A 57671-nucleotide genomic window follows, 5' to 3' on the forward strand; every position below is an offset into this window, starting at 1 on the left:
GGAAGTACCAGAGATCGCCCGGCCCGTAATTGTTGATCTCGCTTGCCCCCGACGGATCGAGAACCACCGTCTGGCAGCGGCCCTCGATCACGAAGGCCCATTCCGCTGCGATCGCATGCCAGTGCAGTTCGCGCGACGCACCGGGATCGAGGAACATGTGAACGCCCGCGATCCCCTTGCTGATGGGGAACTGGTGGACGGTGGCTTCCTTCGCCCAGCCGCCCGAGGTCACCTTCGGAACGTTGCCGTCGAGGGAGAAGCGGAAATCGGGAAGCGCTGCCACATCCTTCGGATCATGGTAGGTGACTTTTTCGCCCGGCGGCAGTTCGACCGCTTGCCGTGCAGTTCCCCCATCACCCGGCTTGAAGTGCGACGAGGCGGCTTGTGCATTTGTCAGTGCAGACGCCGTCAAAAGACCTCCGGCGCCGGCAGCAAGGACATGGCGGCGTGACATCGGATTCATGACATTCTCCTTCAATCGTGGGACCGCAACTGCGGCATCTTTTCCATCAGGAGACCATAGGAGGTTGAGCGATCAACGCCTTTGCTCGGCATGCTGTCGCTTTGTCATTTCTTGCCGGCCTGATCGCTGACGGCGCGAGAGCGGAGCGTATCAGGATCCACTGCCGGCCCACTCACAGCAATCTTCGACAGCAATTGGCGACAACAGCCCGGCAATTTGTGCAAAGCCGCGGCAGAAAAGACCTCACATATACGAACGACCGAACCATTCGATCGCCGGCCAATCATGCCAGGAGATAGTCGTGTCGTTCCGAGCCAAACACGAGCGCGCCGATCGAATTCGCATCTTCACGCGCTACATGCAGAGCGACCTGATCTGTTCGATCAACGCAGTCTTGGTTGCCATCCAAATGAGGGATGTCGCCAGCTTGCTCGTTCTCGCAGCCCGCGTGATGAGGCTTGCAACGTCCCTGGCTATGCCGCGCCGAAACGCCACTGGGCAGGATCGCTCTGCGTCCATGCAGCCTGCTCTCGCTCATTCGCCAGTTTTGCTCACAGCCAGTTCCGGACCAGGAGATATCCATGACTACGAACTCGAACAATGAAGTTATCAATCACGATCGCCGCCGGCTTTTAGGGACCGCAGCAATCGGCATCGCATCCCTCAGCGCGTCAAGCCTGCTTTCGTCCGGAACATCTGCCGTCGCGGCCGAAGCCAGTGAAACCCTCCGCCCGTTCCGCATTGACATTCCGGAAGAGCAGATTGCCGATCTTCGGCGGCGTATCGCAGCCACACGATGGCCGGACAAGGAGACGGTCGCTGACGATTCCCAGGGTGTACAGCTGAAGACCATTCAACAGCTCGCACAATACTGGTACGCCCACCATGACTGGAGGAAGGTCGAGGCGCGGCTCAACAGCCTGCCGCAGTTCGTCACCGAAATCGACGGGCTCGATATCCACTTCATCCACGTTCGCTCGAAGCATTCGAATGCGCTGCCGGTGATCGTCACCCATGGCTGGCCGGGCTCGATCATCGAACAGATGAAGATTATCGAACCGCTGACCAACCCGACGGCCCACGGCGGGACCGCGGCGGATGCGTTCGACCTCGTCATCCCCTCACTCCCCGGACACGGATTTTCCGGCAAGCCAACCGAACCTGGATGGACTCCCGTTCGCATTGCGCGTGCGTGGACAACTCTGATGCGGCGTCTCGGCTACAAGCAATTCGTGGCGCAGGGCGGGGACTGGGGCAATGCTGTCTCGGAAACGATGGCCTTGCAGGAGCCAGTCGGGTTGCTCGGCATTCACACTAACATGCCGGCGACGGTGCCGCCCGCGGTCTCAAGAGCCCTGTCGTTCAACCAGGCGCCGCCTGCCGACCTTACCGGCGAGGAGAAACGAGCATGGGATCAGCTCGACTTCTTCCACAAGAACGGGCTGGGTTACGCCATCGAGATGTCAAACCGCCCGCAGACCCTTTATGGCCTAGTCGATTCACCGATCGGCCTGGCAGCCTGGATGCTCGATCATGATGCCCGCAGCGAGGAAATGATCACCCGCGTTTTCGACGGACAAAAGGAAGGGCTCTCGCGCGACGACATCCTCGACAACATCACGCTCTACTGGCTCACCAACACCGCCGTCTCTTCGGCACGCCTTTACTGGGACACGCATCGGGTATCGACTGCCGGCTTCTTCGATATCAGAGGCGTCAAGATTCCCGTCGCCGTCAGCGCATTCCCGGACGAAATCTACACTGCGCCCCATAGCTGGTCCAGGGAGGCCTATTCCAGGCTCATTCACTACAACAGGATGAGCAAGGGCGGGCACTTTGCCGCGTGGGAGCAACCCGAACTGTTCGTCGCCGAAATGCGTACGTCGTTCCGTTCGCTCCGAAATGCTTCGTAGTTCAACCGGCGGCGCGAGAAAATTTCGCCGCCATTTCACACGTGTTCCGTCATGAACCGGCTTTCAGCATTCTGCGCCCGACATGCAGCGTTCGCTTTCGCGCTGAGGACATTTGCGGCTGCAATGCTGGCATTCTCTCTCGCGCTTCTGCTGGAAATGCCACGCCCCTACTGGGCGATGGCCTCCGTCTACATCACATCGAACCAGCTCGTCGGAGCGACGTGGTCCAAGGCCGTCTATCGCGTGCTGGGGACACTGATCGGCGCAGCAGGGACGATCCTGCTAATTCCGAACCTCGTGAATGCCCCTGAACTGCTCAGCGCAGCCATCGCGCTCTGGGTCGGCGTCTTCCTCTACCTGTCGCTGATCGACGGGACACCGCGCAGCTACATCTTCATGCTGGCGGGCTACACGGTAGCGCTTCTTGGATTTCCCATCCTTTCCACACCACAACTGGCTTTCGACATCGTCTCCGCCCGCGTGCAGGAAATCCTGCTCGGCATTATCTGCGCCAGCGTTTTCTCGATACTAGTGCTGCCGCGAACCGTCGCCGCCACGATTGCAACGCAGGCGGACGCGTGGCTCGATAGCGCACGCCGGCTTGCCATCGATACGCTAACTCGCCGCGACAACAATCAGGAACGCGACAGCCAGCGGGTGAGGCTCGCGGCATCCGCTTCGGAAATCGATCAGCTCAGTCGGCACCTGGGCTACGAGGTTTCCACATCCGCAAACATCGCGCGCGGCTTGCAACGGCTTCAGCAACATATGCTGTGGCTTCTGCCGCTGCTGGCGGCCATCGAGGATCGCCCGGCCGGGATCGCCGCTCACGCGGAAGCCTCCGCTCGCATGGCTGCGCTCAGCGCGAGAGTCGCGGACTGGCTCGTCAACGGCGGTCAGGCAGGAGATGAAGCAACGGAGTTACGCAGCCCGCTTGATAAGGAGCATTCGCAGCTCGATACGGACGCCACATGGGTCAACGCCACGACAGCGGCGTACGCTCTGCGGCTGCTTAATCTCATGGACATCACACTGGATTGCCAGTTCCTGCGCAATGCGATTGCCAATGGCGGCGATCCGGACCTCCTGCCGCTCGCCTTCATTCCCGACACATGGACCGCTTCCGTCCAGCACCGCGACCACCGGCTTGCGCTGTGGAGCGCCGCCACGGCCGCGTTTTCAATCCTCGCCTGTTGCACATTCTGGATCGCCACGGGCTGGGTCGATGGTGCATCCGCAGCGATATTCGCCGCCGTCCTCGGCAGCCTGTTTGCCGGCATCGACGATCCTCTTCCGGCATACCGCAACTTCTACAAGATCATTTTCCTGGTCATTGCGCTCAACGGAATCTACATGTTCGGCGTCTTGCCGCGGATCACAACTCTCGAGATGCTGATCGCCGCGCTGATGCCGACATTCGTCCTGTTCGGCTGGATGTCGGCACGCCCGGCCACCGCACGCGCCGGCTCTTTTCTTGCCATCTTCACGTCGGTGCAACTGGCGCTGAGTTCATCGTATACCAGCGATTTCGCCTCCTTTGCGAACGGCAGCGTGTCTCTGTTTCTGGGCGTCGTGCTCACCGCCATTGTCAGCGGAGTTATTCGTCTGTCCGTTGCGGAGTGGGTTGCACAGCGTCTGCTCTCAAGCAACTGGAAGACGCTGGCCACGGTCACCGAGGGCCGGACATGGCAGCAGGGCGTGGCCATCGCCAGCCTTATGCAACATCGTCTGGCCCTGCTGGCCTCGCGGATCGCGGTGGTTCCGGCCGAGGCAAGAAGCAACGCCGCCCACCTTCGTCAGCTTCGCACTGCGTTGAACATCATGGATCTCCGGCGAGCGAATCCTGACCTGTCATATCACGCAAGGCGGATGGTCGATGCCCTCCTGGATCACCTCGGATCCGTCTTCCGGACTCAAACCGCCGGGCGGCTTTCGATTGAACTGGTTGGTCCGCTCGATGACACGATTGCGATCACTTTGCAGGAAGCCGCGAGTCCGGCGCGCAATGAAGCGCTCATCGCTCTCACCGGCATGCGTTTCGGACTATTCCCCGAAACGCCGGAGTATGAGCCGCATAAACCCCACGACAGGAGACTGGTCGCATGAAGTACGAACTTGATCTCTTCGGTGTCGTCATTCCCAGCCTGCTGTTCTGGGGTGCCGTTGCCGGGGTGCTCACACGCATCGCGAGCAAATTGCTCTTGCGGGCCGGTGTCTACCGAATGGTCTGGCATTCGGCGCTGTTCGATTTCGCACTCTATGTATGCGTGGTCACCGGTCTTGTGTTCGTTTCCAAGGAGTTTCTGTCATGAACGTCCTTATGAATCTGCTGCGTCGCTTCGCACTGACGGGAGCGATGATGGCTCTCGCGCTCTGGTCTGGCCACAAGCTGTGGGATTACTACTTCGACGAACCTTGGACCCGCGACGGTCACGTTCGCGCCGACGTGGTGCCCATTGCCCCCGACGTCTCGGGTTTCGTGACTGACGTCCTTGTCAAGGACAACCAGAAGGTCCGGCGGGGCGATGTTCTCTTCCGGATAGATCGGGCGCGGTACGCCATTGCACAGGCCCAGGCGGAAGCCGTGCTGGAAGGCCGGCGCGCGATGCTTGATCAGGCCAATGCCGACCTGAAGCGCTACAGCGCACTAACGCCCGATGTCACTGTCACAAAGCAGAAGCTGGATCAGATCGTTGCCACCCAGGGTTCGGCGAAAGCAGCCTACGACCAGGCCGTTGCGGACCTCAACCTTGCCAAACTCAACCTTGAGCGCAGCGAGGTACGCGCGTCCGTCAATGGCGTCGTCACCAACATGGAACTAAGGCCGGGCACTTATCTTGCTTCCGGAAAAGGTGTGATGGCATTGCTCGACTCAGACACGCTACACGTCGAGGGCTATTTTGAAGAAACCAAGCTGGCGCGAATCCGTGCCGGCGACGCGGCCAATGTGCGGCTGATGGGCAGCGATCATACGCTGCGCGGAAGTGTGGAAAGCGTTGCGGCGGGTATCGAAGATCGGGATCGGAGCGCGGGAAGCAGCCTCCTTGCCAACGTCAATCCAACATTCAACTGGGTGCGGCTGGCGCAACGAGTTCCGGTTCGGATTGCGCTCGACGACGCCGCGCGCAAGGAGTTGGTGTCCGGAGCGACCGCGACAGTGGAAGTACTCGGATCGAGCGACGGCGGCCTAAAGCCCGTCAAGGTTAGCGCCGACCGATGCGAACCGCATTCGAGTCACAGCCGGGTCGTGCCTGTGCGGCTGGACCAGGTCATGAACACCGACCAGGAGCGCTAAGCGGTGGCAAATCCATTCTCCGTCGGCGATCGATTGGATTCAGGTCCGATCTCGCCGTCCGGCGACGGCGGCTCTCCATACTGACCGGTGATCCCTCGCGCATGATCCTTCCAAACTAAAAAACCCGCTCAGCGCGAAGCTGAGCGGGCCAAGTCTAGGGAGGGACGCCAGTTGGGGACTGGCGGGAGTTAAAATACCGGCTCTATTGCTTCTGCCAAGTACAGCGCGAGATAGTGAGCAATTCGTGCAAAACGAAGCTGACGCCTGAGCAAACAAGGACAACGGCCATTATCGGCATCTCAACTTTAAGGACCGGAACAATGCCATGGAACTGACGATTGTCACGATCTTGGTCGCCTTGGCCGGCATATTCCTGATCGCGTTCATGCGCGGCGCATTCGGCGGCGGCTTCGCCATCATCGGCATTCCACTGCTGTCGCTGGTCATGGACCCGGTCACCGCCGGCGGTCTGCTCGCGCCGCTCTTTATCGCAATGGATCTGTTCGCACTGCGCTACTGGAAGCCCTCGACCTGGTCGAAGCCGGATCTGATGATCCTCGTGCCGGCGCTCGTGATCGGCATCGGATGTGGCTATCTGCTGTTTCGCATCCTTGACCATCGTGCCATCGCAATCATGATGGCTGTCATTACGCTGGTCTTCGTCGGGCTTTGGCTGTTGCGGGGCGCGGACGTGACAACGCAGCCGCGGTCGGCGCCAAAGGCGATCGCGGCCGGCTTTACATCCGGAATCACAACCATGGTCGCCCATTCGGGCGGACCGCCGCTTGCGATGTACCTGCTGCCGCTCGGCCTCAGCAAGGCCATCTACGCAGGCACCACAAGCATGTTTTTCACCGTCGGCAACGCGATCAAGGCGGTGCCGTGGCTGCTGATCGTGAAGCCGACGGAAAACGTCTGGATCTTGATGGGAATCTGCCTGTTTGCGATTCCAACAGGCATCAGGGTCGGATGGCGGCTACATGGTGCGCTGGATCAGCGGCAGATCTATCGGGCCTGTTATGGATTATTGACCGTTACGGCGCTGAAGCTGCTATGGGACGGCGTGTCGGGTTATCTCGTGTGATGGCCCGTGTCCTGCTCGCGTCACATGTGCGCTCGCGCCGCGAAAGGCCATCGGGCCGGACGATCGGCCGTAATATAGATAACTAAGCTACTGTGAGTTTCCGTTCGTCGGACCAGGAAGCGCCGATCGTTACGCGCCGCGTGTGAAAAGCGCTGAGCTCCGCTCGATGAGCGACGCTGATAATCGTTGCCTTGCCCATCTCCGCGTGAAGAAGCTGCATCATCCGCCCTTGGGTTCGAGCATCCAAGGCCGATGTCGCCTCGTCCAGAACAATGATGTCCGGCCGATGCAGGAGAAGTCTTGCAAACGCCAGCCGCTGCTTCTCACCTCCTGACAGGATCTGATCCCAGGGCAAATCAGAATCGAGCTGGGATTGCAGATGCCCCAACTCGACCTTGCGCAATACATTGCAGAGCTGCGACGCCGACCAATTATCCTGCGCCGCAGGATACGTCACGGCCCGCCTCAGCGTGCCGTAGGGCAGATAGGATTTTTGCGGAAGCAACAGCAAACGCCCGGAACCGACGCCAACATTTCCACGCCCCCACGGCCACAGTCCAGCGATCGCCCGGACCAGAGTGCTCTTGCCGACACCCGATTCACCCTCGATCAGAACGCGCTCGCCATGGCCGACCGAAATGCTGAAATCGTCCAGGACTGTCTTGCCGTCATCCAGGGCGACCGACACATTTTCCAGACTGACCGCCGCGGGACCGGTTGTGGTTTCGTGGCGAATGCGATTGTCGGCCTCCTGGCCCGCCGCTTCGAGGCGGTCCATCGACATCATGAGCGACGCCACGCGCGACGCATTGGCCGTCCAGTCCGCAAATCTCGGATAATTGTCCACCAGCCAGCCGAATGCGCTTTGAACAAATGCAAACGCCGACGCCGCCTGCATCATCTGCCCCAGCGTGATGCTGCCCTCGAGATACTTCGGCGCACACAACAATAGCGGCACGATGGGGACGATGAGACTGGAGCCCTGAGAGACGACCGTTGCGCGAACATGCTGACCGGCAAGCAGCGACCAATGACGGATGACAGCGGAGAGCGAGCGATCCAGCACCTGACGCTCCTCTTCTTCCCCGCCGAGAAGTGCAATGCTTTCGCTGTTCTCCCGCACCCGCGTCAAGGCATAGCGATATTCGGCCTCGACCTGGTTCTTCCGCTCGACGATGGATACGAATCTTCGGCCGATAAAGATCATGACGCTGCTGGCCACCACCGCATACAGAAGCGCGGCAACCACAAGAAAACCGTGAATTGTGATTTCCACGCCGATATTGAACGTCACTTGTCCGCCGATCGTCCACAGAACCGCAATGAATGTCGTCGCGGAAAGAAACGCGGAGATAATGCCGGCGACGAAATCAATCGGCGCGTCGGTCGCAATCCGCAGATCGTCGGCGATACGATATTCGGGGTTCTGGTGATTTCCGCGTGCAAAATTGAGCTGATAGTGACGCCGGTCAACCAGCCACCGCGCGGTAACCCGCGACGTCAACCACCCTCGCCATCGCCGCTGGAGACCCATACGGATCGCCACCTGAGCCACGCCAAACAATAACGCGCCGCTGACCAGCGGAACGAATATCAAGGTGAGTTGCACGACAGACGCCTGGTCCTTTCTCTCAACGGCGTCGAAGAGGGACCGATTCCAGATATTGATTCCGTAGTTGAAGCCGAGCTGAACGAGAATGAGAAGGATCAAACCTGCGCTCATCCATAACGCGTGCCGGTCGCCCTCACGAAGATTCCAAAATCCCCGGGCACTTCGCCAGAAGCGGAGAAGCAGCTCTTTGCGATCGGTCGTATTGATACTTGCATCAGGCATCGGATCTCACCTCAGCCAGAGAGCGCAATCTGCGGCTTTGAAGCCGCAGGTCAAATCTCACCTCAGAAACTTGCCGTTGAGCAATTCAGCATCGGCCTGGGGCACGAACATGTAGTCGCACTCATTCGCGTTCTCCCAGGTCCAGATCTTGTTGGGAATCTCCGGCATGGTGGCCAGTCCCGCAAATCGCTGATCGTCCGCGCTCTTCAGCACATTCAGGCAGGAATAGCCGACGCGGGAGAGCCACGAAGCAAGAACATCAAGACGCTGCTGATGAGCCGGCGCCTCAACCTGATGGTCCCTGTGCAGCACCTCACACAAAACCCACGGCTGATCAGTCTTGATGCTCGCTTCCATTCCATGGAGCGCTGGAACCTCCGCACCTTCGACATCCATTTTGATCAATCCGATCTTCCGGATTTCCAAGGCGGCGCGAATATCATCGAACCGGTAACACGCTGCAAACTGCTCCTTCCAGCTTCGGCCGGGGCGCAGATGCATATCGAGGCTTGCGGACGTATCCAGCTTTTCCTCTGGATCAAGCAGAAGTTTCTGAAGGACATTTCTGTCGGAGAGACCGGCCGGCACAATTCGACAGTCCTGCCTCCGTGTCGAGGCTATGATGTCACTCACCAGACTGGCGCAATAATAATTGGGCTCGAAGCCCACATAGCCCGACGTGCGAGGCACGGAAAGATAATCCAACAGGGTTTGGCCTCGATTGGCCCCCACATCAATGAAGGCCTCGTTGCGCAGCGCCAGCAACCTTGAAATGAGGTCCGTTTTCCAATCTGGCCGCCAGTCGGCCATGGCGGCGGTCGCGGAAAGCCCGGAGAATGAAAGAAATTCACCCTCGACCGGGTCGAGCACGTTCTTCCCAATACCGTTCGTATTCACCAAACGCTCCTCGCCAGAGTTGTCCGGTGCCTTGATCGTCGCATACCTGCGCCGGCATCAGGGTCGATGCATTCCAGCATGTGAACGCCGAAAAAACTACAGCAATTCCGGAGAAATCGCAGCGCAGGCATCCGGCACCGTCCGTGAAAATGCCGCTCGATCCAGTCGATCGAACGGAATACGTCTCGCAATCGCCCATCCATGCGCCGCCACCTTTATTTGCTGCGGTCTCTTTACTGCCCTGCAATTGGACAAGTCGTCTTTCGGAAAGCATCGCTGCTTTTCAACTTTGCACGCCACGCCATTGACCCGCCCTTCAAGCGAACGACGAAATCTGGCTCCCCGGCGGGCATCGGCAGCAATTGCGCCGGCGACCGGCGCCTTCGATTCTCAAAATTGTTGCGTGGTAACTACGGCAATCCGCTCGAAAGATGCTGATGGAAATATCGCAACCGCTGCGGCAGGGATTCCATGATGAAGGCAAGCGCAAGAGAAGCAATGAGTCAGCATCGGTCAGGGGCTGATCGTGCCGGCGGACGACGTCAGCCGCAATCCATGCCGCAGGGCAGCCAGGGCCGGAGAACCGTGCCGGCACGCGCCGCACGAATTGCCAGAAGCCGTTCCGCTTTGTCAGATACTCGCTCGCGAGTTCCCCATGTTTGACGCGATGTTGGACGTTATCGTCGCAATCGGATCTCGGAATGTTAATGAACCGAAAGAAACGCCAGATTTATGAGGTTTCTTGCGCAAAACTGTCGTGCGCCAAGTTATCGACGGTTTCTTCCTGACCTATAACGTCCCCATTGATTCCTCATGAGTTAGGTCTGCTTCAACAACGCAGGATCGACCGGCATCTTGCGCAGCCGCTTGCCCGTCGCCGCGAAGACGGCGTTCGCGATGGCGGGCACAACTCCCGACGTCCCCGTTTCGCCCATTCCGCCGGGCGGTTCGGAGCTTTGCACGATATGGACCTCGACGGCCGGCGCCTCGTTGATTCGCAGCATCTGATAGGTGTCGAAATTGCCTTGCTCGACACGTCCATCCTTGAGCGTGATTTCGCCGAAAAGCGCCGCAGTCGCACCGAAGATCGCTCCGCTCTGCACCTGCGCCCGCACGGTGTCGGGATTGACAACCGAGCCGCAGTCCATCGCACAGACGATCCGCTGGATACGGACGGTGCCATCCTTGGCCACTTCCACTTCGGCAACCTGTGCGAGATAGCTGCCGAAAACGAACTGCAACGATACGCCGCGTCCGCGTCCTTTCGGCAACGGTCCTCCCCACCCGGCCTTCGCCACGGCAAGATCCAGCACGGCTCTGGCGCGCGGTGACTTGGCGAGCAGCGCGCGCCGATAATCGACCGGATCCTGCTTGGCGGCCGCGGCCAGTTCGTCGATGACGCTCTCCGTCACGAAGACGTTGTGAGAGGGGCCGACGCTGCGCCAGAACGCGGTGGGAATGCCGGGCGGTTCGACCTGGACATACTCGACATGGAAATTCGGGATATCGTAGACGAGGTCGATCGCGCCTTCGGTCGTATCGGGATCGAGGCCTTTGTTGAATGCCGGAGGCAGCCATCGCGCGATCACCGAAGAGCCGGCGAAGCGATTGTTCCACGCGACCGGCTTGCCCGTCTTGTCGAGGCCCACCGAGATCCGATCGAACCAATAGGGGCGATACATGTCGTGCTGGATGTCTTCCTCGCGCGTCCAGACCACCTTCACCGGCGACGCGACCTGCTTCGCGATTTCAACCGCGCGAATCACGCCATCGACTTCCAGTCTACGTCCGAACCCCCCACCGAGCAGATGATTGTGCACCACCACCTTCTCTAGCGGCATGCCCAACGCGTTCGCAGCCACGGCCTGCGCACGTCCCATCACCTGACTGCCGACCCAGATTTCGCAACCGTCTGGCCGGACATGAACCGTGCAGTTCATCGGCTCCATGGTTGCGTGTGCCAGGAACGGCACCTGATAGGTCGCTTCGACCTTGGTCGCCGCGCCCGCCATCGCCTTGCCAACGTCGCCAATATTCTGCGCGACAGCACCGGACTTGGTGGTAGCGCTTTCGAGCTCGCGTGCGATATCAGCCGTCGCGAGCTTCGCATGCGGCCCCTCGTCCCATTCGATCACGAGCGCCGCCAAGCCCTTCTTGGCGGCCCCCATGTGGTCTGCCACGACGGCAACGGCGTCATCGAGCCGGACAATCTGCCGAACGCCCTTGACCGCCTTGGCCGCGGTGTCATCGACACGCTTTACCCGCCCGCCGAATACAGGTGACTGCGCAAGCGTTGCAACTTTCACACCGGACGGCCGTGCGTCGATGCCATACAGCGCCGTGCCGTTGATCTTGGAGGGCGTGTCGAGCCGTTTCGCGGGCGTTCCGATCAGCTTGAAATCGGCCGGCTTCTTCAACGCTACATTCTCGGGCACAGGCACCTTCGCCGCATCGGCGGCTAGCGTGCCGTACCCAAGGCGACGTCCTGATGCCTGATGATGTACTTCGCCGTTTTCAGCCCGGCAGGAAGCCGGATCAACATTCCAGCGCTTCGCCGCCGCCGCGATGAGCATTGTTCTCGCGGTCGCGCCGGCCTTTCGCATCGGCTCCCAGGCGCCTCGGATCGCATTCGAGTTGCCGGTCGCCTGAACACCGAGCAGCGGATTCATGTAGATCTTGTCGTTTGCCGGAGCATGTTCCAGACGCACCTGATCGAGCCCTATCTCAAGTTCTTCGGCAATCAGCATCGGAATCGAGGTGTAGGTGCCCTGTCCCATTTCGACATAGGGCATGGTCAGGATGATTTTTCCGTCGCCGCCAATCCGGATGAAAGCATTTGGCTCAAAGCTGTTGGCGTCCGCCGCCTCGCTTTCGCCAATTGCGTACGGCAAGCTCACGCTGAGCAGCAAACCGCCGCTCGCGAGTGCGCTGGCACGGAGAAAATGACGCCGCGACAGGTCGGCTGCTGAACGTTCGAACATCATCGACTTGAGCATGATTAGCCTCCCGATTGCGCGGCTTGCTTGATGGCTTCGCGAATGCGGCTATAGGTGCCGCAGCGGCAGATATTGCCGGACATCGCGTCATCAATATCGGCATCGGTCGGCTTCGGCGTACTCATCAGCAAGGCTGAGGCCGACATGATTTGCCCAGACTGGCAATAGCCACATTGCGGGACTTCGTGATCGAGCCAGGCCTTCTGAATTTTCTGACCCGCCAGCGTCTTGCCGATCGCTTCGATGGTCGTGATCTTCGAGTCCCCAACACTGTCAACCGACGTGATGCAGGAACGGACGGCGAAGCCGTCGACATGAACAGTACAGGCGCCGCACAGCGCCATGCCGCAACCGAACTTCGTGCCGGTCATGCCGAGCACATCGCGCAGCACCCATAGCAGCGGCGTGTCCCCGTCGACATCGACGGATTGGCGGTTTCCGTTGATCGTGAGTTCGAAAGGCATCAGGACCTCCTCGATAACTACGTTGATTCAGTTTTGACTCGCTGCGCGAACTGCGCGTCATTCCAGTCGTTGAGCGCAATCGGCGGCACTTCGAAGCGATCGCGCGTTTTGGTATACTAGGGGCCTTCCATTCGGCCGATCAGGTCCAGCTTGTTGGCATCGACATATTGGCGTTCCGCATCGATGACCGCCTCATCGCGGACGTGAACCATCACGATCTGGCCAAGCATCAGTCCTTATCGAGCGCGATCTCCTGCATGAATAAACATTCCATCGAACCGGAGCCTGCGCAAGGCCCGGAACAGCAATACGTTCGGATGGCGCGAGGGACAGCCCCGTCTCGGCTGGCTCTTCAACGCCTCTCGGAAAAGCGATGGACGCGACACGCATCTGCTGCGCGAGCGAGAACGGCACCAGATTGACAACAAAACTGCTCGGCTTCCCGGATGTTGGTGCGGGTGTCCGGGCGTGCTATGGATTGCTGACGCTGACGGCGCTGAAAAAATTGTGGGACGGCGTTTCCGGTTATCTCGGATGATGCGATCACATCGCTTGGCCCTTCACGCCGTTCGGCATCCAGGTCACCAGACCGATAACCAAAGTTCATCACCAGGAGTGTAGCGGTCGCTTAACGTGCGCATCCCTTCAGGAAAAGCCGGGCGACGGTCCGCGCGCGCCGTTCGATCTCCTTGTGGCCGGGAACGGCCGCATGACCGAACATCGCCGCGCGCTGCGGCTGGAACGCGAACATGCCGAGCAGCATACCGGCGGTCTCCGCGGCATTGCCGATCTCGATCCGGCCGCGTTCGGCTTGCGTCTTCAGCCAGCCGGCAAGCGTGTTCTCGGTACGCTTGATCGCTTTGTTGTAAAACGTCTCTGCGATCTCGGGAAATTGTTCGCTCTCGCTCAGGACCATTCTTTGCAGCGCGATCACGGTGTCGTCGAGAACCAGTTCGCCGAAAATGACCAGCGCTTCGGTCAACGCGGCCTCGATGTCGCTGCCGTCGCACGCGCGCAACCGGATTCGCGCGGTGAACTGATCGAGGCCATCGGTGATGATCGCCTCGAACAGGGCAGCCTTGTTGGGAATGAGCCGGTAAAGTGTTTTGGTGGACACGCCGGCGCCACGCGCCACGCTCTCCATGCTGGTGGAGGCATATCCGCTGGTATCGAATTCTTCCCGGGCCGCGGCGATGATCACGGCGCGCGTTTCGTCGTCGGAACGCACCTGCGGCCGTCCGCGGCCGCGCCGCACCCTCCCCGTTTCTCCCGGTCTCGTGATCGCCATCGCAAGCCATGCCTTTAAATGATGACTGTCATTCCATTGACAGTCCCAACATGGCCCCTATTTAGGAAAATATCAAGTTTCCTAATTGTGAGGCTCGCCATGAGCACCCAGACAACCGCATTGAAGGCCGTTGAAAATCTTGCCCCGGAACCCACTCAAAAGGCCGTTTCAGCTCCGGAAACAGCCAACCCCGCGGACGCCTCACCCGCAAAGTCCGGGACAAGGGGCCGGGTCCGGCGCGCCCTGATCGCCGGGGCTGCGGTCGCCCTGCTCGCCACCGCCTCCTGGTACGGCTGGGACTACTGGACTGTCGGCCGCTTCCTGGTCTCGACCGATGACGCTTATGTGAAGGCTGACAACACCACGATCGCCCCGAAGGTGTCCGGCTATCTCGATCTGGTTCCGGTCCGTGACAATCAGCAGGTAAAGGCCGGGGATGTCTTGGCGCGGATCGACGACCGCGACTTCAGGGTCGCGCTCGATCAGGCCAAGGCCGATGTCGCTGCCGCGGATGCTGCGGTGGAAAGCAAGCGCGCGCAGCTCGACGTGCAGCAGGCGGTGATCGACGCGGCAGAAGCGACGCTCAATGTCGACATCGCGGCGCGGACCTTCACCGCTCAGGAAAACAAGCGATACAGCGATCTCGCGGCAACAGGCTTTGGCAGCGTGCAGAATGCACAGAGCGCGCAGGCCCGGGACGGCACAGCCATTGCGACCATCGCGCGTGACAAGGCGAACCTGACCTCGGCACAAAAGCAGGTCGAACTGCTCAAGGCCGAACTCGCGCAGGCGATTGCAGCCAATGCACGCGCCAAGGCGCAACAGCGGCAGGCCGAACTCAACCTGTCCTATACAACGATCACCGCTCCGATCAGCGGCGTCGTCGGCAATCGGACCCTTCGTGTCGGACAGTTCGTGCAGGCCGGCACGCAACTGATGTCGCTGGTACCTTCGCACGGCGCTTACATCATCGCGAACTACAAGGAAACGCAGCTCGGCAATGTGCAAGCCGGCCAGCCGGTCGACGTCGAAATCGACATGTTCCCCGGCAAGGCTGTGCATGGCCATGTCGACAGCCTCGCTCCGGCCAGCGGCCAAGAATTCGCACTGCTGCCGCCGGACAACGCCACCGGCAACTTCACCAAGATCGTGCAGCGGATCCCTGTGAAGATCGTCCTCGACAGCGTCGATGTCGACCTGAGGCCCGGCATGTCGGTGATCCCGAGCATCCAGACCAAGGCCACGATCGAGGCCGGCCTGAAGCCCGCGACCCGTCAGTCCGCCAAGTCAGAGCTGGTTTTGAACAGGTGACGTCATGTCCAGCCTCACCCCCTCCGGCTCTGCGCCCCAAGCAACTCCCGCACCGGCTGTCCTAGCCGAACGGGCCAGCGCCACCGTTTGGGTTGCCATCCTCGCCGCCATGATCGGCGCGTTCATGGCGATTCTCAATATCCAGATCACGAATGCCTCGCTGCTGAATATCGAAGGCGGCATCGGCACCGGCGTCGATAACGGATCATGGATCTCGACGTCCTATCTGATCGGCGAGATCGTCGTGATCCCGCTCACCGACTATCTCAGCCGCGTATTCTCCTTCCGCAACATCATGCTGGGTTTTGCCAGCCTGTTTGCGGTTTTCTCCGTGGCCTGTGCGTTCGCCACCGACCTGCCGACGATGATCGCGTTTCGCGCGTTTCAAGGCTTCTTCGGCGGCGTGCTGATTCCCATGGCCTTCACGCTCGTGTTCACCAGGCTGCCGAAGGGACAGCAGCCGATCGGCCTTGCGATGTTCTCGCTCGCGGTAACCTTTGCACCGGCGATCGGCCCCACCATCGGCGGCTATCTCACCGAGAACTACGGCTGGCAAACCATCTTCTTCGTCAATGTCATCCCCACAGCGGTGATGGTGACGACGCTGTATCTCACGCTCGAACCGCAGCCGATGAATCTCGGACTGCTGCGCGAAGGCGACTGGTTCGGCATTGTCACCATGGCCGTCGGCCTCTCGGCGCTGCAATCGGTACTGGAAGAAGGCAACAAGGACGACTGGTTCGGCTCGCCCTTCATCGTCAAGCTGGCCGTTGTAGCCGCCGTCAGCCTGTCGCTGTTCGTCGCCAACGAATTGCTGGTGGAAAAGCCGCTCATCCGTCTGCGCCTGCTCAAGATCCGCAGCTTCGGGCTTGGCACACTTGCCGCGGTCTTCATCGGCTTCGCGCTGTTCGGTTCGATCTATCTGTTGCCGGCCTATCTCGGCCAGGTACAGCGTTACAACGCAGAGCAGATCGGCACGGTGCTAGCATGGACCGGATTGCCGCAACTGCTGCTCATTCCGCTGGTGCCGAAGCTGATGCAGCGCTACGACATCCGCTTCATCGCCTTTGCCGGCACCGCCATCTTCGCCGCGAGTTCTTTCATGAACACGGCGATGTCGCTGGACTATTCGGGCGATCAGCTCTTCGGACCGAACGTCGTTCGCGCCGTCGGTCAGGCACTGCTGCTGACGCCACTCAGCGCGATTTCGCTGGGAAGCGTGGCGCCGCAGGATGCGCCCGCGGCTTCCGGCATTGCCAACATGATGCGCAATCTCGGCGGCGCGGTCGGCACCGCAATGCTTTCGACCATCGTCACCAAGCGCGAGCAGTTTCACTCCAACATTATCGGCCAGTCCGTCGATCTCGGCCGTGAGGAGGTTCGCCAGCGGATCGCAACGATGACCGACTATTTCATGGCGCACGGCATGACCGATCCCGCCGGTGCGCGCCATCAGGCGATCATCGCGCTCGGCAAGACCGTCAAGCAGCAGGCGCTGATCATGGGCTTCAGCGACACATTCGCCGTTGTCGGCCTGGTGCTGGTGCTGGCCGGAATCGCTCTTCTCCTGACTGGCAAGCCGAAGGGCGCCGCTGCCGCCGGCGGGGCTCATTGAGGCTGACTGTAATCCTGAAAGTGATCCATCCAACCAGGTAACACGGAGCATACAATGTCCACGATCCATCTCCATCGCACCACCCGTTTGACGCCCGAGCAGTATGTCGCTGGCCTGACCGATTTCGGACCGGGCCGCTCGAAGCTCTTTGGCAACAGCGCCGACGCGTATCTCAAGGTTCATCATCATGGACGCACCACAGCCGACGTTACCGAAGGTTCAGGCGGTGTCTGGGAACGCCTGCACTATGACTGGTCCGACCCCAACCGCGCGGTCCTGGTAACGACCGACTCCAACGTCTGGGGCGGCGCATCCGGTCATACCTATACCTTCACACGCCGCATCGACGGCGCGACCGACATCGACGTTGTGGTCGTCCGCCAGGGCAAGAACCTCAAAGGCCACCTGCTCGGCTTCGTGCTCGGAACCATCGGAAAGCGCGTCCTGAGCACCGCGTTTGAAAATTCCGTCAAGGCGATCGAAGAGAGAGATCATGCCGATAGGCTACTCGACAGGGCTCATTCAAACGTTGATGCATAAGGAATCGCAGTCGCATCAACACATCACGATGCTGAAGCAAATGGTTGGAAGGCCGCGTGAACGAACTGGAAGGGGCAATGTCGAAAAAGGACGCGATCATTGCGGCACAGGCTGCTGAACTCGAAGCAGCCACGGTCGTATTGCGGGAGAACGGTCTCGCGCAAAATCTCGGAATCTGACGGGCAAGAATTTGCCATGTATCCGCGGATGTATCAGTGATACATCCCTCGTTCCGCAACAACGATTAGCTAATTGTATGATTTCAAGGAGTTATGCGGGAATTGGTAGCGAGAGGCCGATTCACCCGTTCCCCCCCTCACTCGATGGCCCGGTCTTTAGGCTTTTCCGGGCTAGAACGGCCGCTTAACCGAAGCGGCGCCCATTTGCTCCGACAACCGGCTGAGGCCCGAATTCAGTTTAGGCCGCCTAGGCGACACATCGCGGCGGCTTGGAGCCCTATGGCCTGCGAATCCTCGGGGCCGACCGGGTATATGGCTGAACTTCTCACGGGAATCCTATACCTATCGCACAGGCGGTCCGATCGATGGTCGTGTCGCCCACATAGGGGGTGTGCTAGTTGACTGATTCTGCGCTGTTTATATCCGGATCGTTGTTCACGACCGCCTATCTCGTCGATGCGATCAAGTCTACCGAGGCTTACCGTAGGGTCGATGTGGCAGGACTACGTGCGCGACTTGATGAGGTCGCAGCAGCATTTCCGCAGAATCACAAGACGAATGAAAGCCAGACCGAAGACGATTTCATTTGGCCGGTGCTGGCGTCGCTTGGGTGGGCAGATTTTCTTCGTCAACAAAACCTCACCGTGACAGGGCGCGATGACGTGCCGGACGGTCTGCTTTTCGGAGACGCGGCAGCGAAAGCCGCAGCCAATTCGCAGGCCGATCAGTGGCGGCGCTACGCTTACGGGCTTGCGGTCATCGAGAGCAAGCGCTGGGCGCGCCCGCTGGATCGGGCGTCGGGGCGTGATGAAATCACCGCGCCTTCCACCCAGATGTTGCGCTATCTGCGCAGGCTCGATGACTTAACCGGGGGCGCGCTACGTTGGGGAATTCTCACCAACGGCCCGCGCTGGCGTCTCTATTGGGCCGGGGCACGTTCAATTTCTGAAGAGTTTCTGGAAATCGATCTCAGTCGCGTGCTTGGGCTCGACGGCGGCGACCTGTTCGCCGATAGGGCCACCCGCGACCACTGGCTGCGGGTCTTCGCGGTCATGTTCGGGCGCGAAGGATTTCTGCGCGACGACGCAGGCCAACAGTCGTTTCATGATCGCGCCCGCGCCGAAGCCGCTTTTTACGAAGAGCGCGTTGCCGCCAGCCTATCAAAACTGGTGTTCGAATCGGTTTTCCCGAGCCTTGCTATTGCCATCGCCGGCGCCGCACCGGACGCGCCTCTGACCGACGTTCGCGATGCCGCCTTGGTGCTACTCTATCGTTTGCTCTTCCTGCTGTACGCGGAGGACCGCGATCTCTTACCGGTCAGCGACACCCGTTATGACGATTATGCGCTACGCCCCTTGCGACTGGATGTCGGCAGGCGCGTGACCGATGGCGATCCATTCTCCACATCCGCAGCGCGCATTTGGTCGCATATATCCGATCTGTCGCGTATGATCGACAGAGGCGACAGTTCAGTCGGCATTCCGCCATATAACGGCGGCCTGTTTGCCGCAGGCGAAACGCCATTGCTCACAGCCGCTCGAGTTCCGGACAGCGTGATGGCACCGGCGCTCGATGCCTTGTCATACGAACGATCATCCGGAGAGCGCCGTTATATCAATTATCGTGATCTGTCGGTCCAGCAACTGGGGTCGATCTATGAACGGCTGCTCGAATTCGAAATCGTTCGGGATGCTGCCGGTGCACTGACCATCCGGCCCAATCTATCCGCTCGCAAAAATACGGGCAGCTACTACACCCCTGATGAACTGGTTCGACTTATCCTCGACGAAACTCTTGAACCGTTGATCACCGAGCCGCGGCAAACGTTCCGTGCAGCGCTCACCTCGCTCAATCCAAAGGAAACGGAAGAATATCAGCGGCGGGTGCTGCGCGATGCCGACCCGGCCAACGCGATTCTTTCACTCAGGATTTGCGATCCAGCAATGGGATCGGGCCATTTCCTTGTCAGCCTGGTCGACAAGCTGGCCGACCAAGTGCTCGACGCCATGGCGGAAGCCGCCGCGCTCGGTGCCGAATTGCACTATACCTCGCCGCTCGCAGACAAGATCGAAGACATTCGCGCCACCATCCTCAAAAACGCGCGCGCCGCGAAGTGGACAATCGACGAAGAACAACTCGATGATCGCCACATCGTCCGTCGTATGGTCCTCAAGCGCTGCGTCTATGGCGTGGATAAGAATCCGATGGCGGTTGAACTCGCCAAGGTAGCGCTGTGGTTGCACACCTTCACCGTCGGCGCTCCGCTTTCATTCATCGACCACCATCTTCATACTGGTGACAGCTTGTTCGGTCTGTGGGTGCGTGACGCCATCGATAAGGCCGCCTTGGGCGGGGAGCTTTTTTACAATGAGGCGCTCCGCAATGCGCAGCGATCCGCCGAAGCGATGAAAACCATTGAGGCGCTCACTGATGTCGAGATCGCCGAGGCGCATCGGTCAGCAGCGATGTATGCCGACGTGGAATTGATGACCGGCGAACTCGATGGGTTCGTCAGCTTCATTCATGCGCTCGACTGGCTCGCCCTGAAAGCCAAGGAGGAGAAGGCGCTCGTCCGCCTCTGGCTCGACGGACGGTTTGGCGATCCCATTCCCATCGCGCGTGGCAGGAAAGCTCCCGAAGCCGGGATGGCAAAGCCGGAGGAAGTCGCGGCGTTCACCGTGATCTGGGAGCGGGCACGCGCGCTGATCGCCGAGGAACGCTTCCTGAACTGGCAGATCAGCTTTCCCGGCGTATGGGACAACTGGTCGAGCAAGGGCCGCGACGGCGGGTTCGATGCCGTCGTAGGCAATCCGCCGTGGGACCGGATCAAGCTTCAACAGGTCGAATGGTTCGCCGCGCGACGACCTGAAATCGCGTTAGCACCCAGGGCGACAGACCGAAACAAGATGATCGCTAAGCTCAAGAGTGGCGGCGATCCGCTGTGGAACGATTTCGCTCACGCCGACGCGCGGGCGGCGGATACAGCGCGGATGGCTAGAAAGTCGGGCCACTATCCGTTGCTATCCGGAGGCGACACCAACCTGAATTCGCTTTTCGTCGAGCGCGCCCATGCATTGGTAAAGCCCAACGGCATGGTCGGGTTGCTAATCCCTTCAGGCATTGCGTCGGATCAGAGTTCGTCGGCCTTTTTCCGGAAGGTAACAGGCGATAAGCAGGTGCATTGCATCATCGACTTCTTTAACCGCCGCTATGACGGCACCCTGTTCTTTCCCGATGTCTACTATCGCTTCAAGTTCTGCGCTTATGTCGCGGGCGGCCCCAACAGAAAGTTCGAAAGCGCTTCCTATGGATTCTTCATCCGTGATGTGGCCGAAATCGATGATCCGGACCGCGTTTTCCCCGTCACGGCTGACGAGATCGGCCGGATCAATCCTAACAGCGGAACCGCACCCATTTTCCGCTCGCGCCGCGACAAGGAAATAACTTCGGCAATCTATGCCCGCCTGCCGGTCTTGGTGGATCGTGTATCAGGCGAAAACAAAGCCGTTTGGCCGGTTCGGTATGTTCGAATGTTGGATATGGCGAACGACAGCGGACGATTTCGCACACGAAGTGAACTCGAAGGCGACGAAGGCGCGTGGTCTGTTGGCGGCAATCGTTTCCAGTCAGCGGCGGGGGACTGGGTGCCGCTCTACGAAGGCAAGATGGTGCAGGCGTTTGATCACCGAGCCTCGGATATCGTGCTAGCCGAAGCCAACATCTTTCGATCTGGGCAGGGAGCCGACTTGAGCGACGAAGATCATCGCGATCCGGAGCGGCAACCCACCCCCCGCTACTGGGTCCGGTCATCGGAAACAGGTTGGGATGCGCCGACCGATTGGTGTGTGTCGCTCAAGGACGTTACGTCAGTGACGAACGCGCGGACCACGATCAGCGCCATCATTCCACGTTTCGGTGCAGGCCATACGTTGCCGGTGTTGTTACCCGTCAAAGGCGATGGCGGACCCAGCTATGGAGAGTTTGCGCCGCTGGTGCTGGCCAATCTCAATTGCATCATTCTCGACTATCTGGCGCGGCAAAAGGTCCACGGCAATCATCTGGCGTGGTATCTTCTGGAGCAGCTCCCTGTCGTCCCGCCTACTGAATACGCCCGGATGTTCGGCCCCAAATCCGCCGCCGAAATCATCCGCGAAGCGGTGTTGGAATTGAGCTATACCGCTCACGATCTTGCCCCGTTCGCGCGTGACCTCGGCCATGTCGATGCTGCTGGTGACGTGCGATCGCCCTTCGCCTGGGACCAAGATCGGCGTCTAGTGCTGCGAGCCAAGCTCGATGCCCTCTACTTCATCCTCTACGGCGTGTTCGATCCGGCCGATCCAGCGCAAAGCCGCGACGATATTTGTTACATCTATTCGACCTTCCCCATCGTCGAACGTGAAGAAACCGAGAAATGGGGCACCTATCGCAGTCGCGACTTGTGCCTCGCATGGATCAACGCTCTCATGGCCGGGCGGCCCGAGGCGAATGTGGTGGGATAGCCTCGCCTGGAGGCGATTAATTCTTCCGTGTTTGGCTGCGAAGGCATTCGACGGCAGCGGATATCGCAGCGTCATCGGGTTGTGCTGTTCCCCATTCTGACCAAAAATCACGGGTGGCGCTATCCGGAGGGATCTTTGGAGCATCAAGTTTGATGCGAGAGGGCAGGAGCACGGCGTCTCCTAAAAGGAGAGCCTCGCCGGTATCCAGGAGCGGGAGAATACTCGTTAAACCCGCCAATGAGTCAGGCATTAGCCGCTTGATCACACTCTGGTCGGTTTCGTTGGTCAGGCGCAGAGCCAAAAAATTGTTACATTGGCTCAGAATGGTTCGACTGACGTCCGACGGGCGCTGGCTGACAACCAACAGCGAAAAGCCATACTTCCGGCCTTCCTTAGCTATTCTTTCAAACGTTCCCAACGCTTGCCTTTGTACTGCATCAGCGTCATCGCGAACGGGCAAATATAGATGCGCTTCATCGCAAAGGAGTGTAACTGGAGTCCGCTTTTTGCTGCCCATCCAGAATTGTACGTCATACAACAGACGCGCAAGAGTGCCGGTAACAACCGGAAGCACATCGGATGGGACCTCCGAAAAATCAATAATTTTGATGCCAGAGCCGCCGCCAGAATGAAGCAGCCTGACCACTTGCTGAGCCAGCCAATCGTACTTTGCGGAGCCTGACGGAGGAGAGAACATAAAGCCGTACCGCCGGTCGTCCAGCTTTGCCTCTAGGCGAGCAAGAAAACGCGTTAGCTTATCTTCCCATTCGCCTTTAACGGGCCCCGTCTTGCCAACACCCTTCGTGGTGTTGTCGGACGCAAGTAAACCGAGGAGACTTTTCAAGTCGTAAGGGATTGGAGAATCGACGGTAAAAGTCTTTTTGACATCGACTTTGCTCTCCGTGTCTAGCGTTTGACCTTTGAGATTCCTAACGTGCATCGTAAACCGAGACGCTTGGTTCGGAGCGTTTTGATCACTGCGATCAAGGATCATCGACAACATTTCGTCGCGATTTAAGAGCCAATACGGAAGAAAGAGCACATCGTTGGCGGGCTTCTCGAGGTCCCCCGGACCAGCAATACGAAACCGCTCCGCAAACCCGCCAGCGGACTTATCCGCGAGGGGTGCATATTCACCATGCATATCAAACACAATGATGTTGGGAAATTTGAGCTTTGCTGCTCGCTCAAGAATTAGCGCAACTGCCCAACTTTTGCCCGAACCGGTGCTGCCTAGGATCGCGGCGTGACGTTGAAAAAACTTGTCGCCGCTTGCAATAGCGTCCGCCGATCGATCCGCGACAAACGCACCGAGCTTGAGCCGCTCGTCCTCTGCAAACCCAGCTCCAAGAATCCCCATAAACCTTTGTAGGTTGGGGCCCTCGATTACAAAACATTCACGGTCAATTTGAGGGAAGCTATCGGCGCCACGTTTAAACGTGTTAGCCTTGGCGCCCTCTATGGTTCTGAAGGTGCCGATCAACACCCCTTGCAACACGTCGGTAGGAACCGTAGCCAGGAAGACTCCATCATCCCCATGGTCGGTCGCTGGCGGCAATTCATCCCTTGTGCTGCGCGTTACCCGCTCCGTCATTGCTATCAGATATTCTCGCTCCGTCGCGCCACGAATCGCAATCAATTGACCGATCCCGATGCGCGTGAGCAGCAGCGAGTTGGCGACATCGACAGCGACGTGACTTGTATCGACGGATGCAACTCTTCCAAGTTTATCTTGATCGGAAAATTGAAGCGCAGCTTCGGTCATGGTTCGAGTACCTCGGATATAAAAGTTTCGAGTTCCCAAAGTGGAAGGTCCTCGATGAAGAATTCCGACTTGTTCATAAATACCGAAGCTCCGGGTTTCCCAGAAACCAGGGCATGCTGGATAGCGATAACATTAGGACATTCGCTTGCCAGTTTAAGAGCATTCGCAGATAGGGTTTGGGTCAGAAGAAGTGCTGGCACGCCGCTACGGATGCGGGGCGTTAAGTGGGTTTCCAGATGATCATCATTGAATCCATAGCCGACAACAAGAAACCGGCTGGCGCGATCAATGGACGAATTCGCGCGCTCCCGGTGTCGATCAAACGGACTCTCATAGCCGTTACGGAATTTGTTCAAGCCCGGCGTTATTATGAGACGTTGCAATGGAAGATCACCAGCATATCGGACGGGTTTCCCATCTCTGTGATACCAGTCGAGACTGCCGTGTGGCTTGAACACGTTTACACGTGGCCTATATCGCCATTGGACTTGTCGTCCGCGCAAATTCACCTCGCGGCAGAAGCTTAGACGACTCTCTTGTTCGTTTAAGCTGCCAGCGAAATGGCCAACGAACATGGTGTCCACGCCCAAGCCCGCCTCTTCCGCAGCGATTTCAATCAAACGATCATAGTTAGTAGTCACAACCGGTAGCCCCGACTCCGGCTTGAGAAGGTGCGGCAGCAGACGTGTGAAACGCAACGTTCTTGTTTTGGCAAAAACCTGTGCAACAATCGCTTGCTCTCGAAGTGCCATGATCTCTGCGGTGCGCGCCACAATTGCCGTTTCAAGGCCCGGCGTGGGCGCTATCTCAAGTAAGGCCGCTTCTAGCCCTTTGGCGGCGACAACGGGCGCCAAAGTTGACCACCGGTTTGCATCGTCTGGTTCAAGGCCACTTCCCAACGTTGATTGTAGATGGCTTGCGAGTGCGGCCATGCCGGGAAGACCCTCTGCACAAGAAAGGCCGGATCCAACGATCGTAACCAGTCCATCGCTGAAATGACGCTGCAACATCAATTTGAGTTCGTGTAATTCCACGCAACGTCCCCCCGGGGGCTAACAAAACTGCCCCGCGAATCTCCCCACATCAATCTAGAAGGGAAACTGCAAATCCCTGCAACTTAATAGTTAGATCAGCGCGAATCGAGCCCGCTTCCGGGTGGGAAAGCGGATCAAAGTCATGCAGTGATGCTGTGGCCCCGCTCAGGCCTCATTGAACAACGGAAACCGACAACCGTGTGTATGCCCAATCGCCGCCCCGACCTCGCGCGATTGCTTCTGAGCTACCAGCGCCGCCGACCACTGATCGGCCGGCCGCTAATTCGTCTGGTTGCTTCAGACCACCAATTCCGCGCCGACGGTGCTGGGGCATCGGCGCGGGCCAACAGCTCTAACGCCGGCCGGCACACTGCCCGACATTGTGTGGATCACCCGGTAAAATTCGGGCTTGCGCGAGGGCCCCAGCGCTTAAAAGGCTCGCAGTGGAAGTGAACTTTTGGTCCCGACTTCGACAGACCGCGCTTGCGCTTAAACCATAGAAGCAACTCTTCGTAATAGAACACGATGGCGCCGCCACCCAGATTGGCCAAGTGTTCCTGGTCAACAAGAAGCTGTTGAATAGTTGTCGCAGCCCAAGGCGCACGCTTCCGCCCTTCCGAGTGGGCGAAATCCACAGAAATAGCCTCGCGTCCGGCAGCGAGGTGAGATACCGCAGGCGCAGATGTCATCCTAAGTGGTGCATTCCATTGAAGCGATTGGTGATCCCTGATGCCAAGGCGGATCAACCGAGAATCGGTGGGCCGCGCGGCCCGTCGGCGCTTGGCAACGCGTCGGCAACACGACGCCGACACTCCGAGAGCTCACCTAGGTATTGACTTTCCGCAACTCCATTACGATGCGAGCAGGGTGTGGAGATTCCTAGACCGCGCCGCCGCCTACAATCCGGCTCGCATGGTCGTCGCGGCGCCACTACTGGCTGCCGCGATCCTCGGCGGCCCCGAGCGATCCACGACCACGATTGCCGGAGAGCGGAGGATAAATGTTCGGGTTTGGAACATTTACCGCCAGCAAAACTCATGGAGATGGGCGTCGATCGGAGCTGTCGGCGAGTTGGCAGCGGGCGGCATCGATATCTGAAGGGCGGTGCGAAACCTCTTCAGGATCGGAGACGGCTAATTCGCGCGGAATACTTTCGGAGATCTTCGTGCGAATATTCTGGGCAGCGTTTTCTGCACTCGAGCATACACAAGCCATCGCACTCGCAGCTACGATTTCATCGGTGAAGCTGGGCAGCCGATCAATTTCGTGGAGGATTGCCGCGGCGCATTTTTGCGCGGGTGATGTCGTCGACGAAGAGCAGCCGTCCCAACGTCTGCTCGTGCTTCGAGCTCGGAGAGGCCGCTAGATCTTGGTCGCGGTCCGCCACTGGGGGAGCTGCCCCACATCGGATGGACCGCTGCCGCCACGATTGCCGGCCTGGCTGCCGAACGTCGGATCGGCTCGGCCGACGTCATCACAGGCATCGTCGGTCGACAGGATATGCTCGCGACTCTCACCAAGTGCGAAGTCCGCCCCAGCCGCATCAATTCGGCGCTTGCCATCCCGACCGATGGAGAACGCCGTCTCCGGAATTTTTTCGGCGTTGATGAGCTTGGTGATGGCTGGCCGCGAGACGCCGCGATGGCGGGCATACTCGGCCTGGGTCAAAAGCTGCATGATGCATCACGCCGCGGCGCGGCCCCGCTCCGCGGCGACCTCCTGAAACGTATGTCCATCGCCCTCGAGGATCGCGACGCCGCCGGTGAATTCCTGCAAGCGCCGAACAGCGACATCGACGTACAGCGGATTGAGCTCCATCGCGAAACAGCACGGCCGGCGATGTGCGCCGCGATGATCCTGCTCCCGGAGCCGTCGAACGGCTCATAGACGGCGTCGCTAACGCGCGAATTGTTCACGATCGGCCGGCGCATACACTTGATGAGCTTCTGGGTTCCATGACCGGTATCGTTTTTGACGTGCTCGATATTCCAGACGTCGAATGCTTTCGCCCCGTCCACTTTGCGGTCTCGCCGTCACGGACCGCGTAGCTCGCAACTTCGTGCTCATCCTCGAACCGTTCATTCTGCCAGGAGTTGTCGCCCTCCTTGGCGGCATAAAAGGCCGGTTCGTGCCGCCAGTGATAGGCACCACGCGAGATTGCAAACCGCGGTTACCCAAATCACCTGCGCGCGAATCTTGAAATCGCAGGCCTCGAGCGATGCCTGGACCGCTGCGCCGTGCAATCCGCCATGCCACACACAGGCAACATTGCCGGGAAAGAGGCGCCAAGCCTCGGTCCAGTCGGCTTTGTCGTCGTGAGGACGGCACCGGTCGCGGTGCCGGCGCCGCCAATGCCAGCCGGGAGGCGCCAGGCCGGATCGTAGCTAACGCCATAGGGTGGATCGGTGACCATCAGGTGGGGCTTTTCGCGGTCCAACAGCGCCGCGACGTCCTCGGCGTCGGTGGATGACCGTTGCGGAGCCGGTGATAGCCGCCTAGCAGCCACGTGTCGCCCAAACGAGAAACCGGGTCCTTCGCGACCGGCTGCACCGCATTAGGCTCGGTGCGCCCCGCTGCCCCGCCGTTGGCGCCTTTGAGCAGCCGCTCGATTTCCTTTTTGGAGAAACCGATGAGGTCGAGCTCGATGGCGCCGGCTTGCTGCAGAAACGCCATCTCGCGGGCGCGCAGCTGGTCGTCCCAAGTGGAATTCAGCGCAGTCCGATTGTCCGCCATGGTGTAGGCGTGGCGGCCGGCCTCGGTGAGATGGCCCAGGACAACGACAGGCACCTCGGTCAGACCGAGAGGTTTCGCCGCGGCTAAGCGACTATGCCCAGCGACGATCACGCTGTCGCCATCGACTAGGATCGAATTGTTGAAGCCGAACGGCTTGATTGGCGCGGCGATCTCGGCGACCTACGCCGGCGAGGGGACGCGCGCGTTTCCCTCGACCGGCAGAATGCCGCTCACCGGTCACTGTTCGATATGCATCGGCTGGAGCTGCAAGGAATGTCCCCTGTTAACCTAGGGGCGTTAACCGCGTTAACCGCGTTAACCTAACTTTTTGATGCCCGGCGCTACCAAAATCCCGAGGTCCGAATTACCCGCGGTGGGCCGTAGTGCCAGAGGGACCCAAGGCCTTCGGTCGCGGTGCGGGCGGCGTTCAGCCGGCGACGAAACGAAAAAGGACCACTCGCGAAGGCAGGTGGTTCAAGTCTAGGTAGGAAACTCCCAAGGAGAGCAGCGACACGCGAGGCGCCATTGCTCAATCTAGCAGGAGAAAGCCCAGCACGCAGCTGGGGCTTCCGGTCTGCACTCCTCCATGCAGTGAGAGCCATCGGAACAAGCCTTCACCGCCCTGACCAGCCTGCTCCTCGAAGTGTTGCCAATGGCCTCGGTGTTGCGAAGGTTCGAGACGTGCGGGCGGCTCGCCCCCTGTCACGCGTGAATGGGATGCTGTTGTGACCTTCTTCGCAGCGGGCAGGAAGTAAACAGATCAATCAGTTTAAGCGGGTGGACAAAAACCTTCTTCCTGTCCGGAACCGGTAACCGTCATCGCCCCAAAGAAGCATTGAGATGGCGCGTCCAATAGTTCTACAGACTACTTGTGTGTGGGCGGCTGGAATAGCCAGAAGACTCATTCTCTCGCGCAGAGCAATAGCAAACGCCGATCCTAGGTCGGAGTTTGTCAAACTAGTGAAGGGCTCAAACGGCTTCGATCGCCAGGTCGTCGAACAGGCTCACGGCCAGTTCAAATGCCTTACCATCAATCTGTTGATCGTCAGGTACCATCAGGTAATGCTTTAGGACCGCAACCTTGGCTCGCATTGCTGGAAGCGACGTTGAACGCATTGCAATCATTTCGTTGGCAAGAGCCAAAAGCTGCTCTTGAAGTTTGCCCAACGTCTCGAGAAGGCCTTGATCGTCGTCCGACTCGGAGTACGCGGCAACGGCCCCCTCATAGTCAGGCAGCAGCTGAAGGATTTCGCCCGCCTTTAAGCAGATGAGTTCGTCGGATCTCTTCGGAAATATTTCACCGGCGCACCCAGTGCTCGAATCCGATGCCACGAAAGTCGGGTGAGGAAAAAGGAATTTCTGGAACTGCATTGAGACCTACAGTTTGAGCCTAGTGGCTTGTCGCCGGTGACGGACCGACTACCGGAAGCGTGTCGATCGAACAGTTGCTCTGGTCGCGATTGATGGCAAGTCCGTCCTTCACAGCGTGAACGGTGGCGCCATCTCGACTACACGCAGCGTGAATAGCAAACCCCAAATATCTCAAGCCTTACGCCTCAAAAAAATCACGGTGCGTGAATGTTGCGCTGAAGCAACGATTATTGAATTTCGCTGCTCGGATGCCGGGATGATGCTGTGTTTCGATCATGGCGATCACGAAAGGTAGCGAGATTGTGCACAGCCAACGGCATGGAAGAGCGACGTATCGAGCGTAACGCTCCAGTAATCTCATTTGGAAAGCTCGCTGATTTGGCGATTGCGGTTGTTAGAATCCCCCCTAACTACGAACTTCACGGTCTTGATGGATGGCCTAAGCCTTCGACAACAATTGAGCACATCAGTCTCAAAGTCAGCTGCCACTCGATTGCGCCGAAACAGCGTCGACAGTTCAATGGTGATGCTCGTCGAGGAAATATCGACAATGGGAGCGTCGCTAAACCACGAAATAGCATTGGCAAGTCCAATTCGGCTGCTGACGAGCGAGCCGAGCGAGCCGAGCGCTTCTGCGCTGCTCGGCTCGCGCGCGCGAAGGTTCAAAGATGGTTCTAAGATAGTTCGTGACCGGACTCCCGGACCGGTTAGGTCCGGACTCCCGGACTGGTCCCGATTGTCTTCCGCACCGGTTGTATCTTCCAAACCGGTAGTCGAATCCGCACTGGTGCCAGTGCGGACTTCCGCACTCGTGCCGGTGCGGGACTCCGCACCGGACGGATCCTTGAAGACGAAGTTGCTAGTATTGCTCTTCGCACCCCCTTTAGTGCTTTCGACCGTCAGCCAACCGAGCGCTTTTAATTGGTTGATGGCGTCAATCGCAGCCGTTCGACCACGTCCCATTTCTCGTCCGATCGTTGTAAAACTCGGATTGCATTTACCGGTTTCGTTGTTCCGAAACTTCAGGATGCAGACCGTGGCGGCACATTTAGCCGCGGCCGAGGGTCTGGAATCTTTCATGATCGCCCAGAGCGTCGCGTAGTCCGACCTTGGCTTCCGTTTTCCCCCGGTCATCAAGCCACGCCAGGGTCTTTCGATGCCGACGCAATACAGCCGGCCCAGACTATCTCGTCGAGAAAGCGCTTACGCACCCCAGGGCGCGCATTCGTCCATGCCATGCGAAGCATGAGCCATTCCGGCAACTCGGCGGCGGCGGCGGCCTTGGCCTCCTTGGTTCGTCGGGATATCCGCTCGCGCACTTCGGGATTGGCCATCCGTGCCTTGGTCATCTCGCTGATGCGAGCCCGCTGCTCTGGCGTCATGTCCGGACCGTGCTTCATAACGAAATCCGGAAATACGCGCCATCGACCAAGCAAGAGTGAAGCGCGGCGGCAATCGGCGTGGCAGGCATTGCCTCGGCTTTATTAGCCAAAGGCAATGCGACGATCGATCCACCTGATGAGAAAGTCATTTCGCAACCATCACCAAAGGACAGTTACGCTTTGATCTTTTTCATTATTGAGATTGGAGACGCTCTGCCACCTCCAGGAAAATAGCCCGGAATCCTAATGTTGCCGAGCGAAAGGTCCAACTGGGCAGTCGGCGACACTTCCATCAATGAAAGTGCTTCACTGAATGGACTGTGAACCACCAGTTCTCTACGGCCATGCTTTGCCAACAATTCTCGCACTGCCTTGAGCGTTGCCTCGCCATCCTGAATTTTGTGAAGAAGAGAAGCCACCTTAGTCAGCGACTCGTGCAGCTGCGCGTAGTTATCCAAAAGATCAACTCTAACCTTTTTCGCCTCGCTCGCACGCCGCTCAACTTCAGCCTTAACTTCGATCGCGGCGGCCTCCTGTTGCCGTCGTTGCGCTCCGGCGATCGCTAAACGAAGAGCCCCCTGCTCAGCTTCGAGCTTCGCAATATCCGCTTGGATGAAGGGAACTTCCTTTGGCGAACTAAAAATGGCCGTTTCCAGCCGATCCTTCAGATCGACTGCAGCCATTTGGGCTGCTTCAAGTTGGTCGGCCAATTCCGGCACGACTGCTTCGAATTCACGAGAGCTTTTAAGGCCGGAAAGCTTGCCGGCAATCTTTTCAAAATTGAACATCGTTAACTCCGCTGTTTGATTGGTAGCGGAGGAAACACTGCATCTTGTTCTGCAAGCAACCAGCAAGGGTCAGTAACCGTGCCGATTCACCCGATGTGCTTAGCTATGAAACTCGCCTCTGGCGCTTGGCGAGCATTCTCTGCGCGATCGCGTTACAGATGGCTGGCTGAGACAGTTTCAGGTAGCGCTTGGCGGTCGAATGCGATGGATCAGACTGGGGATCTATTCTTGCAATCTCATCGCACAGCAATTTAGCGTACTCATCAAAGCTTTCGGGTAGTCCGTTAGGTCCGATATGGTTTGCTACAACTAGTTGGTGAGCAAGCGGCCAATCATACGTAGAAGGCCTTCCACCCAGGTTCTTTAGGGGCACAATCTCGTGCTGAACCGACTCTTTGCCCGGTTTACGAAATCGGACGTCAAGAAGCTTCATGCCGGAATCACTTACTAAATCACCTAGAACTGAATCTGGTGAAAATCGGAAGATGGATGCATTCCCACTGGACCACATCGCATGTGGAGCGTCTTCGATGGGACGATACCAAAGCTCCATCTCCCTAGAAAAAATCATCGTCTGTCCATCCGCGAACACCTCAGTCGCAGGTCGGAAATGGCCTACCCGAGTCCATTGCCAGAGCTCGCGGCCATCCGCGAAACGCGGAGGAACAAAGCCGACGCTTTTAGGCGGATCACAATAGTCAAGGAACTCGGACAGGGTCATGTCATCCGGTTGCGCGACATACATCTCGGGCTCCTGCGTTGAAAACATGGCCGGGAGCCAAAAACCCGCGAGCGAATCGGACCGACGCCTTGGCTCTTAGGCATTGTGTTGCGGCTTGGGCACCGCTGCCGGCCAGCCGAAAGATTGGCAGCTGGGTCGACTCTGAATTTTCGCGAATCTGATTTTGGACTCTATGTGGAGTTTGCTCCGGGGAATTGGAAGATCAAGTTGATAGTCAGGCTTACGGACCGCTACCGGGGGAAATCGGAGCTAAAGTTCACATAGCGTGAAATAGAGTAACTTGAAAAATTCAGTTCTTCTGAACCTCGACAGCTCAGCAACCAGTTGTTGACCCTTACTGGTTTTCGTTTGCCCAAATTCGGCGCGTATTGCCGCATCACGGCAGACGAGCCCGAATGCGCCAGAAAGCCCCCAGTTTACCCCCTAAAAGGCCCCCGGAGGACGTTCTGGCGGTCGCGCGAGCGCTTGCTATTCTGCACGCTCGTCGGGATCATGACGCCGAACTTGCGCGGCTGGCTAGTCCGCCCGCGCGCGTCCCTGACCGGAAGCGCCAATGATCCGCGCCGCAATTTACAGCCGCTTTTCGAGCGAATTGCAAAATGACAAGTCTGTCGATGATCAGATTGTGTTCTGCCGTGAAATATGCGCTCGCGAAGGCTTTGCGGTTGCAATGACGTTTGAAGACCGCGAGGTATCCGGCGCCTCGACGCATAACCGCCCAGGCTATCAATCGATGATGCGCGCCGCTGAGAGCCGGCTATTCGATATCATCGTGGCTGAGGACATGGATCGGCTGTTTCGCGATCAAGCTGACTATCACGAGGCGCGCAAGCGGCTCGACTTTCTCGGCATTGCTTTTCACGTCTCCGCCGGCAAGGTCAGCCGGATCGACGGCGCGTTGCGCGCACTTATGGGTGAAATGTACCTCGAGAACTTAGCGCTACACGTTCGTCGCGGTCTTGAGGGCGTAGTGCGCGACGGCCGGCACGCTGGTGGCAGGGCCTATGGCTACACGACCGTGGCAGGCAAACCAGGTGAGCTCGCGATCAACCCCGCGGAGACAGCGATCGTTCAGCGAATCTTTGCTGAGTACGTCGCCGGCCTCACGCCACGCGCAATAGCCGCGGGCCTAAACGCCGATGGGATCAAGCCGCCGCGCGGCAAGACTTGGAACGCTTCCACCATTAACGGCAATAGGACGCGCGGCCATGGCATCCTTTTGAACGAGCTCTATGTCGGCCGTATCGTCTGGAACAAGGTTCGCATGATCAAGGATCCGGCGACCGGCAAGCGAATCTCGCGGCCCAATGCGAAGGAAAAATATCGCCGCGCGGACGCGCCTAGGCTGCGCATTATCGACGAAGCGACATTCGCGGCCGCGCAAAAGATCAAGCACACGCGCAGCATCGCCGGTGCAACGCATTCGCGCCAACCGCCCCGGCCTCTGTCCGGACTCTTGCGCTGTGGATCGTGCGGCGCCGGCTTGACATCGATCGGATTGACCAAAGGAACGCCGCGTGTGCAATGCTCGGCGCACCGCGAAAGTGGGTCTTGCGGCAACTCGCGTAAAGTCAACCGCGACATGATCGAAGCTTTGACATTCGAGGGTTTACGGGACGCATTACTACACCCCGAGGTGATCGCAGAATACGTCCGAACATATAACGCCGAACGCCGGCGGCTTGCGAAGACGGCGGCTGGCGACCGCTCGCGGCTTGATCGGCGCGCTGGCGAAATACACAAAGAGCTTGACCGCTTGGTCGACGCCATAGCGCAGGGCGTTGCGCTGGAAAGCATCGCGCCTCGCATCAAGAAACTAGAAGTCGAGCGGGACGATATCCGCAGTGCAATTGCCAGAGCGAAGGCCGCTGATCAGGTCATCAGTCTGCACCCCGCCTCCATTGAGCGGTACGCTTACGATGTTGCAGAGCTCGGAAAGGTTCTGTCGCGTGGCGGCGACGCGGCCGCGGTTTCTGATCTAACGGGCAGGCTGCGACGTCTAGTAATGGCCGTGATTGTTCAGGCGCCGCCAAATAGCACCGATCTGAAGGTCGAGATCCAGGGCAGGCTGGGTGAACTAACCGGCCTTGCAGCCCTGGGCCGCAAGGGAGGGGGGAGTGATGGTAGCGAGAGAGGGACTCGAACCCCCGACCCCAGGATTATGATTCCCGTGCTCTAACCAGCTGAGCTACCTCGCCACACGTCCAGACCGCCTTCGCGGTCGCGAACGGCGGCATATAAGAAGTCACCCAAATGCCTGTCAAGCAACGATGACCGGAAGCGCCATCTGATTGGCCTTGCATGCGCATTCTCCGGGAAACGGCACGCGCGAGAGCGGAAAAACCTTACTTTGGCCGCACCGAGGGATCGCCTCCGGGGCTACCGGGCGGCGGAATCACCGGCGTGGTCCCGGCCTGAGGGGTCGGCGCATGCATCTGGGGGTCGACGCCGGGCGGCGGGCACAGCACGCCGTCGGATTTCGCCAGCCTGTCGCCAAGGGATTCGGGGGCGCGCCCCGTCGTGGTCCCGCGAGGCGCGACGGTCCCTTCGTGCGGAACAGCCTCGGTCGGCGTGCAGTTAGACGCTGCGCGATCGGGGTTTGGCGGCGCAGTTTGCGTCGGCGGCATCGCCGGCGCGGGCGGCGCCTGCGCAAAGGCCACAGCAGGCAACACCACCAGCGCGGCGCTTATGGCAATCGGAAGTTTCATGGTCATGGAACGGAAACGGCGTCGCGGCGCGGATGTTCCCTGCGACACATCGCGGCAATCAGCCCTTGCGATAGCGGATCAGCGAAAAGTGCCCCATCGGCGCCATCGGACGGCGCTCGACCAGTGTCACGCCGCCATGTTTCGCAGCCCAGTTCACCAGCCGTGCCCACGGAAATTCCGGCCGCCAGCCAAGCCGCCGCGCCAGCGGCGCGAACGCAAGCTCGAAGATCTTGCGCGGGCCGCTTTCCGCGCCGATGTGATTGACCAGAATGAGTTCACCGCCCGGCTTCAGCACGCGCATGAAATCGTCCAGCGTCGCTTCCGGATCCGGCACCGCCGTGATGACGTACTGCGCCACCACCGCATCGAACGCGTTGTCCGGGAACGCGAGATTCTTCGCATCCATCACCGACAGCGTTTCCACGTTGGTGAGGTTTTGTGCGCGCACGCGCTCCTGCGCCTTGCGCAGCATCGGTTCGGAAATATCGACGCCATGGAGCTTCGTGGTGCGCGAATAATCCGACAGCGACAATCCGGTGCCGACTCCGACATCGAGCACACGGCCGCCGATCGCATCGGCCACGGCGATGGTCGACTTGCGGCCCTCGTCGAACACCTTGCCGAACACCATGTCGTAAACCGGCGCCCACGCGGCGTAGGCCTTCGCCACTCCGGCACGATCGATGTCGTTGGTCATGTCCCCGCCCTGTTACGCAACACGTGTTCTTGTCCGGCACGATCGGCCGGAAGTCCCTTATTCTTGAAGGACCAGACGTTATCCGGCAAGGGCTTCGCGCTGACGCGGCACTGACACAAGGTCGCGCGGCGCGGCGCTGATGAAACCGCCGCCGAGCACGCGCGCCTGTCCCGCAGGCGCATCGTAGAACACGCAGGCCTGCCCCGGCGACACGCCTTCCTCGCCGTCCACGAGTTCGACTTCATAAACCCCGCCGACGCGGCGCAGCCAGGCCGGCTGCGCCGGACGGGTGGAGCGCACCTTCACGAACATCTCGAGGCCGTCGCCGATCGCAGAATTCAGATCGCCGCCGCCGATCCAGTTGACATCACGCAACAGGATGCGCCGCACGTTCAGCGCCTCGCGCGGACCGACCACGACACGGCGCGTCTCCGCATCAAGCTGCACAACATACAGCGGCGCATGCGCCGCGATACCGAGGCCGCGGCGCTGGCCGATGGTGAAACCGACGATGCCCTGATGGCGGCCGAGTACACGGCCTTCGAGATCGACGATATCGCCCGGCTCCATCGCCTTCGGCTTCAGCCGCTCGATCACATCGGTGTAACGGCCGGTCGGCACAAAACAGATATCCTGGCTGTCGTGCTTGTCGGCGACCGACAATCCGAAGCGGCGCGCCAGTTCACGGGTTTGCGCCTTCGTCATGTCGCCGAGCGGAAAGCGAACGTCGGCAAGTTGATCCTGCGTTGTCGCGAACAGGAAGTAGCTCTGGTCACGGTCGGCATCGGCCGCGCAGACCAGCGCGCGCGATCCGTCCGCCAGACGGCGCGACGCGACATAGTGTCCGGTGGCCAGCGCCTTGGCGCCAAGCTCACGGGCGGTCGACAGCAGATCGCGAAACTTGATCGAGCGGTTGCACTCGATACAGGGCACCGGAGTCTCGCCCTGCACATAACTCTCGGCGAAGCTTTCGATCACGGATTCGCGGAAGCGGCTCTCATAGTCCAGCACGTAATGGGGAATGCCGAGACGCGCGGCGACATCTCGCGCATCATGAATGTCCTGGCCCGCGCAGCATGCACCCTTGCGGTGGGTCGCGGCCCCATGATCGTAAAGCTGCAAGGTGATGCCGACCACGTCGTAGCCTTCGGCTTTCAGCAGCGCAGCGGTCGCCGACGAATCGACACCGCCGGACATGGCGACGACGACCCGGGTGTCTTCCGGGCGACCTTCGAGGTCGAGGCTGTTGAGCATGGCAGGGCCGATCTTGCTGTTGCCGGGACCGCCTGGGCAGCCCGCAACCGGTCATTTCAGGGTTTGCACTTTACTTATAGTCCGACCCTAGCCGAGGCAATCACGGTCGGCCTTGATCCATTGCAATTAAACCCGGCTCTTTTGGGGGGAAAATCTTGCCGCCGGGCAGAAAGCCCCCGGTTCCGCACTCGCCAGCCGTCGCCCCACAACCTTATAACCCGTTGAAATATATCATATTTACAATCTACTGCCGGTGGCCCGGTCCTTGCTCAACAAAGACCGCGTAGCAACGTGAAAGGCCACCCGTGTTCAGCGTCACTCCGGAACCTCTCGTCTCCAAGCCCGCTTACGATCCGCAGGCAAAGCAGACCCGCGCCGAACAGCCATCGTCGGACGGCTTCGCCGCTCTGGTGGACAGCAACGCCGCTGCAAGCTCCGATTCCCGCCCGGCGCCAGACAGGCCGGTCTCGCCGCGCCGCGATACCCGCGATGCGCGGCAGGCCGATGCGCCCCCGAAAGGCAAGGACCGGCCGCAGACCGATGGCTCCACCGGTTCAGCGAACAACGAATCCAGCGCCGCGCAGCAGGATGCCGATCCATCGGCGTCCCCCGACGTAAAGGCCGCCAGTGGCAAGACCGGCGGCAAAGACAAAACCGCGTCCGACGCCACGAAGACCGACGACAAATCCGGCGGCGATGACACCGCCGCGAGTACCGCGACGCCAATTGTCCCGGCTATCGTTACCGACCCTGTCGCTGTGGTGATCGCTGCGGCGGCCGATCCCGCCACCGTGACTGGTGACAATCCAACAGCAGGAACAACAGCGACGGCAACCGTTGCCATTGCTGGCGCTACCACCGTCACACCAGCGGATGCGTCGGCTGCGCAAACACCCGTGATCGCAGACGCCAAAACCGCGGTAGCAGCCGTCAGTACCGACGCGGCAGCCCCGGTTGAAACCACCGCTCCCGAAACATCCGCTGCGGCGGTCACAGCCGCTGCAACCGTCATCAAGTCCGATGGCGGCAAGACTGAAATCCCCGTGAAGGATGCAGAGACGGCGCCTGCGAAGGACAGCAAGGACGGCAAGCATGCCGCCGACACGTCCGCGGCAAAGGCCTCCACCGATCAGGCCATCAAGCCCGAGACCGCCGCATCGAATCCGGATGACAAGCCGGCGGAGCATGACAAGGCAGCCTCGGAGTCGGGCAAGACCGATGCCGAGTCATCGAAACACGCTGCCAAGGCGGCGCCGCAGGCCGAGCATCGCGCTGCGTCGGCTCCGCATCCTGCGTTGCAGACCGATCCCGGCTTGCAGGTTCCCACCGGCATTCAGCCGCAACCGGTCCAGACCCATGCCGCCAATCTGACCGCAGTCCCGGTGCCGGCAGCGAATACAACGCTCGCCGACAGCGCGCCGGTGCCGCTGAACGGCCTTGCCGCTGACATCGCGCTGCGCGCGGCAGGCGGCAACAGCCGCTTCGAGATTCGTCTTGACCCGGCGGAGCTTGGCCGCATCGACGTGCGTCTCGACGTCGACAAGCACGGCAATGTCACCTCGCACCTGACGGTGGAACGGCCGGCGACGCTCGACATGCTGCGCAACGACGCGCCGAGACTCCAGCAGGCGCTGGAAGACGCCGGCCTGAAGACCGGCGACTCGGGATTGCAGTTCAGCCTGCGCGACCAGTCGTCCTCAGGCCGCGATGGCGATAACGGCTCCGGCCGCAATTCGCAGCGCGTTGTCATTACCGAAGAAGACACCGTCCCCGCACAGGTCGCGGGACGAACCTACGGCCGCATGCTCGGAGCGAGCAGCGGCGTCGACATCAGGATTTGAGGAGACCATCATGGCGGTCGATGCAGCAACCATGCCGACGATACCGACGTCGGCGCCCGCGACAAACAATTCGTCCGGTTCGAATTCGAGCAACTCCAACAGCAGTTCGACCGGCATTGCGGATAATTTTCAATCCTTTCTGATGCTGCTGACCACGCAGTTGCAGAACCAGAACCCGCTCGATCCGCTGGATACCAACCAGTTCACACAGCAGCTCGTGCAGTTCGCGCAGGTCGAACAGCAATTGAAGTCGAACAGCCAGCTTGAATCGCTGGTCAAGATCGAACAGAGCGCACAGTCGACGCAGGCGCTGGTGTTCGTCGGCCAGACCGTGGCCGTCGACGGCAGCACCGCGCATTTCGACGGCAACGCGACCTGGAATTTCAACGCGCCGCAGAATTCGAGCGCGACTATCACCATCACCAACTCAGCGGGTCAGACCGCTTACACCGGCAGCTTCGCCATCGGCTCCGGAAATTCCAGCTTCGTCTGGGATGGCAAGGGCAATGACGGCACCAAGTGGCCGGTTGGTGACTACAAGATGACGGTCACCGCCAAGGACACCAACGGCAAGGACGTCGCGATCTCGACCGAGGTTCAAGGTACCGTAGATTCCGTCGACCTCACCGCCAGCCCGGCGCTGCTGTCGATCGGCGGCAAGAACTACACGGTCGATCAGATCAAGCGTGTCGTGAAGCAGGCCGCGTCGACCTGACGATGTGACAATCCGCTGACGCGGCGCAATCCTGACTGAGACTTTTCATATCCACAGGCTGGTCCCTCACGGAACCGGCCTGTCCCGTTTTGGGCAGATCGAAGGAGAATCGTATTGGAGGCTTGGGTTTAGGTAAATTTTAAGCCGCCGGGGGTAGCGTGTTCCCACGAGTTCAGTTGTTTCGAGTTTGTGAGTACACCATGACAGAACCCCACCGCCCGAGGGTGAAGTACGTCATCGGGCCCGATGGCAGTCCGCTGACGATCGCGGATCTTCCTGCGCCCGGTACCAAACGGTGGGTTATCCGCCGTAAGGCCGAGGTTGTGGCCGCGGTTCGCGGGGGCCTCCTCTCCCTTGAGGAAGCCTGCAGCCGTTATACCCTGACGGTTGACGAATTCCTGTCCTGGCAGTTCTCCATCGACCAGCATGGTCTGGCCGGATTGCGCACCACCCGCATCCAGCAATACCGCCAGTAAGCTTCCTACACCATTTCATCGCAATTTTCTGAAAACCGGCTCCCTCGCGGGAAGCCGGTTTTCGGCATTTCCGCTTTTTCTCCTCACCCGTTAACCCTCGTTAACCATATGGAAACCATAGATAGGCAAATTCTGCCCAGTCGGTGAGTGGCACCGAATCTGTGGGGCTGGTTCGTTGCAGGGTCTGTTCTCCTTCCTGAAAGGTCTGGGCGCGGCGCGGATGGCGGCAATGGCCGCCGTAACGCTGGCTCTGGTCGGTTTCTTCGGCTTTGTCATCATGCGCGTCACCACGCCGCCGATGGCTACCCTCTTCACCGACCTCTCCTATGAAGACTCCTCGGCGATCATCAAGGATCTGGAACGCCAGGGCATTCCCTACGAGATGAAGAACGACGGCGCCGTGATCCAGGTGCCGAAGGACAAGATCACCCGGCTGCGCATGAAGCTGGCCGAAGGCGGCCTGCCCAAGGGCGGCGGCATCGGTTACGAGATTTTCGACAAGTCCGACGCCCTCGGGTCCACCAGCTTCGTCCAGAACATCAACCACCTGCGCGCCCTCGAGGGCGAACTGGCCCGCACCATCAAGGCCATCGACCGCATCCAGGCCGCCCGCGTGCATCTGGTGCTGCCGGAACGGCCGCTGTTCTCCCGCGAAACCCCCGAACCCTCGGCCTCGATCGTGCTGCGCGTGCGCGGCGCGCTCGAACCGCAGCAGGTCCGCGCCATCCGCCATATCGTTGCCTCCGCGGTCAACGGCATGAAGGCGCAGCGCGTTTCCATTGTCGACGAATCCGGTCAGTTGCTGGCCAACGGCGCCGCCGGCGACGGCGCGGCCGATGGCGGCAGCGGCGACGAGCGCCGCGCCTCGTTCGAGAAGCGCATGCGCGACCAGGTCGAGGCCATCGTTTCCTCGGTGGTCGGCTCCGGACGGGCCCGCGTACAGCTCACCGCGGACTTCGACTACAACAAGGTCACCCAGACTTCAGACAAGTTCGACCCCGAGGGCCGGGTGCTGCGGTCCAGCCAGTCCCGCGAAGAATCCTCCGCAACCGCCAATGCCAATGACAGCCAGGTCACCGTCAACAACGAACTGCCCGGTGCACAGGGACAGGGCGGCGGCGCCACCCCGAAGGACCAAAGCAAGAAGAGCGAGGAAATCAACAACTACGAGATTTCCCGCGTCACCAAGACCGAAGTGACCGAAGCCGGCCGCGTCAACCGCATCTCGGTCGCGGTGCTGGTCGATGGCAGCTACACCAAGAACGACAAGGGCGAGATCGTCTATGCCGCCCGCGCCAAAGAAGACCTCGACCGCATCGCCGCACTGGTCCGTTCCGCGATCGGCTTCGACCAGAAGCGCGGCGACCAGGTCGAGATCGTGAACCTGCGCTTTGCCGAAGTGCCGTCGGTGATCCCGGCCGAGACGCCGAAGAGCTTGCTCGGCATGTTCCAGTTCACCAAGGACGACATCATGTACTTCGTCGAACTGGGCGTGATGTTCGTGCTCGGCATCATCGTGGTGTTCATGGTGGTGCGCCCGCTGCTCAAGCGCGTGCTCGCGGCAGATGCCGCAGCCAACCCCGCTCCGCTTCCGGCCCTGCCCGAAACCACGCCGGCCCCGACCCATCCGCAGCCGCAGATCGCCAACAATGCGACCGCGCAGATGATCGACGTCGCGCAGGTCCAGGGCCAGGTGCACGCCCAGTCCGTGCACCGCGTCGGCGAACTCGCCGACCGCAACCCGAACGAAACAGCTTCTATCATTCGTCAGTGGCTTTCAGAACCGGCCTGATCCGACATGGCAAACGCACCCGCGCTCACCAACAACAACGCCCAGAACACCAACGACATCGCCGGCGTCGTCGCCACCCTGGCCAGCCGCCAGAAAGGCCGCGCCAAGACCACGCCGATGTCCGGGCCGAAGCGCGCCGCCATCATGATGCTGGCGCTGGGCGAACAATACGGCGGCAAGATCTGGTCGATGCTGGATGACGACGAGGTGCGCGAGCTGTCACTGGTGATGTCCTCGCTGGGGACCGTCGAAGCCGACGTGGTCGAAGACCTGATGCTGGAATTCGTCTCGCGGATGTCGGCCTCCGGCGCGCTGATGGGCAACTTCGACGCCACCGAGCGGCTGTTGCAGCAGTACCTGCCTTCCGACCGCGTCAACGGCATCATGGATGAAATCCGCGGTCCCGCCGGCCGCAACATGTGGGAGAAGCTCTCCAACGTGCAGGAAGAGGTTCTCGCCAACTACCTCAAGAACGAATACCCGCAGACCATCGCCGTCGTGCTGTCCAAGCTGAAGCCCGAGCATGCTGCGCGCGTGCTGGCGATCCTGCCCGAGGACATGGCGCTCGACGTCGTCAACCGCATGCTGAAGATGGAAGCGGTACAGAAGGAAGTCATCGAGCGCGTCGAGCAGACCCTGCGTGTCGAGTTCATGTCGAACCTGTCGCAGACCCGCCGCCGCGACGCCCATGAGGTGATGGCGGAAATCTTCAACAATTTCGACCGCCAGACCGAGACCCGCTTCATCACCTCGCTTGAAGAGGACAATCGCGAGGCCGCCGAGCGCATCAAGGCGCTGATGTTCACATTCGACGACCTCGTCAAGCTCGATGCCGGGTCGGCCCAGACTCTGATGCGCCATGTCGACAAGGACAAGCTCGGTATCGCGCTGAAGGGCGCCAACGAGACCGTGCGCGACTTCTTCATGGGCAACATGTCGAGCCGCGCCGCCAAGATGCTGCAGGACGACATGGCCGCGGCCGGCCCCGTCCGGTTGCGCGATGTCGACGAGGCGCAGGCGCTGCTGGTCAATCTCGCCAAGGACCTCGCGGCCAAGGGCGAAATCATGCTGCAGAAAAACCGTGCTGACGACGAGTTGGTGTACTGATGGGCGCACCCGCAAAATTCCTGTTCGATCTCGACTTCGCGGCGCCGGACGTCGCCAAGGAGCGCGCCGCAACCGCCGTCGAGGTCGCACAGCAGATCGCGGAAGCGGAAGCACGGGCCTATCGCGCCGGTTTCGACGCCGCGCGGAATGAAGCCAAGGCGGAGAGCGACCGGCGCGCGGCGCTGGCGCTCGAGGAAATCGGAATTTCGATCAGGGCCATTGCCGGCCGCTTCTCGACCATCGAGGAGCGGATGGAGACCGAAGCTGTCGATGTCGCGCTCTCGGTCGCCCGCAAGCTGTGCGCGGAGATGATCGCTGCCGAGCCGCTCACCGAGGTCATGGCGCTGGTTAGCGACTGCTTTCGTCATCTGACCGCAACCCCTCATATCGTGGTGAGGATCAACGACTCGCTGTATGACGCCGCGCGCGCGCAGATCGAACAACTGGCGAAGCGCAACGGCTTCGAAGGAAAGCTCGTGATCCTGGCCGAGCCGGACATCGCCAGCGGCGACTGCAAGATCGAATGGGCCGACGGCGGCGTGACCCTAGATCGCGCCACCATCGATGCGAAGATCAATGAACTCGTGGGGCGCTATCTCGCGTCCCGCAATCAGGCCGGGCTTCCCGGCCATGAGGACCGACCATGAGCGACACAGACAGCACCGTTCCGCTTCCCGATCTCAACGCCGCCGATACGCCGGTCGCTGAGGATCAGAACTATTACGATGACGACGATCATGTCGGACGCATCGCCTCCGATCTTGAAGCGGTGTTCGACGTCCCGGTTCAGGTCTCGGCGGTCCTCGGCCGCTCCAAGATGGACGTCGCCGATCTGCTGCGGCTCGGCCCCGGCACCGTGCTCGAACTGGACCGCCGCGTCGGCGAATCCATCGACATCTACGTCAACAACCGGCTGGTCGCGCGCGGCGAAGTCGTTCTCGTCGAGGACAAGCTCGGCGTCACCATGACCGAAATCATCAAGGCGGAACGCGCCTGATCCATTTGAGCAAACCGAGGCCGAAAATGGCCCGGACCACTCGCAAGACTTAATAACAGGAGACCACCATGCGGCTTCTCATCGTTGGCACACTCAAGGGCCAGCTTACCACCGCCACCAAGATCGCCATGGACAATGGCGCGACGGTGACCCACGCCGAAGACAGTGAACAGGCGATGCGTGTGGTGCGCGGCGGCAAGGGCGCCGACCTGCTGCTGGTCGATGTCGCCCTCGACATCCGCGATCTCGTGATCCGCCTGGAGGCCGAACATATCCATGTGCCGATCGTCGCCTGCGGCATCACCACCGATGCCCGCGCCGCGGTCGCCGCCATCCATGCCGGTGCGAAAGAATACATCCCGCTGCCGCCCGATCCGGAACTGATCGCAGCGGTGCTGGCCGCGGTCGCCAACGACTCGCGCGACCTGATCTATCGCGACGACGCCATGGCCAAAGTTGTAAAGCTGGCACAGCAGATCGCAGGCTCTGATGCATCAGTGATGATCACCGGCGAATCCGGCACCGGCAAGGAAGTGCTGGCACGCTATGTCCACACCCGCTCCAACCGCGCCCGGAAGCCGTTCATCTCGATCAACTGTGCTGCGATCCCGGAACACCTTCTGGAGTCCGAACTGTTCGGCCACGAGAAGGGCTCGTTTACTGGAGCGATCGCACGGCGCATCGGCAAGTTCGAGGAAGCCACCGGCGGCACGCTGCTGCTCGACGAAGTCTCGGAAATGGACGTGCGGCTGCAATCAAAGCTGCTGCGCGCAATTCAGGAGCGCGTGATCGACCGCGTTGGCGGCACCCGCCCGGTGCCGGTGGACATCCGCATCATCGCAACCTCGAACCGCAATCTCGCCGACGCCGTCAAGGAAGGCAAATTCCGCGAGGACCTGCTGTTCCGGCTCAACGTCGTGAACCTGAAAATTCCGGCGCTGCGTGACCGCCCCGCCGACATTCTCGAACTGGCGCAACATTTCGCCAAGAAGTATGCCGACGCCAATGGCGTGCCGCTGCGGCCGATTTCGGCGGAAGCGCGCCGCGTGCTGACCACCAACCGCTGGCAAGGCAACGTCCGGGAGCTGGAAAACACCATGCACCGCGCGGTGCTGATGGCCAGCGGCGACGAGATCGGACCGGACGCGATCATTTCGCCGGACGGCGACCGTCTCGACACGGCGAAGACGCCGCCCGCGGTGGCGCATGCAACCTTCGCCGCTGAACAGGTGACCCGCGCGCTGGTCGGCCGCACCGTGGCCGATGTCGAACGCGACCTGATCCTCGAGACGCTGAAGCACTGCCTCGGAAACCGCACCCATGCTGCGAACATTCTCGGCATCTCGATCCGCACGCTGCGCAACAAGCTCAACGAGTACGCCGACGACGGTCAGCCGATTCCGCCGCCGGGCTCCGGCGAACTGCGCGGTGTCGCAGCGGCCTGATCACAACTGAGAGAATTGAGCCGGCGCGGGCCTATTTCTGCGCCGGCCTTTTTGTGTCCGCTTCCACCAGTTGCTTCATGCTGGCGAGTCCCTTATCCATTTCACCGCCCAGCACCTTGTCCATGCTGACGAACATGCAAATTACCTTGGCGATGAAATCGTTCTGGCCGGAGATCGTCCAGGACACGGACGTAGCACCACCTTCCGGCTTCAATGAAAAATCCGAATAGCTGGTGCCGACGAACGGTTTCACAAAATCCGTCTTGATCTTCACATGCTCGCCGGACTGACTTTCCGTCAGCGTCATGCGGCCCTCGCCCACCTCGTTGTTGCCCGACCATGCGAACATCGCGCCCTTGCCACTGGCGGGTCCGTCGAACGACACTTTCGCCTTCGGATCACGCTTGGCCCAGGGCGACCACGCCTGCCAGCGGCGCAGGTCGTCGATCTGCGCGAAAACATCCGGCGCGGGCGCGGACATGACCGTGGTGCGCGAGACCCGATATTCGGACGGCTGCAACAGGATCAACGCGAGAAATGAGCCGATGGTGGCGATCAGGCCGATCAGGACCTTCTGCATCATGATGGCTAGCCTCTGTCCCGTTCCACGTTCGAGCTGCGGCTGGGCACGCCGAACTCCTTGCGGCAGACCTCGGCCAGCGCGGCAACGCCGTCGCGGATGTCCTGCACCGACGGACTGGCGAAACACAGCCGCAGCCGGCTTCTGCTGTGACCGGCATTGACCGACCACTCGGTGCCGGGATTGATCGCGATGCCTGAGGCCAGCGCGGCCTGATAAAGCTTCATGGTATCAACGTTATCGGGCAGCTTGACCCAGAGAAAGATTCCGCCCGGCGGATCGTCGAACTCGGCAGCGGTGCCGAACTGCTCGGCCAGCGCCTCCATCATCGCTTCCAGCTTGACGCGCAGGCCCCGCGCCAGTTTCGGCACATGGTCGTTGAAATGCGCGGTGCAGAATTCCGCCAGCACCATCTGCTCCAGCGCGCCGGAGCCCGCGTCGGTCTTGATCGGCAGGATGCGCGACAGCACTTCCCATGGCGCCACGATGTAGCCGACGCGCAGCGCAGGCGCGACCGACTTGGAAAACGACCCGATGTAAATGACGCCTCCAGCCTTGCTCATGGCGTACAGCGCAGGCGGACGCTGGCCGCTCCAGATCAGGTCAGCGTAGCAATCGTCCTCAAAGATCGGCACGCCATACTCTTCCGACAATTTGAGCAGCTCGGCGCGGCGCTGCTGGCTCATGATGGTGCCGGTGGGATTCTGCACCGTCGGGATGGTGTAGATGTATTTCGGCCGGATGCCTTTGCTCTTGAGGTCTGCGAGCGCGGATGCGACCCCATCAATCCGCATGCCGCCGTCATCGAGCGGAATGCCCACGATGTTGACGCCGCGCCGGACCAGCCGCGTGATCGATCCCTGGTAACACTCCTGCTCGATCAGCACGGTGTCGCCCGGCGATGTGAGAAGCGCGTTGACCAGGTCGAGGCCTTGCAGCGAACCCGATGTGATGAGGATTTCATCTGCGGTGCAGGTGATACCTGCATCGCGCTTCAGCTTGCCGACCAGAAATTCGCGCAGCGGACGATAGCCGAGCGGTCCGCTGTTGAGACCGTAGGTGGCGAGCGTTGCGCCTTCCCGCGTCAGCACGGCCGTCGATGCCGCCAGCAGCCGGTCTACCGGCACCTGATCGGCGTCATTGTTGCCGCCGACGAAATTGTATCGGGGGAAGTCGTTCCATTTCGCCGCCGCAGGCGGCAGTCCCTTGGCCAGCAGCGGCGTGAAATCGAACGAACCTGAACTCATGACGGCGTCTCCCCGTTTGTTGTTGTTTTGCATGAGGGACACCCTCATGGCCGGGTTTACACCGGTTATATGACGCCAACTTACAGAAACGATCCGCGATTAGGCAACCGGCATCGCCGCCGCAGCGCTTCAGGCGCGGGACGGCCGGTTGGAGCGCTCATAGATCACCGGCGGCGCGGGATCGTCGCCCGCCGTCGAGCGGAGATAGAAATTGTAGGCGAACAGGCCCAACACGATCGCGACAAAGGCGACAACGAGTCCGACAAACACGCGCTTGAGGATTTCCACCATCGTTGAGCGGCTGTCAGTGTGCATCCAGAGCGGCGCGTTTGGCGACGTGCCGTTGCAGCAGCCACAGCAGCGGCGCGTAGATCAGTGTCATGAACATGCCGAACATCGTCCCGATGCTCGGGATGCCGTGAAGTACCACCGAGTAGAGTTCCGCCAGACCACCCAGGACGATCATCAGCGTCAGAATCCCAAATCGCTCACGATACCGCTCGACATGCGGGATCGAGGCCAGAAGCACGATGCCCATTCCAGTCATCATGCCCGAGAGAAGCCGAAAATAGTTGTCGACCGTGATGGTGCCAACGCCGTGCAGGAACTGCACGCCAAGGATCACCCCGCACAGACCCAGCCCGAGCAACACCAGTGCGCTGAAAGCGGTGGCAATCTGAAGAAAAAGCCGTTCCATAGCGCACCGGGTTGATTGGGATTGTCAGGCCGAACCATATATGGGAAGCGGCTGCGATGGCGACGGATGTTTCGTCACGAAACGCCTTATTATTTATCATCATAAATGCCGCGAGTCAGGTATGCACCTAGGCCCCGCTTGCGGCAGCTTATCCGCTTGCGGTTCATCTTATTTGAAGTATCCAGCACATCACGATGACCTCCTTCACGCCGCATCAGGATCAGGCGCTTCGCGCCGTCGCCGACTGGCTCAAGGCCAGGCCGGGCAAGAACGGCACGCCGCCTGTGTTCCGGCTATTCGGCTTTGCCGGCACCGGCAAGACCACCCTGGCGCGGCATATCGCCGACGGCGTCAACGGCAATGTGAAATACGCAGCGTTCACCGGGAAAGCCGCGCTGGTGATGCGCAACAAGGGTTGCGACAACGCCTCCACGATTCATTCCCTGATCTACCGCACCCGCGAATCCGGCGAGGAGCAGCCGAGCTTTGAATTGTGGGACGATGCGCCCGCCTCCAAGGCCAAGCTGATCGTGATCGACGAATGCTCGATGGTCGACGCGGAACTCGGCCGCGACCTGATGTCGTTCGATTGTCCGCTGCTGGTGCTCGGTGATCCGGCGCAATTGCCGCCGATCCAGGGCGGCGGCTTTTTCACCGACGCCGAACCGGACGCGATGCTCACCGAGGTTCACCGGCAAGCGCAGGACGACCCGATCGTGCGGATGTCGATGGCGGTCCGCGAAGGGCGTCAGCTCGACCTCGGCACCTTCGGCGAAAGCGAAGTGGTACGGCGCGACGCACTCGATCCGGATCGCGTGATGGCGGCGGATCAGGTTCTGGTCGGGCGCAACAACACCCGCCGTGCCTACAATATACGCGTCCGTCAGAAACAAGGCATCGAGGATCCGTTGCCGGTGGCCGGCGACAAGCTCGTCTGCCTGCGCAACAACCGCAAGAAAGCGCTGTTCAACGGCGGGCTGTGGCGGGTGAAGTCGCGCACGCCGTCAAAGTCGAAAATCCTCACCATGCGGCTGTCGCCGGACGAGGAATTCGGCGCGAAGGTCACAAAGGTGTCGGTGCGGCAGGACTGTTTCAGCGGCGGCATCGAGGACATTCCATGGGAGCAGCGCCGGCCCTACGACGAGTTCGATTACGGCTATGTGCTGACCGTGCACAAATCCCAAGGCTCGCAGTGGAACGATGTCGTGCTGTTCGACGAAAGCTTCGCCTTCCAGGACAGCCGCGCCCGCTGGCTCTACACCGGCATCACCCGCGCCGCGAAACGGTTAACGGTGGTTGTCTGATACTTTTTGCCGACGCCGGTTTCCGCATCGCAAAACGCAATTTTCTTGAGCCGTCCTATCATTAGCACCTATGGTCAACCCCAAGCTGGCCGCAGATGCCGGCTTCGCCGTGGGGCACGGCGCGCGCAGGCTGAGGACCGCAGGGGGATGACCGATTCCGTAAGTGGCGAGCTGGAAATCTCCGGCCGCAATCTCGCGGGTTCCGCCTCCGGCAACCTGCTGACGCGGTGCGTCCGCTGGCTCAGCCAGTGCAATCCCTACGATCTCGCCTCCTGCGTCTCGCTGGCCGCGCTTGTCGTCATCGCGCTGTGGACCTTCCAGGATTACGCGATCTCCAATGACGAGGGCGTCCAGCATCGCTACGGCGAACTGATCATCGCCTATTACAAGAGCGGCTTCACCGACCTGTCGCTGTTCAAGCTCGACAACCTCTATCTCTACGGCGGACTGTTCGACCTCCTCGGCCTTGGCCTGAGCTACATCATTCCCGTCGATCAGTACGAACTGCGTCACCTGTTGTGCGCGCTGATCGGGATTGGCGGAGTCGGCGCCGCCGCTGCCACCGCGCGGCTGATCGCGAACCCGCGCGCCGCCTTCTTCACCATCGTGGTGCTGGCGCTGTGCGGATCGTGGTACGGCGCGATGTACAACCACACCAAGGGCATTCCGCTCGCCGCCTTCATGGCCGGTGCGCTGTATTTCCTGATCCGCGCCAGCCGAAACCTGCCGACACCGCGCATGCGCGATGTGATCGGGTTCGGCGTGATGACCGGCGCCGCGCTCGGCATCAGGTCGCTCAGCCTGCTGCTGATCGGATATCTCGCCCTCGCCGTCCTGATCAATCTGCCGCGTCCGGTGATCGGGCACTGGCATGAGCGCGCACGGTTCGCGATGCGCTCGGCACTGTGGTTCCTGCCGGCGCTGGTGATTGCATATCTCATCATGATCGCGGCATGGCCGTGGGCGGCGCTGTCGCCGCTTAATCCGGTGCGCGGACTGCTTTCATTCAGCGAGTTTCACTATCACATCCGCACGATCCTGTTCGGCAAGGTCTACGAGATGGCCGACGTGCCGCGCGCCTATGTGCCGACCTATATCGCGATCCGGCTGCCGCTGCTGACGCTCGGCGCAACGCTGCTCTCGCTGGTGCTGATCGCCCTGCCGGCGCGCCTTGGCGGCATCAGCGGTGCACCGCGCCGCGAACTTGGCCTGATCGCATTCGCCGCGATCTTCCCGGTGGCGTGTCAGGTCGTCGTCGAAGGACCCGCATTCGACGGCTGCCGCCATTTCCTGTTCGTGTTTCCGCCGATCACAATTCTTGCTGGCGTCGGCCTCAGCGCCTCGATCGGCGCACTTGCGCGCCTGCATCGCAATGTCCTGATCGTCTGGCTCGCGGTTGTCGCCACCTGCTACACGTGGACGGCGGGCAAGCTCTATCACCTGCATCCCTACGAGTATCTCTATTACAACCAGCTTGTGGGCGGACTCGAAGGCGCCTCCCGGCGCTTCGTCACCGATTACTGGGTCAACAGCATGCCGGAGGCTGTCGAGGAGCTGCACGATTTCCTCGACCGCACCGAGCCCGCGACCGCTCAGACCAAACCGTATCGTGTCGCCGTCTGCGGCGAGCGTGTCTCTTATGAAGAATACGCGCGGCCCAATCTGCAATGGATCAAGATGTATGACTGGCGGCTGGCGGATTTCTACATTGCACCAACGCACATGAATTGCGACCGCATTCTGGCGGGGAAAGTGATCGCGAAGGTCGAACGCATGGGCGTGACCATCGGCGTGGTGAAGGACCGCCGCCGGATTCGCGAACAGGAAGAATAATCGCGTCCGCGCAGAGCACACGGACTTTTGTCCGGCAATCGCGGTTGAGGTGCAATGATACGAAACCTTTTGCTCCGCAAGGGGTTACCTTTGACATGCCCCAGCGACACTCCGCCTCGCGACGTCGCATTTCAAACCTCCACCTTACCTCTCGTGCACTGAAGGAAAATACATGCGAACAACAAAACTTCTCGCCGCCGCTCTGCTTGCCGGTTCGGCAGCCCTCGCCGTCCCGCAACCCGCGACCGCGGCCCCGCTGATGAACAACACGATGCTGTCCGGCGCGGCTTCAGGCAACGTTGAGAACGTTCAGTACTATCCGGTTCGCCGTTACGGCTACGGTCCCCGTTATGGCTATCGCGGCGGCTACTATCGGCGCGGCTACGGCAGCACGGCGGCGGGCGTCGGCATCGGCCTCGCCGCGGGCGCGATCATCGGTGGCGCCATTGCCTCGTCGCAGGCGCAGGCCCAGCAGAATGCAGCCTATTGCGCGCAGCGCTATCGCTCTTACGATCCCGCGTCGGGCACCTATCTCAACAACGACGGCAACCGTTATCCCTGCCCGTAAGTTTTCCTCCCTGAATTCTGAACGATCACGAAAACCGCGAGACATTCGTCTCGCGGTTTTTTGTTGCACAAAGCGGCGCAATATCTGTGGTTCGGAATGAGGTGCTCGGATAGGCTTCGCCACCGACAAGAACGACCACCGGGGAAATGCCATGACCATCCGCACGCACGCCGCACGATATGCCGCCGCCCTGCTCGCGCTCACGGGAGCAGGCACGCTGTCTTCGACGGCCCTGAACGCGCAGACCGCCCAGCCGCTTCCGACGGCGGCGCAGACCGATCCGAAGACGCTCGGCCTGATGCAGGGCTTTCCGCCCCCGCCGGACAAGACCATCCGCTTTATCGATGGGTCGTCGTCACGTTTCCCGAACACGCGCTGGTCGTTCAGCCATTTCCGCGAACTGATGCCGACCGCGACAGTGTCGCGCGGCGAAGGACCCGTCGTGCCGCTGCCGCGCGCCGAAAAGGATCTCGGCGCCGTCGCCATCACAACGATGGACGGCAAGGCGATCACCTTCAACGACGCAATGCAGTTGACCTATACCGACGGCATCGTGGTGCTGCACAAGGGCAAGATCGTCTATGAAAAGTATTTTGGGGAAGGCAGCCCGCAACTGCCGCACATCGCGTTCTCGGTGACGAAGTCGTTCGTCGGCACGCTGGCGGCGGTGCTCGCGGCCAACGGCAAGCTCGATCCCGCAGCCCCCGTCACGAAGTATGTGCCCGAACTGAAGGACACGGCCTATGGCGATGCCACCGTGCGCCAGGTGATGGACATGACCATCGGCGTGAAGTTCTCGGAGAACTATTCCGATCCGAACGCCGAGGTGTTCGACTATGCCCGTGCCGGCGGCATGATGCCGATCGCGCCCGGTTATCAGGGGCCGCGCAGTTTCTACGACTTCCTCGTCAAGCTGAACAAGGAAGGCGAGCACGGACAGGCCTTCGCTTACAAGACGGCGAACGCCGAAGTTCTTGCCTGGATCGTCAAGCGTGCCTCCGGGCAGTCGCTGGCCGCACTGCTGTCCTCGGAGATCTGGTCGAAGCTCGGGGCGGAGCAGGACGGTTACTTCATGGTCGACAGCATCGGCACCGAATCTGGCGGCGGCGGCTACAACACCGCGCTGCGCGATCTCGCGCGCTTTGGCGAGATGATGCGCAACAAGGGCAAGTTCAACGGCCAGCAGGTCATTCCGGAAGCCGCCGTCGCCGACATCACCCAGGGCGGCAAGAAGGACGACTTCGCCAAGGCCGGTTACACGCTGCTGAAGGGCTGGTCCTATCGCGACATGTGGTGGATCACCCACAACGAGCATAATGCCTATACGGCACGTGGCATCTACGGCCAGAGCATCTATGTCGATCCGACCGCCGAGATGGTGATCGCGCGATACGCCTCGCATCCAATGGCAGCCAATGCCGCCAACGATCCGGTCTCGCTGCCGATGTACATGGCGCTGGCGAAGGAATTGATGAAGTAGGCGCGTCTCGCGCGCACGTGCGCGGTACCCGTATGACAAATCAGACCTTGATGCGCGAGGCCTGACCAATTTTCGGTGTCGTCCCCGCGAAAGCGGGGACCCATAACCATCAAATGCCGAGATGATGGCGGGATGATCGCTCAGGCATCTCTCGCAAATGGAAAGCTCAGTGATTATGGCTCCCCGCTTTCGCGGGGATGACATCATAATCTTGGATAGCTCCCTCGTTGTCGGCCGGAGCCTTACTAAGCCACATCCCTACGCGGCATCGCGGTCACGGCGTGCGCAGACACCGCATCCAGCACCTGCCGTAACTCCTCCTCCAGATATTCATTGGCGATGATCAGCGCCTTGAGCGCGCCGCGCAGATCGCCGCCGCAGGTCGCGATCGCACTGTCGACGGCGCGGTCGTAACGGTCGATGTCCTGTTGGGTGGCCAGTGTGAACATGATGACTTTCCGATGCTGGCAGAGATTCCGGCACACCGGACATCTCGCCCGGCGAGTCGCGACCTGATTTTATGTTCTCTATTTGTTCTTTGTCTGCAGAAACTGTCAAGAGCCCGGCCGGTTTACCCACTGCTTGATTGAGCAAGGCCCAGGCGCAGTCACGCAACGCGCGACAGGTGTCCTCGGGGCGCGGGCACGGACTGATTGCGCCCGCGCGACTTGGCCTCATAAAGCGCCTTATCTGCAGCCTCAATCAGATCCGCCGGCTGCAGCGATGCGCTCGGCACGAGACTGGTGACCCCAATGCTGACGGTGGTGGCCCATTTGTCGGCGGACAGCATTTCCACCTTGGTGCGGATACTTTCTCCGACGGCAAACGCCGCGTCCGTGGAAAGGCCCGGCAGCAACACCGCGAATTCCTCGCCGCCGTAGCGCGCAGCGCAATCCCCCGTGTGCCGGACCGCGCCGGCGATGCTGGCCGCAATCCGGACCAGCACCTGATCGCCGGCCTGATGGCCGAACATGTCGTTGTAGGTCTTGAAGTGATCGGCATCGATCATGAGAAGCGCGAGCGGCTCCTGACGCCGCTGCGCCCGCGACCACTCCCGTTCGATGACCTGATTGAACTTGCGGCGGTTCCTGAGGCCGGTCAGCGCATCGGTGATCGCAAGTTCTGCAAGCCTGTCCTCGGCGCGCCCGCGCCGCTTGATTTCACGCACGAGGATCATCGTCGCACCGGCAACAAACGCAATCAGCGCCAGCATGATCCCGCCGACCCGCAGCGCCTGGCTGCGCCAGATGGCGAAGATGTCAGTCCAGGATTTGCCGACGATAACGATCAATGGATGGCTGCTGTCGCGCCACACATAGAGACGCTTGATCGGATCGATCGCGCCGGACCCTTCAAACGATCCGCTCTGTTCCACGAGGACGCGTTTGACACCGGGACTCTGGCTCAGGTCCCTGCCGATCACATCCAGATCGAATGGCGTCCTCATGATCACCACGCCATCCCGCCGGATCACGCTGATAACATCGTCCGCTGCAAGGCTGAGGCGCTCGAACAGGTCGTGGAAGTAGCTGAACCGCAAGGAGCCCACAACCACGCCGAGAAAGGCGCCGTCCCTGCCTGTGATCCGGCGGCTGAGAACGATCGCGTAAGCACCGCGATGCAGACCTGGCCGGCCGATGAACAGACCGGCGTTGGGATTGTCCCGGTGCACCGTGAAATAGTCCTCGTCGGCGCGATTTTCCGGATTCGGATCGTAGGTCGCCGAATCGTGGATAAGTTTCCCCGCGGCGTCGAACACCTGGATGGCGCCAAAGTGTTTCGCGGTGGCCGCGTGGTCGAACAGAATAAGATTTAGCAACCGCTTGCTGACACCGGCAAGCTCCGGCTCGATCATGTTGCTCGCGACATTGCGGAGCGACAGATCGTAGAGTTCGATGTTGCGGCTGATGTCAGAATCGATCGTTGTGGCGAGGTTTTCCATGGACCGCAGCGCCAGCGCCTGTTCGCCGCTGCGCATGTCCAGCATGACGCTGCCGCAAACCGCGGAAAAGCCGGCGATCGTCGCAACCGAGCACAGTATCAGCAGCTTTGCCGATATCCGGCCCGGTCGGGTCGCCTGATCTTTTGGCCGTCGAAACCACATCGCACACTTGTCCCCAAGCGTGCCTGAATGCGCCCAATTCGTTGCGGCGGTCTTTAAATGATCGGTTTCATATCGTTCGGAGTTAACGAAATATTTCCGGATTGGATACGATTGGACCGGGCAGTATGCGATGGCGCGCGTCGCTAGCGCTGCACGCGGATACCGAGCATCACAACGGTCGCGGCGGAACTCGCACCGTTAGCCGAACTGTTCAACCAGTCGTGCCGCACCTGTCCCTTGATCTGGAACGTGCGCGACAGCTTGTAGACCAGATCGCCTTCCACGAAATAGCGCCGGTCGAAGCGGGTGCCGTCGTAGTCCGACGTCCCGGTGCCAACCTTTGCGGTGCCGATCAGCCAGCGGCGAAACGCATGATCGACCTGGAGCGAGTAATCGCGGGAAATTACGCCGGAGACGCCGGGCAGCGTGGTCTCATCGATCGAGGATGTCGCATCGAAACGCACCGTGGTCAGCCCGGTCGCGGTCCAGATCAGCGATGCGCTGGTCAGCAGGCCCTTCATGTCGCTGAGGCGCGGATCCTGATAGCTGCGCTGTGAATAGCCGATGGCGGCTTCGCCGGTCAGCAGCCGCGAAAATTCAAACGTGGTGCCGGCCTTCACGTAACCGCCGGTGGAATCGCGCTGATAGCCAGCGCGATCGAACTTCACGTCGTGAAGGCGGGTGTTGGCGGCGAATTCGCCAAACGGTTTGAGGCCGGGCATCAGATCGTAGCTGACGCGCGCGAGACCGCCGAACTGGTTGAAGTTGCGGTCGTCGTTGGTGGACGTTGAACCGTCGGTGAGCTTCGATTGCTGATAGGTGGTGCGATCGCCGAGCCCGGCCACCGCAACCTGCAACCGGTTGAAATCGTGTTCGACGCCCGCGGTGCCGCCGATATTCGTGGCCAGCGGATATTGCGCAAGACCGGCCTGGATGTTCGGCGAACCGGGATTGTCTGTGAAAACCCGCATGCGCAGTTCGGTATTGATGCGCGTATCGCGCGTCGCGTCGATGCGGCCCGCGACCTTGCCATTGAACGTCGGGGCGTCGATGTTGGTCGGCACCGGCGACGGGCCGGTGGCGAGCGGCGGAAACGTCGTGCCGTAACCGGTGAACGATCCGCGCAGATCGGCGATTAGCGAATGACGCTCCCAGTCGGACGCAATCAGCAGTTCAGGAGCGACCGTGTAGAACCCCGACCCCTTCGGCGTATTCATGCGGCCGGGATTGGTGTTGTAGCCGCCCCACAGTTCGACTGCGGCCTTCGTAAGAAACGTACCGGTGTGGAAGCCGACATTGGCGAACGGATCGTCATCGACCTTGAGGCGGCGGCGCTGCGGCTGGCCGGGAAACGTGCCGGCAACCGACTGCGAAACCGGCGCCGCGACCTTTGCAGCTTTCGGGGCGGCGGCCGGCGGATTGCCGGGACCGACAATCTTCGGCTTCGGTGCGCCGGGATAAAGTTTCTGTTTCTTGCGGGTGCGGTTGAGCGAGTCGAATCCGACGTCAGACGCGCCCGACGCAGGTGGAACACCGTAGGTCGGGATTGCGCCGATCCGCGACGGCGCCCTGACACTGGGCTTTGGCGCACCGTCGTTGGCCATGTTGTCGGCGGTCTTGCGAAGCAGCGACTTGTCCGGCGGCGCGAAACCGCCCTGCGCCGGGTTCATCATGTCGGCGGTCAGAGCCTGCGCCATGGCCGTTGCAGGGTTCCACAGCATCAGCACGCAGCACGTCGGCAGCATGCGCCATCCAGACGCGCGCCAGCGACGATCCCACAACCGGACAGGTTGCTGCGAGCCCTGCACTTTTCACTCTTCTCCCGGCCCCGAAAGTCACCTGGGGCCGCGCCGGAAAACGAAACAACTTCAAGCAATTGCCGGCCAAAACGCCGCCGTCCGGCGTTGCTGAACGCCGTTAACAGAGTTAAAACAATTATGGTTAACGGAGCGTTGAGGGCGGCCCTGGCGCGTCGCCTCAGCAGCTTGAATGTGCTAGGAAATGTCCCGGATTGGCGCGCGCGTCGCGCTGCCGTCCCTTCAACCGGAATCACGCATGGCCACTTCAAAACCGCGGACGGCGACCCCTTCCGCGACTCGCGCGGCATCTGCCGCCATCGAGTCCGCACTGCGCACCCTGGACGCCGAGGCGAGCGGCATCACCGCACTCGTGAACGCCCTGCAGTCGGATCTCGGAGCGGCTTTCGATGCCGCCATCGCGCGCGTCCGCGAGGCCCACGGCCGTCTGATCGTGACGGGCCTCGGCAAATCCGGCCACATCGGCAAGAAAATGGCGGCGACCTTCGCCTCCACCGGCACGCCCTCATTCTTCGTCCATGCAGCGGAGGCCAGCCACGGCGATCTCGGCATGATTACGCCCGACGACGTCATCATGGCGCTGTCATGGTCCGGCGAAACCGCCGAACTGAAGAACCTCATCAACTATTCGCGCCGCTTCCGCATCGGGCTGATCGCGGTCACATCGGAAGCGGATTCGACGCTGGGCGCGGCCGCCGACATCGTCCTGACGCTGCCGAAGGCACGGGAAGCCTGCCCGCACAATCTCGCCCCGACCACATCGTCGCTGATGCAACTCGCGCTTGGCGATGCGCTCGCCGTGGCGCTGCTGGAAAG

50 protein-coding genes and 1 tRNA gene (2 of these 51 cut by a window edge) are annotated in these 57671 nt (G+C 60.6%); 24 read left to right on the forward strand and 27 right to left on the reverse strand.

All coding sequences use genetic code 11. From position 1 onward, the window contains the following. Positions 1 to 463 carry the beginning of a cupin domain-containing protein gene (locus I554_RS0105955; RefSeq protein ID WP_024575957.1) on the reverse strand. It extends 725 nt beyond the left edge of the window, so the window shows 463 of its 1188 coding nt (coding positions 1–463); its start codon is at positions 461 to 463; its stop codon lies beyond the left edge, outside the window. Between the two features lie 301 nt (positions 464 to 764). Here I554_RS0105955 and I554_RS27190 point away from each other — a divergent pair, with 301 nt between their 5' ends. The 6 genes from I554_RS27190 to I554_RS0105985 all read left to right on the forward strand — a co-directional run bounded on the left by I554_RS27190 (position 765) and on the right by I554_RS0105985 (position 6755). Continuing rightward, positions 765 to 1067, forward strand: a complete 303-nt coding sequence (locus I554_RS27190) for a hypothetical protein (RefSeq protein ID WP_024578162.1) — start codon at positions 765 to 767, stop codon at positions 1065 to 1067. After that, positions 1045 to 2376, forward strand: coding sequence for an epoxide hydrolase family protein (locus I554_RS0105965; RefSeq protein ID WP_024575955.1), 1332 nt, complete (start codon positions 1045 to 1047; stop codon positions 2374 to 2376). Before I554_RS27190 ends, I554_RS0105965 begins: the two co-directional genes overlap by 23 nt. Before the next feature lie 51 nt (positions 2377 to 2427). Then, complete coding sequence (locus I554_RS0105970) at positions 2428 to 4482, forward strand: FUSC family protein (protein WP_024575954.1); 2055 nt, start codon at positions 2428 to 2430, stop codon at positions 4480 to 4482. Beyond that, positions 4479 to 4688, forward strand: coding sequence for a DUF1656 domain-containing protein (locus tag I554_RS0105975; protein ID WP_024575953.1), 210 nt, complete (start codon positions 4479 to 4481; stop codon positions 4686 to 4688). The genes I554_RS0105970 and I554_RS0105975 overlap by 4 nt, the downstream gene beginning before the upstream one ends. A gap of 44 nt (positions 4689 to 4732) precedes the next feature. Beyond that, positions 4733 to 5671: an HlyD family secretion protein gene (locus tag I554_RS0105980; protein ID WP_244432728.1), complete on the forward strand. Its 939-nt coding sequence runs from the start codon at positions 4733 to 4735 to the stop codon at positions 5669 to 5671. A gap of 325 nt (positions 5672 to 5996) precedes the next feature. Continuing rightward, positions 5997 to 6755 (forward strand): sulfite exporter TauE/SafE family protein, encoded by a 759-nt coding sequence (locus tag I554_RS0105985; protein WP_024575951.1) that lies wholly within the window; start codon positions 5997 to 5999, stop codon positions 6753 to 6755. A gap of 82 nt (positions 6756 to 6837) precedes the next feature. On the opposite strand, the gene I554_RS0105990 is transcribed toward I554_RS0105985, so the two are convergent. The 4 genes from I554_RS0105990 to I554_RS0106005 all read right to left on the reverse strand — a co-directional run bounded on the left by I554_RS0105990 (position 6838) and on the right by I554_RS0106005 (position 12946). Next, on the reverse strand, positions 6838 to 8589 hold the full coding sequence (locus I554_RS0105990) for an ABC transporter ATP-binding protein/permease (RefSeq protein ID WP_024575950.1): 1752 nt from the start codon (positions 8587 to 8589) through the stop codon (positions 6838 to 6840). Between the two features lie 57 nt (positions 8590 to 8646). Next, the gene (locus tag I554_RS0105995; protein WP_152527652.1) at positions 8647 to 9486 is read right to left on the reverse strand and encodes an FkbM family methyltransferase; all 840 of its coding nucleotides are present in this window, start codon (positions 9484 to 9486) and stop codon (positions 8647 to 8649) included. 818 nt (positions 9487 to 10304) lie between these two features. After that, complete coding sequence (locus I554_RS0106000; RefSeq protein ID WP_024575948.1) at positions 10305 to 12482, reverse strand: xanthine dehydrogenase family protein molybdopterin-binding subunit; 2178 nt, start codon at positions 12480 to 12482, stop codon at positions 10305 to 10307. A gap of 2 nt (positions 12483 to 12484) precedes the next feature. After that, positions 12485 to 12946, reverse strand: coding sequence for a (2Fe-2S)-binding protein (locus I554_RS0106005; RefSeq protein ID WP_024575947.1), 462 nt, complete (start codon positions 12944 to 12946; stop codon positions 12485 to 12487). A 373-nt stretch (positions 12947 to 13319) separates the two neighbouring features. Here I554_RS0106005 and I554_RS27550 point away from each other — a divergent pair, with 373 nt between their 5' ends. Beyond that, entirely contained in the window at positions 13320 to 13484 is a 165-nt protein-coding gene (locus I554_RS27550; RefSeq protein WP_244432721.1) for a hypothetical protein, read from the forward strand. A 90-nt stretch (positions 13485 to 13574) separates the two neighbouring features. Here the strand turns inward: I554_RS27550 and I554_RS0106015 are convergent, their stop codons facing one another. Next, positions 13575 to 14174, reverse strand: coding sequence for a TetR/AcrR family transcriptional regulator (locus tag I554_RS0106015; RefSeq protein WP_343205868.1), 600 nt, complete (start codon positions 14172 to 14174; stop codon positions 13575 to 13577). 159 nt (positions 14175 to 14333) lie between these two features. Between I554_RS0106015 and I554_RS0106020 the strand changes: the two genes are divergently transcribed. The 4 genes from I554_RS0106020 (at position 14334) to I554_RS0106040 (ending at position 22378) form a co-directional block, all read left to right on the forward strand. Further along, positions 14334 to 15545 (forward strand): HlyD family secretion protein, encoded by a 1212-nt coding sequence (locus tag I554_RS0106020; RefSeq protein WP_024575945.1) that lies wholly within the window; start codon positions 14334 to 14336, stop codon positions 15543 to 15545. A gap of 4 nt (positions 15546 to 15549) precedes the next feature. Next, positions 15550 to 17160 (forward strand): MDR family MFS transporter, encoded by a 1611-nt coding sequence (locus I554_RS0106025; protein ID WP_024575944.1) that lies wholly within the window; start codon positions 15550 to 15552, stop codon positions 17158 to 17160. A gap of 54 nt (positions 17161 to 17214) precedes the next feature. After that, a complete protein-coding gene (locus I554_RS0106030) occupies positions 17215 to 17700 on the forward strand; it encodes a hypothetical protein (RefSeq protein WP_024575943.1) in 486 nt (161 codons plus the stop codon). Positions 17701 to 18277: 577 nt separating this feature from the next. Next, a complete protein-coding gene (locus I554_RS0106040; protein WP_196812812.1) occupies positions 18278 to 22378 on the forward strand; it encodes a hypothetical protein in 4101 nt (1366 codons plus the stop codon). A 16-nt stretch (positions 22379 to 22394) separates the two neighbouring features. Here the strand turns inward: I554_RS0106040 and I554_RS0106045 are convergent, their stop codons facing one another. The 14 genes from I554_RS0106045 to mnmA all read right to left on the reverse strand — a co-directional run bounded on the left by I554_RS0106045 (position 22395) and on the right by mnmA (position 36852). Then, the gene (locus tag I554_RS0106045) at positions 22395 to 24143 is read right to left on the reverse strand and encodes an ATP-binding protein (protein ID WP_024575941.1); all 1749 of its coding nucleotides are present in this window, start codon (positions 24141 to 24143) and stop codon (positions 22395 to 22397) included. Next, complete coding sequence (locus tag I554_RS0106050) at positions 24140 to 25177, reverse strand: SIR2 family protein (RefSeq protein WP_024575940.1); 1038 nt, start codon at positions 25175 to 25177, stop codon at positions 24140 to 24142. Before I554_RS0106050 ends, I554_RS0106045 begins: the two co-directional genes overlap by 4 nt. A gap of 1362 nt (positions 25178 to 26539) precedes the next feature. Beyond that, positions 26540 to 26854, reverse strand: a complete 315-nt coding sequence (locus I554_RS0106065) for a hypothetical protein (RefSeq protein ID WP_024575937.1) — start codon at positions 26852 to 26854, stop codon at positions 26540 to 26542. A gap of 6 nt (positions 26855 to 26860) precedes the next feature. After that, positions 26861 to 26995, reverse strand: coding sequence for a hypothetical protein (locus I554_RS27715; protein WP_275451156.1), 135 nt, complete (start codon positions 26993 to 26995; stop codon positions 26861 to 26863). A gap of 594 nt (positions 26996 to 27589) precedes the next feature. Continuing rightward, the gene (locus I554_RS27555; RefSeq protein WP_275450900.1) at positions 27590 to 28081 is read right to left on the reverse strand and encodes a ParB/Srx family N-terminal domain-containing protein; all 492 of its coding nucleotides are present in this window, start codon (positions 28079 to 28081) and stop codon (positions 27590 to 27592) included. 798 nt (positions 28082 to 28879) lie between these two features. Beyond that, complete coding sequence (locus tag I554_RS0106080) at positions 28880 to 29281, reverse strand: hypothetical protein (protein WP_024575935.1); 402 nt, start codon at positions 29279 to 29281, stop codon at positions 28880 to 28882. Between the two features lie 357 nt (positions 29282 to 29638). Then, the gene (locus I554_RS0106085; protein WP_024575934.1) at positions 29639 to 30415 is read right to left on the reverse strand and encodes a helix-turn-helix domain-containing protein; all 777 of its coding nucleotides are present in this window, start codon (positions 30413 to 30415) and stop codon (positions 29639 to 29641) included. Then, entirely contained in the window at positions 30415 to 30681 is a 267-nt protein-coding gene (locus tag I554_RS0106090) for a hypothetical protein (RefSeq protein WP_024575933.1), read from the reverse strand. The genes I554_RS0106085 and I554_RS0106090 overlap by 1 nt, the downstream gene beginning before the upstream one ends. A 155-nt stretch (positions 30682 to 30836) precedes the next feature. Continuing rightward, complete coding sequence (locus I554_RS0106095; RefSeq protein ID WP_024575932.1) at positions 30837 to 31451, reverse strand: hypothetical protein; 615 nt, start codon at positions 31449 to 31451, stop codon at positions 30837 to 30839. Positions 31452 to 31554: 103 nt separating this feature from the next. Next, on the reverse strand, positions 31555 to 32196 hold the full coding sequence (locus tag I554_RS0106100) for a hypothetical protein (RefSeq protein WP_152528600.1): 642 nt from the start codon (positions 32194 to 32196) through the stop codon (positions 31555 to 31557). Between the two features lie 2118 nt (positions 32197 to 34314). Beyond that, positions 34315 to 34391: transfer RNA gene (locus tag I554_RS0106115), tRNA-Met, on the reverse strand. A 147-nt stretch (positions 34392 to 34538) separates the two neighbouring features. After that, positions 34539 to 34907, reverse strand: a complete 369-nt coding sequence (locus tag I554_RS0106120) for a hypothetical protein (RefSeq protein WP_024575929.1) — start codon at positions 34905 to 34907, stop codon at positions 34539 to 34541. A 52-nt stretch (positions 34908 to 34959) separates the two neighbouring features. Continuing rightward, positions 34960 to 35598 (reverse strand): class I SAM-dependent methyltransferase, encoded by a 639-nt coding sequence (locus I554_RS0106125; protein ID WP_024575928.1) that lies wholly within the window; start codon positions 35596 to 35598, stop codon positions 34960 to 34962. A 78-nt stretch (positions 35599 to 35676) separates the two neighbouring features. Beyond that, on the reverse strand, positions 35677 to 36852 hold the full coding sequence (gene mnmA, locus I554_RS0106130) for a tRNA 2-thiouridine(34) synthase MnmA (protein ID WP_024575927.1): 1176 nt from the start codon (positions 36850 to 36852) through the stop codon (positions 35677 to 35679). Positions 36853 to 37157: 305 nt separating this feature from the next. Here mnmA and I554_RS0106135 point away from each other — a divergent pair, with 305 nt between their 5' ends. The 8 genes from I554_RS0106135 (at position 37158) to I554_RS0106170 (ending at position 45225) form a co-directional block, all read left to right on the forward strand. Continuing rightward, positions 37158 to 38693, forward strand: a complete 1536-nt coding sequence (locus tag I554_RS0106135; protein ID WP_024575926.1) for a flagellar hook-length control protein FliK — start codon at positions 37158 to 37160, stop codon at positions 38691 to 38693. Positions 38694 to 38703: 10 nt separating this feature from the next. Further along, positions 38704 to 39408, forward strand: coding sequence for a flagellar hook capping FlgD N-terminal domain-containing protein (locus tag I554_RS0106140; RefSeq protein WP_024575925.1), 705 nt, complete (start codon positions 38704 to 38706; stop codon positions 39406 to 39408). Positions 39409 to 39608: 200 nt separating this feature from the next. Next, entirely contained in the window at positions 39609 to 39884 is a 276-nt protein-coding gene (locus tag I554_RS0106145) for a DUF1153 domain-containing protein (RefSeq protein WP_002714638.1), read from the forward strand. A gap of 175 nt (positions 39885 to 40059) precedes the next feature. After that, positions 40060 to 41676, forward strand: a complete 1617-nt coding sequence (fliF, locus tag I554_RS0106150) for a flagellar basal-body MS-ring/collar protein FliF (RefSeq protein ID WP_024575924.1) — start codon at positions 40060 to 40062, stop codon at positions 41674 to 41676. A 6-nt stretch (positions 41677 to 41682) separates the two neighbouring features. After that, positions 41683 to 42783, forward strand: a complete 1101-nt coding sequence (gene fliG, locus I554_RS0106155) for a flagellar motor switch protein FliG (RefSeq protein ID WP_024575923.1) — start codon at positions 41683 to 41685, stop codon at positions 42781 to 42783. After that, positions 42783 to 43430, forward strand: coding sequence for a FliH/SctL family protein (locus tag I554_RS0106160; RefSeq protein ID WP_024575922.1), 648 nt, complete (start codon positions 42783 to 42785; stop codon positions 43428 to 43430). The genes fliG and I554_RS0106160 overlap by 1 nt, the downstream gene beginning before the upstream one ends. After that, on the forward strand, positions 43427 to 43780 hold the full coding sequence (gene fliN / locus I554_RS0106165) for a flagellar motor switch protein FliN (RefSeq protein ID WP_024575921.1): 354 nt from the start codon (positions 43427 to 43429) through the stop codon (positions 43778 to 43780). The genes I554_RS0106160 and fliN overlap by 4 nt, the downstream gene beginning before the upstream one ends. A gap of 68 nt (positions 43781 to 43848) precedes the next feature. Further along, a complete protein-coding gene (locus tag I554_RS0106170; RefSeq protein WP_024575920.1) occupies positions 43849 to 45225 on the forward strand; it encodes a sigma-54 dependent transcriptional regulator in 1377 nt (458 codons plus the stop codon). Positions 45226 to 45256: 31 nt separating this feature from the next. On the opposite strand, the gene I554_RS0106175 is transcribed toward I554_RS0106170, so the two are convergent. The 4 genes from I554_RS0106175 to I554_RS0106190 all read right to left on the reverse strand — a co-directional run bounded on the left by I554_RS0106175 (position 45257) and on the right by I554_RS0106190 (position 47749). After that, positions 45257 to 45808: an SRPBCC family protein gene (locus I554_RS0106175; protein WP_024575919.1), complete on the reverse strand. Its 552-nt coding sequence runs from the start codon at positions 45806 to 45808 to the stop codon at positions 45257 to 45259. Positions 45809 to 45813: 5 nt separating this feature from the next. Beyond that, positions 45814 to 47052 carry a PLP-dependent aminotransferase family protein gene (locus I554_RS0106180; protein WP_024575918.1) on the reverse strand — a complete coding sequence of 413 codons (1239 nt, stop codon included), beginning with the start codon at positions 47050 to 47052 and terminating at the stop codon, positions 45814 to 45816. A 129-nt stretch (positions 47053 to 47181) separates the two neighbouring features. Further along, the gene (locus tag I554_RS26790) at positions 47182 to 47367 is read right to left on the reverse strand and encodes a hypothetical protein (protein WP_152527653.1); all 186 of its coding nucleotides are present in this window, start codon (positions 47365 to 47367) and stop codon (positions 47182 to 47184) included. After that, complete coding sequence (locus I554_RS0106190) at positions 47357 to 47749, reverse strand: DUF4345 domain-containing protein (protein WP_024575917.1); 393 nt, start codon at positions 47747 to 47749, stop codon at positions 47357 to 47359. Before I554_RS0106190 ends, I554_RS26790 begins: the two co-directional genes overlap by 11 nt. Positions 47750 to 47943: 194 nt before the next feature. Here I554_RS0106190 and I554_RS0106195 point away from each other — a divergent pair, with 194 nt between their 5' ends. The 4 genes from I554_RS0106195 to I554_RS0106210 all read left to right on the forward strand — a co-directional run bounded on the left by I554_RS0106195 (position 47944) and on the right by I554_RS0106210 (position 52934). Beyond that, positions 47944 to 49053, forward strand: a complete 1110-nt coding sequence (locus I554_RS0106195; RefSeq protein ID WP_024575916.1) for an AAA family ATPase — start codon at positions 47944 to 47946, stop codon at positions 49051 to 49053. 147 nt (positions 49054 to 49200) lie between these two features. Continuing rightward, entirely contained in the window at positions 49201 to 50886 is a 1686-nt protein-coding gene (locus I554_RS0106200; protein ID WP_024575915.1) for a glycosyltransferase family 39 protein, read from the forward strand. A 172-nt stretch (positions 50887 to 51058) separates the two neighbouring features. After that, a complete protein-coding gene (locus I554_RS0106205; protein ID WP_024575914.1) occupies positions 51059 to 51454 on the forward strand; it encodes a BA14K family protein in 396 nt (131 codons plus the stop codon). Between the two features lie 151 nt (positions 51455 to 51605). Continuing rightward, on the forward strand, positions 51606 to 52934 hold the full coding sequence (locus I554_RS0106210) for a serine hydrolase (RefSeq protein ID WP_024575913.1): 1329 nt from the start codon (positions 51606 to 51608) through the stop codon (positions 52932 to 52934). Positions 52935 to 53179: 245 nt separating this feature from the next. On the opposite strand, the gene I554_RS0106215 is transcribed toward I554_RS0106210, so the two are convergent. From I554_RS0106215 to I554_RS0106225, 3 genes are all read right to left on the reverse strand, one after another. Beyond that, a complete protein-coding gene (locus I554_RS0106215) occupies positions 53180 to 53383 on the reverse strand; it encodes a hypothetical protein (protein ID WP_024575912.1) in 204 nt (67 codons plus the stop codon). Between the two features lie 158 nt (positions 53384 to 53541). After that, positions 53542 to 54921: a sensor domain-containing diguanylate cyclase gene (locus I554_RS0106220; protein ID WP_244432722.1), complete on the reverse strand. Its 1380-nt coding sequence runs from the start codon at positions 54919 to 54921 to the stop codon at positions 53542 to 53544. Between the two features lie 260 nt (positions 54922 to 55181). Further along, positions 55182 to 56783, reverse strand: a complete 1602-nt coding sequence (locus I554_RS0106225) for an outer membrane beta-barrel protein (protein WP_024575910.1) — start codon at positions 56781 to 56783, stop codon at positions 55182 to 55184. 310 nt (positions 56784 to 57093) lie between these two features. On the opposite strand from I554_RS0106225, the gene I554_RS0106230 reads away from it, so the two are divergent. Beyond that, positions 57094 to 57671, forward strand: partial view of a KpsF/GutQ family sugar-phosphate isomerase gene (locus tag I554_RS0106230; protein WP_024575909.1) — the 5' portion only. It continues 436 nt past the right edge of the window; the window shows 578 of its 1014 coding nt (coding positions 1–578); its start codon is at positions 57094 to 57096; its stop codon lies beyond the right edge, outside the window.

It is taken from the genome of Afipia sp. OHSU_II-C1, from assembly GCF_000497575.1.
In the GTDB taxonomy this organism is placed as follows: Bacteria; Pseudomonadota; Alphaproteobacteria; order Rhizobiales; family Xanthobacteraceae; genus Afipia.

Coding starts and splice junctions, on each gene's coding strand:
- I554_RS0105965 (WP_024575955.1), top strand. CDS start 1,045: ATGACTACGAACTCGAACAATGAAGTTATCAATCACGATCGCCGCCGG.
- I554_RS0105970 (WP_024575954.1), top strand. CDS start 2,428: ATGAACCGGCTTTCAGCATTCTGCGCCCGACATGCAGCGTTCGCTTTC.
- I554_RS0105975 (WP_024575953.1), top strand. CDS start 4,479: ATGAAGTACGAACTTGATCTCTTCGGTGTCGTCATTCCCAGCCTGCTG.
- I554_RS0105980 (WP_244432728.1), top strand. CDS start 4,733: ATGATGGCTCTCGCGCTCTGGTCTGGCCACAAGCTGTGGGATTACTAC.
- I554_RS0105985 (WP_024575951.1), top strand. CDS start 5,997: ATGGAACTGACGATTGTCACGATCTTGGTCGCCTTGGCCGGCATATTC.
- I554_RS0105990 (WP_024575950.1), bottom strand. CDS start 8,589: ATGCCTGATGCAAGTATCAATACGACCGATCGCAAAGAGCTGCTTCTC.
- I554_RS0106000 (WP_024575948.1), bottom strand. CDS start 12,482: ATGCTCAAGTCGATGATGTTCGAACGTTCAGCAGCCGACCTGTCGCGG.
- I554_RS0106005 (WP_024575947.1), bottom strand. CDS start 12,946: ATGCCTTTCGAACTCACGATCAACGGAAACCGCCAATCCGTCGATGTC.
- I554_RS27550 (WP_244432721.1), top strand. CDS start 13,320: ATGGACGCGACACGCATCTGCTGCGCGAGCGAGAACGGCACCAGATTG.
- I554_RS0106020 (WP_024575945.1), top strand. CDS start 14,334: ATGAGCACCCAGACAACCGCATTGAAGGCCGTTGAAAATCTTGCCCCG.
- I554_RS0106025 (WP_024575944.1), top strand. CDS start 15,550: ATGTCCAGCCTCACCCCCTCCGGCTCTGCGCCCCAAGCAACTCCCGCA.
- I554_RS0106030 (WP_024575943.1), top strand. CDS start 17,215: ATGTCCACGATCCATCTCCATCGCACCACCCGTTTGACGCCCGAGCAG.
- I554_RS0106045 (WP_024575941.1), bottom strand. CDS start 24,143: ATGACCGAAGCTGCGCTTCAATTTTCCGATCAAGATAAACTTGGAAGA.
- I554_RS0106065 (WP_024575937.1), bottom strand. CDS start 26,854: ATGCAGCTTTTGACCCAGGCCGAGTATGCCCGCCATCGCGGCGTCTCG.
- I554_RS27715 (WP_275451156.1), bottom strand. CDS start 26,995: ATGGAGCTCAATCCGCTGTACGTCGATGTCGCTGTTCGGCGCTTGCAG.
- I554_RS0106080 (WP_024575935.1), bottom strand. CDS start 29,281: ATGCAGTTCCAGAAATTCCTTTTTCCTCACCCGACTTTCGTGGCATCG.
- I554_RS0106085 (WP_024575934.1), bottom strand. CDS start 30,415: ATGACCGGGGGAAAACGGAAGCCAAGGTCGGACTACGCGACGCTCTGG.
- I554_RS0106090 (WP_024575933.1), bottom strand. CDS start 30,681: ATGAAGCACGGTCCGGACATGACGCCAGAGCAGCGGGCTCGCATCAGC.
- I554_RS0106095 (WP_024575932.1), bottom strand. CDS start 31,451: ATGTTCAATTTTGAAAAGATTGCCGGCAAGCTTTCCGGCCTTAAAAGC.
- I554_RS0106100 (WP_152528600.1), bottom strand. CDS start 32,196: ATGTATGTCGCGCAACCGGATGACATGACCCTGTCCGAGTTCCTTGAC.
- I554_RS0106120 (WP_024575929.1), bottom strand. CDS start 34,907: ATGACCATGAAACTTCCGATTGCCATAAGCGCCGCGCTGGTGGTGTTG.
- I554_RS0106125 (WP_024575928.1), bottom strand. CDS start 35,598: ATGACCAACGACATCGATCGTGCCGGAGTGGCGAAGGCCTACGCCGCG.
- mnmA (WP_024575927.1), bottom strand. CDS start 36,852: ATGCTCAACAGCCTCGACCTCGAAGGTCGCCCGGAAGACACCCGGGTC.
- I554_RS0106140 (WP_024575925.1), top strand. CDS start 38,704: ATGGCGGTCGATGCAGCAACCATGCCGACGATACCGACGTCGGCGCCC.
- I554_RS0106145 (WP_002714638.1), top strand. CDS start 39,609: ATGACAGAACCCCACCGCCCGAGGGTGAAGTACGTCATCGGGCCCGAT.
- fliG (WP_024575923.1), top strand. CDS start 41,683: ATGGCAAACGCACCCGCGCTCACCAACAACAACGCCCAGAACACCAAC.
- I554_RS0106160 (WP_024575922.1), top strand. CDS start 42,783: ATGGGCGCACCCGCAAAATTCCTGTTCGATCTCGACTTCGCGGCGCCG.
- fliN (WP_024575921.1), top strand. CDS start 43,427: ATGAGCGACACAGACAGCACCGTTCCGCTTCCCGATCTCAACGCCGCC.
- I554_RS0106170 (WP_024575920.1), top strand. CDS start 43,849: ATGCGGCTTCTCATCGTTGGCACACTCAAGGGCCAGCTTACCACCGCC.
- I554_RS0106175 (WP_024575919.1), bottom strand. CDS start 45,808: ATGATGCAGAAGGTCCTGATCGGCCTGATCGCCACCATCGGCTCATTT.
- I554_RS0106180 (WP_024575918.1), bottom strand. CDS start 47,052: ATGAGTTCAGGTTCGTTCGATTTCACGCCGCTGCTGGCCAAGGGACTG.
- I554_RS26790 (WP_152527653.1), bottom strand. CDS start 47,367: ATGCACACTGACAGCCGCTCAACGATGGTGGAAATCCTCAAGCGCGTG.
- I554_RS0106190 (WP_024575917.1), bottom strand. CDS start 47,749: ATGGAACGGCTTTTTCTTCAGATTGCCACCGCTTTCAGCGCACTGGTG.
- I554_RS0106195 (WP_024575916.1), top strand. CDS start 47,944: ATGACCTCCTTCACGCCGCATCAGGATCAGGCGCTTCGCGCCGTCGCC.
- I554_RS0106200 (WP_024575915.1), top strand. CDS start 49,201: ATGACCGATTCCGTAAGTGGCGAGCTGGAAATCTCCGGCCGCAATCTC.
- I554_RS0106205 (WP_024575914.1), top strand. CDS start 51,059: ATGCGAACAACAAAACTTCTCGCCGCCGCTCTGCTTGCCGGTTCGGCA.
- I554_RS0106210 (WP_024575913.1), top strand. CDS start 51,606: ATGACCATCCGCACGCACGCCGCACGATATGCCGCCGCCCTGCTCGCG.
- I554_RS0106215 (WP_024575912.1), bottom strand. CDS start 53,383: ATGTTCACACTGGCCACCCAACAGGACATCGACCGTTACGACCGCGCC.
- I554_RS0106220 (WP_244432722.1), bottom strand. CDS start 54,921: ATGCTGGACATGCGCAGCGGCGAACAGGCGCTGGCGCTGCGGTCCATG.
- I554_RS0106225 (WP_024575910.1), bottom strand. CDS start 56,783: ATGCTGCCGACGTGCTGCGTGCTGATGCTGTGGAACCCTGCAACGGCC.